This window comes from Chloroflexota bacterium (genome assembly GCA_016219275.1).
Taxonomy (GTDB): Bacteria; Chloroflexota; Anaerolineae; order UBA4142; family UBA4142; genus JACRBM01.
This window is the reverse complement of record JACRBM010000037.1, coordinates 1-57,671: the sequence shown is the minus strand read 5'-3', so window position 1 is coordinate 57,671 and position 57,671 is coordinate 1. Positions and strand designations below refer to the sequence as shown.

The window sequence follows — 57,671 nt, the reverse complement described above, 5'->3', positions numbered from 1 at the left end:
CGCGCTCGCAGTTGCGCTCGGCGCGCTCGTCGCGTTCGGTTCGCCGGTCATCGCGTTCGCGCTCGTACTCGGCGTCATCGCCGCCGCCATCGTGCTCTCGAATATCGAATACGGACTGTACGCGGTGATCGCGGTCGCCGTGCTGTTGCCGTTCGGCGCGTTGCCGATCAACCTGGGTTTCAATCCCACGTTTCTCGATCTCGCGCTCATCGCGTTGTTCGCGATGTGGGTCATGCGCGGCGTCACGCGGCAGGGCGGCGATTTTGTCGCGACGCCGCTCGGCGTGCCAGTGCTGGTGTTCCTCGTGCTCGCCGTATTCTCGTTCATCGCCGGGCTGGGTCACTCGTCCGTCACGACCCAGGTGTTGCGCCAGTTCGTCGAGGTGCTCATCGCGATCACAATGTTCTTTGTCGTCGTCAACACGGTGCAATCGCGTGAGACGCTCAAGCGCGTAATCATCGCGCTCATCCTCGCCGGATTTTTGGCGGCGGCAATCGGTATCGTGTTTTACGTCCTGCCGCGCAACACGACGATCTATTTGCTCTCGATTCTGCGCGTGTTCAAGTATCCGAGCGGCGATGGGATTCTGCGGTTTATCGAAGACGACCCGGCGAATCCGATGCGCGCGATTTCAACGTCGGTGGACCCGAACGTGCTCGGCGGTTTGCTGATTCTCGTGACCGCTCTGTCCGCGCCGCAAATTTTCGCGCGCAAGCCGATTCTCCCGCGTCCGCTCGCCATCGCGATGGCGGGCACGATGTTCCTGTGCTTGGTGCTGACCTTTTCGCGCGGCGCGTTGCTCGGCTTGGTGATGGCGCTCGTCGTCATCGCGACGGTGCGTTATCGTCCGATCATCGCGGTGATTTTACTGGGCGGCGTCGTGTTCTTGTTTTTACCGTTCACGCAAGAGTACGTCGGGCACTTGTTGGATGCATTCACCGCGAGCGACCGCGCGACTCAGATGCGACTCGGCGAGTACAAGGACGCGTTCACGTTGATCGCGCGCTATCCGTTTTTCGGAGTCGGCTTTGGCAGTTCGCCGGACATTGACACGTACATCGGCGTGTCGTCGGTATACTTGCTGATGGCGGAAGAGATGGGGTTGCTGGGCTTGGGCGCGTTTCTCATCACGATGGGGATGTTTTTTAATCGCGCGGCGCAAACCTGGTTCGCCGGACTCGCGCGCGACGAAGAACTCGCGCCGATTTTGCTGGGACTCGCCGGCGCGTTACTCGGCGCGATGATCGGCGGATTGGTGGATCACTATTTCTTCAACTTGAAATTTGTGCACGCCGCCGCGCTCTTTTGGCTCTACGTTGGCTTGGGCATGGCGACGATGGCGCTGGCGTCGCGCGTTGACAAGCCCGATACTCTGACTTAGAATGTTGCCATGGGCGAGCAAACCACCAGCGGCAAACAACGTCCGTACTTTATCTGGGATTACGATCTCAGCGAAGAAGACGTGCGCGCGATTTTGCGTGGCGATAACGAGTACGAAAAAGTTCAGATGATGGTGCGGACTATGGAATCCGCGCGCTGGGAAGACATTTGGAATTATCTGACGCTGAAACAAATTCGTGCTTATTGGCATGAAATTCTTCCCAAGCTTCGCCGTGAGTTGCGACTGACCTGGGAATTTGCAATAGAAGTGTGGAGCAAAGATACTCCCACTGACGCATTTGGCAATGATCCGAAAATAATCAACGAATTGCTTCCGAAAAACTTTAAACTTCCCCGTGAATAGTCTCCCCTCTGCCGGAATTTCCCATCCCAGTTCTCACCCAGGTTTGCCATTTGCCATCCGCAATCTGCTCTCCGCGCGCGTCTGGCTCCCACTGATTCTGCTCGCCGCATTCGCGTTGCGCCTCTATCGCCTCGGCATCGCAAGTTTGTGGTACGACGAAACGGTGAGCGTGTTCCTCGCGCAAAAAGATTTGCTCGCGCTCACGCGTCACACCGCCGGTGATATTCATCCGCCGCTCTACTATTATCTTTTGCATTTCTGGGGACAACTCGCCGGGTGGTCGGAATTTGCGATGGCGTTTCTCTCGCTCTTCTTCGGCGTGCTTCTCATCGCGCTCACGTATCGTGTCGCGCGCGAATGGTTCGATCAACGCGTGGGGGTTGTCGCCGCGTTGCTCGTCGCGCTGTCGCCGTACAATTTGTGGTACTCGCAAGAAGTGCGGATGTACACGCTCGGCGCAACCCTGGGTCTCGCGTCCACGTTCTTGTTCGTGCGGTTGATCAGTCAACAGTCAACAGTCAACAGTCAACAGTCCCGCCGCATCTTGATCGCGTACGCTCTCATCAGCGCGTTGGGAATGTACACGCTGTACTATTTCGCGTTTCTCCTCGTCTTTCAAAACCTCGCCGCGCTCGTCTGGTTCATTCGCGCACAAACCGCCATTCGCCATTCGCCATTTGCCATCCGCGCCTGGCTCGCGTCCCAGTTCTCTACCGTGCTCCTCTTCGCGTCCTGGCTTCCCATCGCGTTCCGCCAGGCAACCGATCCGCCGGTGCCGCCCTGGCGTTCGCTCATCGCGTTGCCCACCGCGTTCGCCGAAGCGTTCTCCGCACTCGTGTTCGGTCAATCGCTCGACGCGTCGCTGACCTGGCTCTTGTTATTGTTGCTCGCCGCGCTCATCGTGTTCACGCTCATTACCGACCGCCAACCGCCGACCGCTGACGACGGTACACACAATCCGCCATTCGCCATTCGCTTCACGGCTGCTTGGTTCTTGCTCGGCTACACCTTCGTTCCCCTCGCGATCATCTACGCGCTCTCGCTCTGGAAACCGCTGTATCACGTCCGCTACGTGTTTACCTACTCACCCGCGTTTTACATTTTGCTTGCCGTGGGCATCGCGCGCTTGAGCGCGATGAATATCGAATGGCGCAAGTACGCGATTTCGTTGTTGCTCGGCGCGCTCGTGTTCGGCGCGGCAGTGGTGTACTCGGATTACAATTTTTGGTTCGAGCCGCGTTATGCCAAAGACGATCTACGCGGCGCGGTGCATTACCTTTCCGAACACTGGCGACCCGGCGACGCAATTCTCATCAACGCCGGTTACACCTACACCGCGTTCGTGGTCTATTTCGATCAGCCCGTCGCGTGGCGCGGACGTGTGACAGAATATCCGCCCAGCAATATTTCGCTCGGCACAATTCAGCGTTTGGTGGACCAGCGCGCCGCGCCGATTGTTCTACAAACCGGCTCAATTGGTGGCAGCGCGAGTCTGGGTTGGGGTAGCGCCGAGTCCGATTTCTACGCGACGACGGCGGATGCGACCCGCGCCGCGCTCGACCGCGTATTTGCCGCGCACGAGCGTGTGTGGATGTTGCGCTTGTACGATACGGTCGTGGACCCGGACGGCGTTGTGCGCGATTACCTCGCCACGCGCGGACGAATTATTGATGATCAAGGTTTCGCCGGCGAATCGTTTGCGCGGGTGCAGGGTTATATCACGCGACGTACCGGACTGCGCGAACTGCCCACGCGCGCGACGCGTCGCGAGATTTTGCTCGGCAATCGCATCGCGCTGCTCGCGTTCGAGCCGGCGACGACGATTGTCCGCGCGGGCGAGCCGCTCGACGTGACGATTTACTGGCGCGCTCAAGAACCGACGAACGTGGACGCGCGCATGTTCGTCGGATTGTTCGCGGCGGACGGCACACTTGTTGCCTCGTCCGATGAATTGCCGATTGGCAACGCGCTCGGCACGTCGCGTTGGACGCCCGGCGAAATTCTGCGCGAACCGATTCGCGTGCGCGTGCCGGCGAAAACTGCGCCGGGCGATTACACGTTGCGCGTCGCGCTGTACGATCCGCGCACGAACGAGCCGCTCGATGCGCCGCCCGGCAAGTGGGTCGCGGAGAATGGTCAAGTTGTGTTGACGAATGTACGGGTGACAAATCAATGAGCCAGGTTTCCGATGAAATCGTACTCGTGTAAACACAACGGGCATACGTTCACGCTCTACAACGAGGATTGTCTCGCCGGCATGCGTGCACACCTCGCGCCGCAGGCGGTGGATGTGGTCGTCACGTCGCCGCCGTACAATCTCGGCATTCGCTATAAAAAATACGACGACACGCTGCCGCGCGACGCGTACCTCGCGTGGCTGGGCGAGTGGGCGCAAATCGTGTGCGAGGTGTTGCGCGACGACGGCGCGTTGTTTCTGAACGTCGGCAGCAAACCGACCGATCCAGGGGTGCCGTTCCAGGTACTTGCCGTGATGCAAAAGTATTTCGTATTGCAAAACGTAATTCACTGGATCAAGTCCATTGCGATTGAAAAAGCGGACGTGGGCAATTATCCTGGGATCACCCAGGATGTTGCGCTTGGACATTACAAACCGATCAACAGCCCGCGCTATGTGAACGATTGCCACGAGTACATTTTTCATCTGACCAAACGCGGTGACGTGAAATTGGATCGTCTCGCCATCGGCGTGGCGTACCAAGACAAGACAAATATCGCGCGCTGGGGCGGCAAGCGCGACAAGCGTTGTCGCGGCAATACCTGGTTCGTGCCGTACAAAACGATTCGCGACCGCACGGAGGAACGCCCGCACCCTGCGACGTTCCCGGTAAAAATTCCCAAGCAGTGTATTCAGTTACACGGCTTGGCGCGCGCACAACTCGTGGTGGATCCGTTCCTGGGTATTGGGCACACCGCGCGCGCGTGCGTCGAACTCGGCGTGGATTTTGTCGGCTTTGAAATGGACGCGACGTACTATACCCAGGCGCGTCGCGCGCTAAAATCCGCGTGTCCACCCGTGAAGCAAACCTGATGCGAAAACGCTATCCTGTTTTGGAACGAGCGAAACTATTTTGGCTCGCGGCAGACGCGTGCCTGGAACTTTGACATACCGAATGACCCGAAGGGAAAAGGAGACTTATGCACATCGTCAGTGATCGCGGAATGGACCTTGCCCTTGAGCAAATGCAAGGATTGAACATTCACCTCGTCCCGCTCACCTTTACGCTCGACGGCAAAACGTATCGGAGCGGCGTGGACATTCAGCCGACCGAGTTTTACAAATTACTCGCGTCCACGGAAAGTTTTCCGACGACCTCGCAACCCTCGCCCGGCGATTTCGCCGACCTGTATCGCGAACTTGCCAAGACCGATCCGGAAATTCTTTCGATTCACATTTCGTCCGGCTTGAGCGGTACACTCAATTCGGCGCACGCCGGCGCGGAGATGGTACCCGAAGCGCGCGTGACGTTCGTGGACACGAAAACGTTGTCGGGCGCGGAAGGGTGGCAAGTGTTCGCCGCCGCGCGCGCGGCGCAAGCCGGTTGGGCGATGGACAAAATTATCGAATTGCTCGACCGCATCCGCGCGGTGACGGATACGATTTACACGCTCGCTGAACTCAAGTACCTGATTCACGGCGGGCGCATCAGTCACATGAAAGGTCTGATCGCGTCCGTGTTGAACATCAAACCGATCATCGGCGTCGAAAAAGTGTTGGGTAAGTACGCGCAGTACGGTCAAGCGCGCTCGTTCGAAAAAGCGATTCTCAAACTTGCCGATCACATCGCGTCACAGTACAAACCGGGGATCGCGTTGCGCGCGCAAATCATGCACGCGTTCAATCCCGACGGCGCGCAATTCCTCCGCCAGCGCATGGACGAACTGTTCAAGTGCACGTGGCTCCCGGTCGGACCAATTGCGCCGGTGCTCGGCGCGCACACCGGACCGAGTTTGGTCGGCATTGCGTACGCGCCGCTCGACGCCTTCCCGGAGATTCCGTGAAATTTACGCGCGCGAAATTGGGACGCGGATCAACGCGGATCAACGCGGATTATTTCTTCAATGCGCGCGCGAAGCGATCTGCGCGCGTCTGCGTCCTAGTTTTAATCGCGCTGACCGCGTGCGCGACGCCTACGCCGACGAGCGTACCAACGCGCGCGAGTCCGACAGTCACAACCGCGCCATCGCCCACGCGCGTCGCGCCGACCGCGACCCTCGCGACCGCGACGACTGCTGCACCGACCGCGACCTCGTTGCCGGTGCCGACGCGCGCGGCGTACAAAATCGGCGCGGCGCTGCCGAAACGCAACGCGCCGCGCACGCTCCTCGACGCGCACGATTTTGCGCGCATCAAGACCTGGGTCGAACAATCCGCGTGGGCGCGCGACGCGCGCGATCAAATCATGCGCAACGCGGATGCGTACCCGGCGAACTACCTCCGACAGTACAACCTCAAATCGCCCGATTTGCCGCCGACCGGCGGGCAGTGGTCGTTGTGGTACATTTGCCCGGACGGTTTGCGTCTCAAGTACGATCCCACGCACACGCCGCCGCATTTTTGTCCGAGCGACGGCAAGTATTACGCGTCGCCCACGTTTACGAACCGTCCGACGTTGTACGACGAAGTGATTTACCAGAACCGCCATCTCGACCTCGCCGAGTATGCGCGCGACCTGGGTTTGGCGTATCAACTCACCGGCGACAAGAAATACGCGGAGAACGCCGCGACGATTTTGCGCGCGTATGCCAATGCGTATCCAGCGTACGCGCAACACGATAAAGACGGCGGCAAGGCGCGCAGCGGCGGCAAGGCGACCGCGCAAACGCTGGACGAAGCAGAGTGGCTCATCCAAGTTGCATGGTCGTTCGATTTGATTAACGACGCACTCACGCCGGCAGACCGCACGAAAATCGCGGACAATGTTTTGCGTCAGGCGGCCGCGAACATCCAGGGCAATCGTGTCAAGTTGAGCAACTGGCAGACCTGGCACAATGCCGCGCTTGCCGCCGCGGGATTCGCACTCGAAGATGACAAACTCGTCTCGGACGCGTACGCGGATCCGGAAAATGGATTCCTGGTTCAAATCGCGCAGGGCGCGGCGGCGGATGGTTTTTGGTGGGAAGGATCGTGGGGTTATCACTATTTTACGTTGCAGCCGATGTTGTATCTCGCCGAGATGGGCGACCGCGTCGGCTTGGAGCCGTACGCGCAACCGAATCTGCGCGCGATGCTGACTGCGCCCATCGCGATGGCGATGCCTGATGGAATGCTTCCGCCGTTCAACGACGATAGCGGCACGACGCTTTCCGCGCGCGCGTGGCTGTACGAGATTGGCTATCAACGTTATCGCGACCCGGCGATGCTCGCGGTTTTGCGCGGCGCGCGCAGTTGGCAAGCGTTGCTGTGGGGCGCGGACAATCTGCCGAGTGCGAGCGCGCCGGCGCAAGCGAGTATTGCATTACCCAAAGCCGGTTACGCGATTCTCCGCGCGGGCGATGAGCGTTACCTCGCGCTCGATTTCGGTCCGCACGGCGGCGGGCACGGGCACTACGACAAACTGGGTTACATTACATTTGGGCTGGGTCGTACGCTCGCGCTCGATCCTGGGACGCACTCGTACGCGGCGGCATCGCACAACACCTGGGACAAGATGACCGTCGCGCACAACACGATTGTCGTGGACGAACAGAATCAAGCCGAAGCGACCGGCAACTTACAACGCTTTGTCGGTTTACCCGCGTTCAGTCTGGCAACGGCGGATGCGGGTGCGGCGTACAAAACCGCGGCGATCACGCGCACACTCGCGCTTACGCCGGACTATTGGCTCGATCTCACGCGCGTGACATCGCTCGACCGCGCGGCGCATCGGTTCGATTGGATTTATCACAACCCTGGTTCACTAACGACGCCAATTTCGCTCGCGCCGTACACGGCGCTGCCGAAAAAGAACGGCTACGAACATCTCGCGAATCCGCGCGCCGCGCTGACGAATGACGCGTGGAACGCGACCTGGGATTTGAGCGCGGTTGGCGAACGGTACGGCAGCGTGTTCAACGGACGCGAGGGCATCACCTCGTCGTTCACGATCACGCGCACGCAAGACACGTTCGCCGGACAACTCGATTACGATTTTGCGTTGGTCGCCGATGGGTACGCGGTGTACCTCTCCAACCATCTCGATGTGCCGAATGAAATGCCGACGCGCATCGAAGCGCGCGTGTTCGGCGACGCGTCGAACAATAGACTCACGCTTCGCATTATGGATGCGACCGGCGAAAAGTTCACGAAAGAAGTCGGCGCGATCAACTGGAGTGGCTGGCAAACGATCGCGTTGATCGTGGACAAGTCGTGGGGCACGGCGGGCGCGGGCAACAATGACCGCGTGATGGATTTGCCGATCACGCAAATCGCGTTGCAGATCAATCGCACGGCGAATGGCAAGCGCGCGGGAACAATTCTCGCCGACAATCTCGCCTTGACGTTTCCTTCGGGGCGACGCGTGATCGAAGATTTCGAAGGCAGTCTCGCGCGTGTGCAGGTGCGGATGCTCGGCGCGCCCGATACGACGATTGTGTTCGGTACGGGGATTGACGAACGCAACGCGGCGGTTCCATTCGCGTTGGCGCGGCGTCAAATGACCGCGACGACCTTTACCGCGTTGTTCGAGCCGTATCGCGCCACGCCGCGCATTACTGCGTTCGAACCGCTCGGCGAGGGCGTGCGTGTTGTCGCGCCCGGCGCGTTCGCCGATTCGATCATGTTCGCGGATGGCACGTCGAGCGAGCGTTTGTTCGGTGTGTACTCGACGGATGCATCGGTGGCGTACGTTCGGCAGAACGCGTCAAATCAAATGCAAACGCTCGTCGTCGCGAACGCGACCAAGTTTGTGGCGGAGGGGATCCGCGTGTTGCTCACAAGTTCCGCACCAGTGACGGCGCAACTGGGATTCGCCGGCAACGCGCTTGCGCTCACGACCGAAACGCGCGGCGTGACGCTGCGCGTCCTCGCGCCGAACGCGACGCAAGTGAACGTGAACGGCAAGCCCGTCGAGTTCAAACGTGAGGGTGAGGTGGTGATTGTGGAGATTCGTTGAGTGAAAACTGCGCTTGCTCCCAAAACGGGATCATGATATAATAAACGTATGCGAGTCATTGCAGTCAAAACATTGCGTGCGTTTTGGGAGAGACACCCTGATTCACGCCAAGTGTTGCAGGCGTGGTACCATGATGTCAGGCATTCGACATGGGCAAATCCGTCCGAGATCAAAGCGACGTATCGAAATGCAAGTATCGTGAATGATCAGCGGGTTGTCTTTAACATCAAAGGAAACCGCTATCGTTTGATTGTCGCGATTCAGTATCGCTTTGGGATTGTGTACATCCGATTTGTGGGAACTCATGCCGAGTATGATCAAATTGATGCTACGACAATTTGATTAGAGGTAAAGTATGTTAGAAATCAAACCGATCAAAACAGAAACCGAACATCGCGCCGCGTTGGCAGAGGTAGAGCGCTTGTTCGACGCCAAGCCCGGCACGCCGGCGGGAAATCGTCTTGAGATTTGGACAACGTTGATCGAGGCGTACGAGTCGCGTCAATACGTCATTCCGTTGCCTGATCCGATTGAAGCGATCTTGTACCACCTTGAAAGTCGTGGATTATCGCGGCGTGATTTGGAGCCGTTTATCGGCAGTCGCGCGCGGGTTGCCGAGGTGCTGAATCGTCGGCGCGCGCTTTCGATTACGATGGTTCGCAACCTGAATCAGGGTCTGGGTATTTCTGCCGATGTTCTTTTGCAATCGTATCGCGTAGCTAAACCGCTCGCGCGGCAACGTGCCCAACCGGTTCCGCCAAAACGCCGTTTGGGCAAGGGGTTGACATCCAAGCCGCGCGTGTTTGCCAAAGCATCCAGTCGTCCATAGTATCGCAAACCAAAACCGCCGACGCGAACTATTCGCGTCGGCGGTTTCATTTTCGAATGTGCTACTTGAACGCGCGCACCAACGGGCGCCACTCGTCCGCGTCTTCGAGCAGGAATGGCTTGTAGAACGCGATGCGGTCGAGCAAGCCGGCGTAACGCGCCTGGACACGCGCCGGAATTTCTGCGCGTGGCGCGATAATCGCAACTTCGTTCAGCAAATCGTCGCCGACGAGCGCAGGCATTTCGTCCCACTTGCCATGCGCGGCGAGCGCGCTCAACTTTTCACCGACCGTGCCCCAGCCGTGCATGTCGAGCACCGCGCGGTACGTCGGCGTGGACGCGTAGAACGAAATCTGTGCGCGCACCGCTTCGCGTTCCGCCTCGTCGGTCGCGATAAAAATCGAAGACGATAGTTGCACGTCCGCGCGCGTGCGTTGCGCGCCACGTGCGCCGCGTTCGATGTTCGGCAGAACCAGCTCGCGCAGATATTTCGCCGTGTGGAAGGGATGAACGTGGAAACCCTGGCACAACTCGCCGGCGACGCGGCAGAGATGTTCGTTCACGCCCGCGATGTAGATCGGAATGTGCGGATGCTCGATCGGACCGGGGTTGAAGAACGGCGACATTAAGGTGAGTTTGTAAAACTCGCCGCGAAAATTCAACTTGGTATCGTTCTGCCAACATTCCCACAACGCGCGCATCGCGAGAATCATCTCGCGCAATTTGGGCGCGGGCGATTCCCAGGTCATGCCAAAGCGGCGTTCGATGTGCGCCTTGACCTGCGTGCCCAGCCCCAGGATAAAGCGTCCTTGCGACGCGTTCGCCAAATCCCAGGCGAGGTGCGCGAGCAAGGTCGGACTGCGCGCGAACGCGACGGCAATCGCGGTGCCGAGTTCGATGCGCGTCGTGTGTTCGGTTGCGAGCGCGAGCGGGAGGAATGGTTCGTGTTGCGTCTCGCTTGTCCACAAACCGTCAAAGCCGATCTCTTCTACGGCGCGCGCCACGCGCGGAATGTCGAGCAGGTTTGGCGCGAGAATCGCAACGTCTAGTTTCATAGCGACTCCTTGAACTCCACTTGAGTATCCGATTCAAACACCTTCAATTCATTCGCCTTCACATTGAGCACACGCGCATTCGCAAAGTACTGAAAATCGAATTGAGTCATGTCGCCGGCGCGTAAACCAGGAATCGGGATGAGGCGCGCGGTGAGCGGCTTGTCTAGTTTCACTGCAAGCGTCGCGAGGTCGAGCAGAATCGCGGACAGTTGTTCGACACGCGTGTCGCCCGGCAATGGCACCGTGTCGAGTCCGGTCCCGCACACGGTCGAGTAAAGCAAGAGCGAGTCGAGCGAGTAGTTTGCCGAACGCGCGGCGAGCGTCGCGTCTTCGAGCACCGGAAGCATCAAGCCGGAAAAACCGGCGCGTGGGAAATTCGCGCGGCGGATGCAATCGGTGATGAACGCGGCGGCGAAGAGCGTCCCGCGCGAACCAAACTCGACGCTGATCAATCGCTCGATCGCCGTGCCGATGCTTTGCTCGACGGCGGGAAACGGCGCCATCGAAAAATCAATCCCAGCAAATCGAAAATCGAATCGCGCGGCGAGATCGTTGGCGATGCGCGCAAGCGTTTGCCCCGCGCGTTCAATCGCGCCGACCAAATTGGCGCGCGCGTCGTCGAGCGATTGCGCGTTGGTGAACGCTTCGACGGCGAGCGGCGCAGCTTGTACCGCGAGCGCGAACGCGTTTGCACCGCCGTCGTGGTACGCGACCGGGAAAAATGGCGCGTGGGGCTGACAGTTGGCGAGCGCGCTGAATTTGAAATTGCCGAAGCCGTCCGGCGTCGTGTCGGCGAGCGCGCGAATCACGCGTGCGGCGGCTTGAATCGCGCGTAGATTGATGCCGTACATGTGCGACGCGATTTGAATCGCGCCAAAAATGTTTTCGGTCGCGCCGAGTGCGTTGGGGAGCGTGTCAATCAAATCGAGTGAGGCATTGGGATCGTCGGCGCGCACCGCGCCGAGCGCGGCATAGTCAATGCCGTGCGCGCGAATCGCGCCATCCAGATCGCGCGCGAACTGGGTCACGTCGCGCGGAGAAATATCGGTGAGCGATTGCGTGGCAACGCGCGTGGTTTGGGCCGGAAAACCGGCGCGAGAAAATTCATCGCGCGCCGCGCGCACCAGATCGCCGAGGACGCGCAAGGGAGTGTCCTCCAGCGGATCGGCAAGCGAGACAAACCCGGTGACGGAGCGAATGTTCACAGGCGTCAAGGAATCAGAAAACGTAGAATCGTTTCAAGCAACGATGGCTCAGGTGTTGGGGTGGGGAACGGAGGCGGAGTGGGCGTCGGTGTGGGCGCGGGCGTGACGATGGCTTGCACGACGGTTTCGCCGTCGCGCGACCAGCCCCACTCGCGGCGCGCTTTATCTTCGACGAACTCGTTCGTCGCGATGCGCGTCTTGAGCGCGACGAGCGCGACCTGGGTCGCTTGGGCGTGAGCGCGCTGAACTTCGGCTTGGGTCTGCACATCGTTCAACCGCGCGCCGCTGATGATCCGTTGGCTGAGGTCCCATGCAAAGAACACGCCGAGTGTAATCGCGATGACGACCAGGAGTTGAAAGGGAAAGCGAGCCATAGTTTTATCCTGAGCAACCCAGATATGGAAGGACGCGCTCATCATACTCGAAATCGAGTCGCGCGTCAATCGAAAAATTTACCCCGCCCAACCCTCCCCTTATCAAGGGGAGGGCGATGACAGACCTGACCGCAAAATTTCTTCGCGCTGTGTCATGGCGCGAACGGTGGAATGCAAACCCGAAGGGGTGTCATGCTTTCGTCAAATCCATTCCACGAAGATAAATAATCCAGGTTTCTCCAAGAAACCTGGATTCTGGGAGGCGTTAGCTTTTGCGTAACCCCGCGAGGTTTTGATACAATTTCATTCCCAGGCGCGGGTAGCGGTCGCACAGGTCGGTGAGGCGCGCGTGTGTAATCGTGAGCAGACGCGTGGCGGGTCCGGCGATGGGGATGATCGCGTCGGCATGACCGAACAAAATGTCTGGATTCACGCAACTGCCAGCGGTGATCGTTTCTTCGCCGTGTCGCACCGACCCCGACAGCACCAGGTGCAAGGCGTCCGCGTCGAGCGGCGCGCCCGATGCCGGGGTCGTCTCGTCGCCCGCGCGTTGGAACAGGTATCCTTCGAGCGTCGTGAATCCTTTGAGCGTCGGCGTGTTCAGTGCGGGGAGTTTCTTCATGCGCTCTGCCGCGGCGCGCTCGAACATGGGCGTCACGGTTTCGAAATACTCGCGCGAAGGTTCGGTCAAGACGAGCGGACCCAAATCCCAGGGTTGATTCAATTTGATCATGCGCACGACATCGGGACGATGCGTGTTGTGAAACACCATGCCTGGGACGTACGCCGCCGGCAAAAAGCCCATTTCGAAAAACGTTTGCTGAATCGCCGGACTCGTCGCGCTCACATCGCACTCGATCACCTGGGCTTGTTGGACTTGCTCGGCTTGTTCGACGGCAAAGCGCAAGAGACTGCCCTTGATCGTGTTGTCTTGCGCGATCAATTCGATGATGCGGACGCTCTCGTGATGTGCCTCGTACAAATAACCAATCGCGCCGAGCGTGTGCTCGCCTTCTGAGGCGACAAAATACCACGCCTTGCGCGCTTGCAATTGCGGCAAGCCCTGATCCACGTGCATGCCGCCGAAAATTTCCGGTTCGATGACGCGACCATGTTCGATTTTCATCAAACGCAACAACGACGTGCCGGTCAATGGCGTAATCGCGACGTTTTGATCAATCGGATAGCCGCGCACATTATCGCGAATTGCCAATGGTTCATCCAATTCGAGATTGCGGAGCGAAAGTTTTGCGAGCGGCGCGATCGCGGGAATCACTTCGGCAGTGCCGGGGTGGCGCAGACTGCGCCCGTTGCCGAACAGTTGCCCGTTCAAGACAAAACTTTCGCGCCACGACATTTTGTAGAACAGCGGGAGAAAACCCAGCGGCGGCATACCCAGGTTGTCCACGATCTTTTGGGTTTTCGGATGAACGGTGCGCGCTTCGGCAAACGCAAACTCGACGCGATCATCCGACGCGTCCACGAGCGCGGTGAGCATCTGTTTGCCCAAGCCCTTGCCGCCGACCTGGGGATCAACGACCAGGCGTCCGATCTCGCCGATTTGATCGTTATAGTCGCCAAAGTTGAGGATGCACGCGCCCGAGGCGACAATGCGATTGCCTTCTTCCATCACGAGCCAAATGATGTGGTCGGAATAGATGCCGCGCTTGACCCATTGCGGATCGTAAAATTCCGGCATCGCGTAATCGTCGCCGTAGTTCGCGCGAAACAACTGGATGACGTTTTCGATATCCGATTCGAGAATTGGGCGAATGTTCATGCTCCCTCCCTGGATGACTGCCGATTGTCGCTGGACGTTGCGGCGCATTCTACGCAGAACGCGCGTCGCTGACAAGGGGGGAGTGATGGGGATTATCTCCCATTAACAAGATACCAGGTTACTTCAAGAAACCTGGTATCTGTCGAACGACTATTTATTTACTTGGTGACGATAATCGTCGAGGTGATCGGTGGAGTCGCCGTGGGTGTTGCCGTCGCGGTGATCGTCGCGGTGGGCGTAATGATCGTCGCGGGCGGCGGCAGTGGTTTGTAACCGGCAACGCTCAGCGCATCGAGATTGACGAGAAACTCGCGATTGCCGGTGGGCCATTTCTTCCACGCGCGGAAAAAGAGCGTGACAGTGTCGCTCGGCGCGAAAAAGATCGCAGAGTACGAATTGATTTTGGTCGGCAGGTCGCGATACTCGGTCGTCCAGGGCATCGTCTGCCAATTCGTCACACGCGTCCACGCGCCGCAATCCGCGCTCGCGCCGTTCAGCATACCCACTTGCGCCGAGTAACTCCAATCGGTGAGTGTGGTCGAGACGGTTTCGGTCGCGCTGATCCGGACGAGTCCTTTCGCGTCGAGATAGTACTGCGCGTTCGGCGTCAAGCCGGTGACCGCCTGGCAAATGCCGGCGTACCGATCCGGTTCCTGGGTCGGATCGAACTCGGAGAGACCCAGGTTCCAGATTTCGATCAACTGCGAGTGCTTGCCCTCAGGGACGGCGGGTTGCCACGTATCGTCATAGAACGCATAGGTGATGCGCCCGCCATTGTTGAACGTGTTCCAATTCAACGCGACGCCGTTCGGGTCAAAGCCACTTTCGAAATTACCGTTCTTGAGAAATTCGGCAATCGGTACGACCTCGACCGTTTTGGTCACGGTGCGGACTTGACCCACATCGTTGACCGCTTCGACTTTGAGCACGCGCGTGCCGGTGACGGTCGGCGTCCAGACGAGATCGGTTTCTTTGTTCAACGGTCCGGCGACGTGCGTTTGTGTGACGACGAGCGTGTTGTTATCGTACAAGCGGAGTTCTTTAACGCCGATGCCATCCGACGTGGTGACGTGCACCGGGAATGGCTTGGTCGTGTAAACGTAGGTTGGCGGGACGACTTCGAGTTTTGGCGCGCCGGTGTCCGGGGGACGCATCCCAAAGAGACTGATGCCGTCCAGGTTCACGTCGAGGAGTCGGTTCGGCACCGCGAATTTTTTGCGCGCGATGAAAAACAATGTGATCTTGTTCGTGGTTGGTTTGATCGTCGTCGTGAATTCGAGGAACTTGCCGGGCTTGGTTTGCTGATACGTCGTTTGCCAGGGCAAGGTGTTCCACTGCGTCACTTTAGTCCAATCACCTGTGCCGTTCGGATCCATACCCCACTCGACCACGTAACTCCAGTTGTCCTTGTCGAGGTCGTACTCCATGATGCGAATCATGCCGCGCATCGTCAACGTGTACGGCGTGCCCGCGACGACGGAGACTGTTTGATAGATGCCGGAGATGCGCTCGGCATCGGTCTGGTTATTGTGCAACGTGTTGATCTCGACGAGTTGCGAATGCCTGCCATCAAAAACGAGCAAGTGATCGGTGTCGTCTTGGTAGCCGTAGAGCGCGCGCCCGCCATTGTTGAAGGCGTTCCAATTGAGCGCGACGCCGTTGTAGGAAAATCCTTCTTCGAAACTTCCGTTGCTGATGCGCTCGCCGAATCCGCCGGCGTCGGTCGTTGCCGGGAGGCACACGAGCGCAAGTGCGAGCAACCCGATGCTCAAGCCGATGTAGAGCCAGTTTGTTTTTTTCATCCGTGACTCCGGGAAAAACGCAAAACGTAAAACGCCCCACTGACGTTTTACGCTTTGCCTTTTACGACTTTTTCTCCAACCGCGCGCGTTGTTTCGCTTCATACGCTTCGCGCGCCTTGTCCGGCAGTACGCGTCCGACATAGCGCGAGCGCGTGCGCCCATTTTCTTTCCAGTACGCGTACCAGTATGGACCGTGCGGGCAACGCGTGCAATTCGCTTTGCCGCAGCGCACCGTCTCGTAGCGAAACGTAATCGAGCCGAAACTTTGCTCGGCATGCACGGCGGGACGCGGGAGACTGGTGCGGCGTTCTTGCACGACGCGACGCAAGCGGTCGTCAATCTCGCGCAGTTTTTCGATTTCTTTTTCGCTTAGTTTTTCGAGTGGACTGGGTGATTTCTTTGCACGCGGCATAGCTTGCCTCTCACCAGTGGCGAAGACTCACCCGCGCGTTGGAACGAATTCAACGCGCGGTGAAATGGGAGAAATTGCTTAGGTAACTAGAGATATTATAGCACGCGTTACCTAAGAGGTCAAGTTAATCACGGTTTGATTTTCTGGCGGCGACGTTTGGGATGTTGGGCGGAGGACTGACTCGCCTTGCCATGCACCCAATGCGGATCGTCCTTGTTGTTGAACCACCATTCGTCCCAGCGCGTCGCAAGAATTTCCTGCGCGAGTTGCTTGCCCGCGTCCGTTTTTAATCGCGCGAGTAACGGCGTGACCCAGTCGGCGACGTGCGGGTTGCCCAGGTCGGCTTCGCGTTTGAGGACGAGCAAGAGTTCGAGTTGGTCGGCGTCTTTGGCGAGCCGTGCAGCGGGAGTTTGCGCGTCCTCGAATTCGCGGATGTACGCGACGAGTTCGTCCCCGTGCGCCCACTCGCGCGCGCCATCGGCGAGCAGTTGGTCCAGATCTTCGTGCACGTACTTGCGGTTCACATAGTTGTGATCGCCGGTGCGCGCTTCGGGCAAATCGTGGAACATGACGAGATGCAACAACTGCAATTCGTCTATCGGTTGATCGCTCATCCGCGCGAGGACGAACGCGACGTGCAACATCCGCAGTGTGTGCTCGGACACGGATTGCGCGCCGCTGCCGAGAAACGCCAAGCCCGAGCGTGGGGTCAGGTTGAGCATGCCGACTTCGTGCAGGTACCTTGCGCGTTGATTCATCCTCGCCTCCGTACCGCCATTCTAGCGCGAATGAGAAATGTGTCAATCAACTAAAAAGTGATTCTGACCGCGCGATGATTTTTAGCTTTTGACTTTTCACTTTTGCCTTGCTACAATCTTGCGCAATGCAAAATCATCTCAACGATATTTACGCGCGCTTGTTCGCGCATTTTGGCGCGCAACATTGGTGGCCCCACGCGACTGGCGGCGCGTTCGAGATCATCGTCGGCGCGATTCTGACGCAGGATACCGCGTGGACGAACGTCGAAAAGGCGTTGGCGAATTTGCGCGCGGCGCGCTTGCTCACGCCTGCCGCGTTGCATCGTGTGCCCACGGCGCGGCTCGCGCAGTTGATTCATCCGTCCGGTTATTTCAACCTCAAAGCCAAGAAACTCCACGCGTTCACTCGATTTCTGTTTGACGAACATCGCGGCAATCTCGCGCGATTGTTTCAGCGCGACCCGGCAGCGTTGCGCGAGCAACTGCTCGGCGTGTACGGCATCGGTCCCGAAACCGCCGACTCGATCATTCTCTACGCGGCGCACCAGCCGATCTTTGTCGTGGACGCGTACACACGCCGGATTTTCGCGCGGCTGGGTCTGGCGCGCGCGGACGCGACGTACGATGAACTACAAACGCTTTTTATGGAGAACCTCGCGCGCGAGGAAAAATTGTTCAACGAGTACCACGCGCTCATCGTCACCCTGGGAAAAAACATTTGCAAGAAGACCAAGCCGCGGTGTGGCGTCTGTCCGTTGCATTTGATCTGTCCTACCGGCAAGAATACGCACGCCTAGCAAATTCTTGTAGCGTTTACGGCAGACCTGTCAGGTTTTCAAAACCTGACAGGTCTCAAATACACACCGTAAACCAATGTGGAATTCGCTCTAACACAGAAACCCCTCCCGCAATCGCGAGAGGGGTTTCTGTGTACTGCTTACTGTTTGCCGTTCACCGATTTAGTACTCGGGCATTTGCGGCATCGGAGCAGGTTTTTCCTTCTCCGGTTTGTCCGTGATCAACGCTTCGGTCGTCAGGATCATCGCCGCGATGGATGCCGCGTTTTCCAAACCACTGCGCGTCACCTTCGCCGGGTCAATGATGCCGGCGGCAACCAGGTCCACGTAATCTTCCGCGAGAACATCAAAGCCGTAGTGATTGCTGTTCTTGTCCTTCTGCATCCGGCGTACGTCTTGGATGACTACCGCGCCATCGTGTCCCGCGTTTTCCGCGAGTTGGCGAAGCGGTTCTTCGAGCGCGCGCCTTAAGATCGCGACGCCGGTCGCCTCATCGCCGGACGCGGTCACGCCGTCGAGCGCGGAGATGACGTTCACGAGCGCCACGCCACCACCCGGCACGATCCCTTCTTCGACTGCCGCGCGGGTTGCGCTCAACGCGTCTTCGACGCGGTGTTTCTTTTCTTTCAACTCGGTCTCGGTCGCCGCGCCAACGCGAATCACCGCGACGCCGCCGGCGAGTTTCGCAAGTCGCTCTTGCAATTTCTCGCGGTCGTAATCGGAGGTCGTCTTGTCAATTTGCGCTTTGATTTCGTTGATGCGACCCTTGATGTCCTTGTCCGAGCCGTTGCCTTCGATAAAGGTCGTGTCGTCCTTGGTCGCGATGATCTTGCGGCAAACGCCGAGATCGCTGATCTGCGCGGTTTCCAACTTGCGACCCATTTCTTCGGTGATGACGTTGCCGCCGGTGAGGATCGCCATATCGCGCAACATTTCCTTGCGGCGGTCGCCAAACCCGGGCGCCTTGACTGCGATCACGTTCAACATGCCGCGCAGTTTGTTCAAGACGAGCGTGGCGAGCGCCTCGCCGTCCACATCTTCTGCGACGATGACGAGTTCGCGCTTGCCCATCTGCACCAATTTTTCGAGCAGGGGCACGATGTCGGTGTGCGCGGAAATTTTCTTGTCGGTGATGAGAATGTAAACGTTCTCGAGCACCGCTTCCATGCGTTCCGGATTCGTGACGAAATACGGCGAGATGTAGCCGCGATCAATTTGCATACCTTCGACGTACTCGGTTTCGAACGCGAGACCGGTCTTGCTTTCTTCGACGGTAATGACGCCGTCCTTGCCGACCTTGTCCATCACGTCCGCGAGCAATTGACCAATCGCGGGATCCGCCGCGGAAATCGCCGCGACGTTCGCGATCTCTTCCTTGCCCTTGACCGGGACCGCCATCTTTTTGATCGCTTCGACGAGCACGGCAGTACCTTTTTCGATGCCGCGTTTCAACAGCATCGGGTTCGCGCCGGCGGCGACGTTCTTCAAACCTTCGTTGACGATGGTTTGCGCGAGGACGGTCGCGGTGGTCGTGCCATCACCGGCGACGTCGTTCGTTTTGGTCGCGGCTTCTTTGAGGAGTTGCGCGCCCATGTTTTCGTACGGATTTTCGAGTTCGATTTCTTTCGCGACGGTCACCCCATCGTGCGTGATGGTCGGCGCGCCGAATTTTTTATCGAGCGCGACGTTGCGACCCTTGGGTCCGAGCGTGGTCTTGACGGCGTTCGCCATCGTGTCCACACCGATTTTCAAATGACGGCGTGCCTCTTCCGAGAACGCCAGTTGCTTGGCAGGCATTGTTTTATTCCTCCTGAATTATTTCTTCAATTGACATTGCGAGGAGCCGCGGAGCGTTTGTGACGAAGCCATCACGACTCGCAATGACATGGCTACTTTTCGACGATTGCGAGCACGTCTTTTTCGCTCAAGATCAAAACCTTTTTGTCGTTGAGCTTGATTTCGGTGCCCGAGTACTTGGCGAAGATCACGACATCGCCCGTCTTGACATCCATCTCGACGCGCTTTTTGCCTTCGTCGTCCCAGCGACCCGCGCCCGCCGCGATCACTTTACCTTCTTGCGGTTTTTCCTTCGCCGTCTCGGGAAGCAAAATGCCGCCCGCGGTTTTCTCTTCCTGATCGAGCGGCTCGACGATCAAACGATCTCCGAGAGGGCGAAGTTTGAGCTTGTCTGCCATACAAAACCTCCTTAAAAATTTTGGTGTTGTTTTATTTATTAGCACTCTGCCGATATGAGTGCTAAGACGATGCAAAATATACCACAAAAATAGATTTTGTCAAGAGTTAGAGTCCACGCACAGTCGCCGCCGATTGCAAATCGGTGTCAAAGCAAATCAAAATCGGTTAAGCCGAGCGGGGACAGAATTTGCCAATGGAAGCGCAAAAAACGATGGAAATTGCGGGGAAATCCAAGTCGCAAGTTTGCCAATTCTGGATTAGCCACACACTTCGCGCCACACAGAAAGAGAAAATAATTTTCCGTGTGCTTCCGTGTGCTTCTGTGGCAAAAACAAATGCGACATTGCCGAACGAGTCTGGCACTTGGCGGGCGATAGTGCTATGCGCGCAGTCGCCGCGTCATTCGCGTTCGCGATAGTACAGCACGGTTGTCCCATACGTTACCGGGTAATTGTTGCGCCAGGTGCCATGACCAAACGACAGCGTGAGACCGCGCTTGAAACGAAACGCGGCGAGATCGCTAAAGTAACGATAGATCGTCGCGTAGCCGTCTTCCGCTTCGCGATAACGCAAGATGCCGGCGAACGGACGATTGCCGCCGCCGCTCGGAACGGTGTAACCCAGGTTGAAGTAATAACCGCCGCCCGCCCAATCTTCATCGCCGCCGTACAGACGCGCGTTACCCGCGCCATCTACCAAACTCAAATTGGATTCGAGATACCCGTTGGGCCACGAATGCGTGGCTGGGTCTTCTTGATTCGTGCCGGGCAAATTGCGCGTCGGTACTTTTTTGAAATCTTGATCCTTGGTCACGAACACGATGCCGACGAGTTTACCATTCCCCGGCAATTTCACCTGATAGTCCGGCGTGAAGGGTTGCAGACGTTGATTCGATTTGTAATCCGCGCGCAACTGTGTGTTCGCGGTTTCGTTCGACGCGGCAAAGCGCGCAGTCAAGGTGATGGGCGTCGCGCTCTTGCTCGTGAGTTCAATCGTCATACCGGTTTGATACGGCATCGGAAAATTGCAGTAGAAGATGTACGCGTCGCGCGATTCGATGACGCCGATGGGCGTCGAGCGGTGCGCGACGATATAATCGTGATCGGTGAAGAACGCGATGAACGGCAAATCTATTCCGATCTCGTCGCCGTACCGCACGCGCAGCGCGAGTTGTTTTGGATCGGATTGCTTTGGAATCGTGAATTGAAGCGCGTGGAGCGTGCCCGCGCCGTTCAGTTCGATGCGCGCGGGCGTGGTATGCTCGCGTGTCTGGAGATTCGGAAATTGAGTAATGAAATTTTCTGGTTGCAAAACATTTTGCGCGAGTTGAGCCATCTCTTCGCGCGGCAGATCGTTCACGCTGTACGGTTTAACGCGCGTCTCGCGCGGGAGCGTGATGCCGGTTGCCATGAACCACTTGGGTTTATCCATGCCGCCGTACACCGAAACCTTGAGTCGTGTTTGATACGGCAGTGGAATGATGTTGCCGAATGCGCCGTACTGCCCGTACCGCCACACGAACATCCTGGCGAGGTCGGGCGATAACCGTTGCGCGTTGCCGGAAAACCACTCGCGAATCGCGCCATCGTACGCGACGCGATCGTCAATCTCGACGCGCAGATTTCCTAGCTTGTGCAGGTTGCCCCAGTCCACCATGTCTTCCAGACCGGCTTTACCCAGGATGTTCAAATGATTGCGCACATCGCCGCGAAAAATAATCGTTTCGTGCGTGAACCACAACGTATCCATCACGCCCGGTCCCTTGCGATCCACGAGCACGTACGCCGGCACATCGCGTCCCTGAAACTTGAGCGTCTCTTGTTTGTAGAGCGACCACTTGCCATCGTCGTCCTGCCACATGTGGTTCGTCGTTTCCCACTTTTCCTCTTCGCCCCAAAAATCCCAGAACGTTGTGCCGTTGAATTGCTCTTGGAGTTGTGCGACGTTGATGGACGAGTTGATCCACGGTTTGCCTTCCAAGATGTTGGGGCGCGTGCGATTCGTGAGATAATCGGTCAGGAAATCGAGCGACGCGTAAACGGGGATCGCTTTCGTCGGCGTGGCGCGCGGCGCGAGCGTCGGTTCGCCGCGCGGCGTGGGCGTGTTTTCGGCGCGCGCGCTTTCGGTGGGCGCGACCATCGTCGCGGTCGGCAATTCCGCGATGATGGGCAAATCTGCCGCGGGCTCCGCGAACGCGAACAGCGCAATCGCGAGTGCGACGAGAAAACCGAGCGCAATTTTCAAAATGAGAGAACGCATCAGCGTATCAAAATGTGGAGCATGATTTTAGGCGAGCGGTTGGCTCTTTGCGCATGTCCGTCCCAATCTTGGAGATTCAGCGATTCAATCAGGAAATTGCTTGCCCCAACATCCGCGCGTACAAATCGAGATGTTGCCGCGCGATCTTGTCCCACGCGAAATGCTGCGCGAGTTCGCGCGCGCCCGCGCCAATTTTCGCGCGTAGTTCAGACGATGCCAGCGCGCGCTGAATCGCATCGGCGAGCACAACCGGGTCATCCGGCGGCACAAGCAAACAATTTTCACCATCACTTAACTGCGGTAACATACTGGCGACTGGCGAGTGACGACTGACGGCTGTGGTCACAATCGCGCACCCATGCGCCAACGCCGCCATCAACGTTCCACGCCGGTACGACGCGCCATCGCGATACGGCAAAACACATACATCGGACGCGCGGAAATTCGCGGTAACGATGTCGTCCGGTGTGAAATCGGTCCACAGCACGCGGCCGGTCAACCCCAGTTCGGCGATGAGCGCTTTCACGTGTGCGAGGTACGCCACATCCGTTGGGTCGCTCGCGCCGGTTTGTCCGCCGATCATCAACAGTTTCGCGTTCAGCACGCGCGCGAGCGCGCGCATCAACGTCTCGCCACCCTTGCTCTGGTTGAGAAAACCAAAGTAGCAGAGGAGCGATTCATCCTCACGTACTCCCAGTTGCGCGCGCCATGCGGTTCGTTGATAGTTGGTTGGCAAGTTAGTTTGAACGTTCGACCCGATCGGAATCAGCGCAAGTTGTTTGAGGTTCCAGGTTTCGAGATTCGAGCAATCTTCGTCGTTCGTCGCGATGACCGCGTCGGATGAACGCGCGAGTTCACGCGTGACCCAGTCGCGCACGCGACCGGCTTTGGGGAAGAGGTACGGAACGCGGAGGTCGTGGAAGGTGGTGACAAAGCGGGGGTGGGAAGGAAATGAGGGAAATAAGGGTAAAAGGTGCGGGAGCAAGTTGATGGCGGGGTGCATTCCGAACGCGCCGGTTTGGTATTGGATATGCGCGAGGTCCGGGGCAAATTCGCGAATTGTTTTCGCGATGTTGCGCCAACTCGACCAGCCCCAGTGATGAATGACCGGCAAGACCTTGACCGCCGACCACTGACCGCCGACCGCTCTGGTCGAAGTTAGTACGCCCACCTCAACGCCCAGCGCGATGAGGGCGCGCGCAATCTCAAGAGTGCACGCGCCCACGCCGCCTTGCATCGGCGGAAATTCGCCGGTGATGAAGAGAACGCGCATACAACCGGCTACCAAATTGTCGCGATGTTGGAAGACTGAATCTTGCGATCGCGACTGATCAAAGACAATCCAAGGTGGGGTGCGGTTGCGGCGATGATACGATCAGGTAGATCGGGTACGTGAGCGCGCGGCACTTGCACGAGCGCATTCACAACCTCGGTGGTCAAGTCTACTAGAACCAAGCTGCTAGTTCCGGACTGCAATTCCTCATCAAGCCGAGACATGAGATCCGACGAGATTCGTCCCTTCCCTTGCAGATAGATGATTTCCACCAAACAAATCGTAGGAACGTAAACCAGACTTTCGCCGCGATCGCACGCGTCAAATGCATCTCGCGCGGCGTGACTGAGCCGTGGACTGTCTTCCAAATACCAGATCAAGCCATGTGTATCGGTCACGACATCCGGCATTTATATATCCTCGCGGGGAAAACTCGCCCACATTTCGCGGCGCGCTTGAGCAATCTCTTCTTCGGTGATATCCAAACCCCGCCACAATCCACGTAACGATTTGCGTGACGCGCGCGTACGGGTGCGGCTCAAATCGCGTTCGATTTGCGGTGCGACTCGTTCGATCAAGCGCACTTGGTCGCGCGGTGATAGACGCGCGACCAAGTCGAGAACCTCGTTCAACGTTACCGTTTCCTGCATTTTTTACCTCGCTTGAATCAGCAACGTAATTCTATCACAGCCCGGACTGAATCGCAATTCAATCTTCGCTCAACTTTCCGCGATGACGATGATCTTGTCCGCGGCGGAGAATTCGATTTTTTTCGATTTTGCCGGATTGACGACGACGCCGTACGATTTCGCCGCGTCGTGCGCGTCGCGCTTGAGCCGATAGCCCATCGCAACTTCGCCGCGCCGCCGCGCCGCTTCGACAATCGTGTAAAAGTTTGTCGGCATGCCAGGTTTCACGTAATCGGTCGCCGGCTTGAGATAAATCTCCGACCCTTCCGGATCGAATAAATCGGCAAAGACCGCGTTGAGATGCTTGTTCTCCGAAACCTGGGACAGCATCAGACTGACGAGTTGATCGCTGACGATGAAATCGTCCGCGCGCGTCACCTCGGCGAGTTCGCGGTTGCGTACGTCGAGCATTTCGCTGACAATCGCCAGGTCCTTGCCGGCGCGTTCGCTCATATCGCGCAAGTGCAGGAGCGTGATGAGCGTTTGCGCGTCCGCTTGTTGTTCGTCCATCAAATCCGAGTAACTGAGCACGATGATGTGATCGTACGACGCGACGTCGAGCGCGTCGAGCGTTTGGCGGTCGGTCGTTTCGCTTGGCAGAAAAGTGACGGTTTGATTTTTATTTTGTTCGAGTTCTTTCGTCACATCCGCGACATGGGCGACGACCTTCGTCTGCGAACCGGCGGCGACATAGTGATCCAGTTCGCGAATGATGGAATGCCCGCGATGATTCCAACCCAGGATCAACGTGCGCTCGGGCGCTGGCGCGGCAGAGTGTTTGGATTGCATCGCGGTTTCGTCAATGCCGAGACTCGTTTGCCCGCTCAACCTGATCGTGTCGTCATCCGCGGAAATCGCGATGATCTTGTCGCCGGCGAGCACGCGCGTGTCCATCGGCGGATTGAGCCGCACCGTCCCATCTTTTGCTTGCACGCCGATAACGGTGGAATCTTCGTACGCCAGCAGCGCCGAACCGAACGCCTTGCCGACCAGCGCAGGTTCTTCCTTGAAATATATTTCGTCGCCGCCAAAGTTGAGCAGTTCGGTGTAAATCACCGAGAGACCGGACTGGCGACACGTTTGCACCGTGATGCGCGAGATCAAATCGCCGACGAGGACGACCTGGGCTTCATCGCGCCCCACCATTTTCGCAACCTCAATATTTTTCTGGTCGCGAATTTCGGCGACGATGTGGTACTTGCCCGGCTTGCGCTGCGGATTGTTCGTGATCGCGAGAATCGTTTTGATGACGTGCGTGTCCGGCTCGTCCACGTCGGGCGCGAGGACGATGATCGAGCGCGCGGCGTGCGGATTTGCGATTTCAATGTCGGTTGGATCGAGCGGACTGCCGGTGCGGCACACGACGCGCGTGCGTCCCGTGCGCGGCACGCGCGCGCGCAGTTCGTCCTCCATCTCGATCTTGTCCTTGTCTGCGAGGATGACGACGCACGATTTTTTCAGATTGGTGTTTGCCGCGACGAGTTCGGAGATGATCGTGAAAATTTGCGGCGTCCAACCCAGGATCAACGTGTGGTCCTGCTCGATGACGAACGAGCGACCTTTGCGCAGTTCTTCGAGTTTGGCTTCGATGCCGCTGGTGAGCACGCCGATGAGGATGCTGATGATGAATACACCGCCGAGCGTGACGACGAACATGCCCATCAAATAGCCGGGCGTGCCGGTGTCACCGCCCATGGTGCCCGCATCCATCGTGCGCATCAAACTGCGCCACGCGATTTCAAAAAAGTCCGGGACCGGATCCAGGCTCACGACACCTGATTCGGCGTCTTCCGTGGGAGGATTCGCGACACCGGTGACGGTGATGACGGTTGCCATCACGAGAATAAAGACGACCGAGACGACCGCGAGCCACGCGATCAGCGCGATCGGTCCTCTCGACAGCGTGTTGTCGAACGCGTAACGCAAACGGTCGGTGAAGGTGGGTTGTTTCATTATGATCTCCTGGATGGGGCGATTGAAATCGCCTTTGATGGGCTTGCGCCGGTCGCCCGCCTACGCGGGCGAAGCATTGCGTCCGCGTAAGTGGACGCCCAACGGAACGGCTCAGGCGAGCTGACTTTCAATTAGCACGAACCAAGCGACTTTTGAGCACCTGCCAATACGCCTTGACTCTCTGCGCGCGCAACGCGCGCTTGTGACCCAGCACCCATTTTACACTTTCCCGCGCGATTTGAAAAGCGAACGTCGCCAGCAAAAACACGCGCAGAATTTCCGCGAAGAACGCGCCGCGATATTTCCGCCAGTACCGAATCTTGCTCGTGTTGAAATGAATGTCGCGCGCCGCGACCGCTTGCTCGGACGATTTGCCCTCGTAATGCGCGATCTGCGCGGTTGGCAAGTACACGATTTGCCAAACGGCTTTTTTCGCGCGATAGCACCAATCGAGTTCTTCCGAGTACATGAAAAACGCTTCATCCAATCCACCAATCTGCTCGTACACTTGCCGCCGCACAAACATCGCCGCGCCGTTGATCCAGTCTACTTGTTGCGTTGCGTCGTCGCGCGTGTCCAACATGTAATAGCGCGCGAGCACGCGATTGCGCGGAAACCATTGTTGCAGAAGCGTGGATTCGAGAAACGCCGTGGCGAGTGTGGGGAAGCGGCGGCGCGAGGATTGCACGGCACCGTCGCCGTAAAACAACTGCGGACCGATGATGCCGACGCGCGGGTTTTGCTCCGCGTACTCGTACAGCGTTTGCAACGCGCCGGGGCGTAGTTCGGTGTCGGGGTTGAGCAAAAAAAGATAACGCCCCTGCGCTAGCGCAAGGGCTTGATTGTTCGCACGCGTGAATCCCAGGTTTTCGGTATTTGCAATCACGCGCACCCTGGGAAATTCATCGCGTAACATGGCGACGGTGTCATCGCGCGACGCGTTGTCCACGACGATGATTTCAGTCGCCAGTCGCCGGTCGTCGGTAGACAGACTAGACTGTTGACTTGCAACTGACTGCAAGCATCGTCGTAATAACTCGCGCACATTCCAACTGACGATGAGGATCGAAACGTCCACTCAGAGAGTTCGCTCCACCACGAAATTGGCGAGATCAATCAACGCGCGGCGGAATGAAGTGTCCGGAAAAATCGTGAGCGCATCTATGGCTTGTTGTACAGTCGCACGCGCTTCGGCTTTTGACGTGGCAATCGCCGGCGAACGGCGAATCGTGTCCACCAACTCGTCTATCGCGTTCATCAATTCCGGGATGTTGTTGCCGCGCGGGTCTTGCTCCATAAAATAAAACACCGGCAAGGTGTACGTGCCTTGCCGCAAATCGCTGCCAACCGGCTTGCCCAACTGTTGCTCGTCGGACGTGAAATCGAGAATGTCGTCCACGATTTGGAACGCGCGTCCCAGACTGTGCCCGTACACTGTCATCGCGCTAATCTCTTTTTCGGACAAGCCCGCCAACACCGCGCCGCCTTCGGTGCTCGCGACGAACAACGAGCCGGTCTTGCTGTCAATGTGGCGATAGTATTCTGCGCGATTGGGGGGCCAATGCATGCCGCCAAAATCCTGGCGAATCTCGCCTTCGCAAATCGCCATCAAGGTGCGCGCGAAAATCCGCATCACGCGAAAATCGTCAATGCTCGCGGCGATGTCCGCCGCGCGCGCGAGGAGAAAATCGCCGGCGAGCACGGTCGCCGTGCCGCTCCAACGCGAGTTGATCGTCGGACTGCCGCGGCGCACCGGCGATTTGTCAATCAAGTCGTCGTGAATCAACGTCGCCGCGTGCACCAGCTCGACGGTGATCGCGAGTGTATACGCCTTGTTCGGATCGGCGGGACCGAACTTGGTCGCGAGAATCGCGAGCGCGGGACGAACTCGTTTGCCGCCGCTCTCGATCAGCGATTCGAACACGCTGCCCAACGGCGCATAATCTACGCGCACCGCGTCGCGCAGACGCACTTCGACTTCTTGTAACTCGGTTTGAATCGGGGACAAAATCGAATTGAGACCCAAAGTTCACTCATCCTGCCGTTTTCAGACGAAACAGCATTTCACTATTGCGCGACGTGGATTGTTGTGCCACGTCCAGAGTCAGGTTTTTTAGTTCCGCGAGTTTTGCCGCGACGCGCGCGACGTTCGCGGATTCGTTGCGTTGCCCGCGTAGCGGCGAGAGGTACGGCGCGTCCGTTTCGATCACGATTTTGTCGAGTGGCAACGCGCGCGCGATCTCTTGCAGACGTGTCGCATTCTTGAAGGTCAGATTCCCGGCAAACGAAATCGCGTAACCCAGGGCAATCGCCTGTTGCGCCATCGCGAGATCGCCGGAAAAACAGTGCAGGATTCCACCTTGCGAAGGTTTGACGACCTTCGCAAGGGTTGCCATCAGTTCTGCATGCGCGTCGCGGTCGTGAATCACCACCGGCTTGTCGAGTTCCGCCGCGAGTTCGAGTTGCGCGATGAACGCGCGTTCCTGGATTTCGCGCGGCGGATTTTGTTGCCAGTAAAAATCCAAACCGATTTCGCCGATGCCGACGACCTTGGGATGTTGCGCCAATGTGCGAATCGTCGCGAGCGATTCGGCGTCGCATGTGTGCGCGGCTTGCGGATGAATGCCGACGACCGCGTAGACACTTGCGTACTGCTCCGCGAGCGCGACTGCCGCGCGGCTCGTCGCCACATCCGTGCCGGCGGTGATGATCGCGGCGACGCCGGCATCCATCGCGCGCGCGAGCACCGCGTCGCGGTCGTTCGCGAATTGTTCGTCGTCGAGATGGCAGTGCGCGTCAATCAACTAGCGCAACCCCGCCAACTTCAATCCCGCGTCGAGAATTTCTTGCCGTTTGCGATCCTGGGTCGTTTCGACGTAAAAGCGCATGATCGGCTCAGTGCCGGAAAAGCGGATGCACAGCCAGCCGCCGTCGTCGAGCAGGTATTTGAACCCATCCATCAAATTGATCTCGGTCACTTTGAATCCGGCAATTGTGCTAGGTTGCGCGTCATGCAAACGCGCCATGATTTCGCCGCGTTGTTCTCCCGGAAACTCTGTGTCAATGCGTTCGTAGTAATGCGGTCCGACCAACTCGAAGAGATGGTCGAGCAACTGCGACGGCGTTTTGCCGGTCTGCACGACGAAATCCATCAGATACAACGCGGCGACGATGCCATCGCGTTCGGGAATGTGATCGCGAAACGCATAGCCGCCGGATTCTTCGCCGCCGATCATCGCGTTCGTTTCCAAAATTTTCGGCGCGACGAACTTGAATCCGACGCCGGTCTCGTGTACTGGCACGTTGAAACGCTTGCCGAGTTTGTCGAGCATCGAAGTTGTGTTGAGCGTTTTCACGATCGCGCCGCGCATCCCGCGCACTTCGAGCAGGTAAAGCGCGAGCAACGCGTACATTTGCAGTTGGTGAATGAACACGCCTTGTTCGGTCGAGCCGCCGATGCGATCCGCGTCGCCGTCGGTCGCGATGCCGAGATGCGCGTGCTCGCGTTTGACGAGTTCCATCAGCCCGTTGACGTTCGGCGGAATCGGTTCTGGGTTGTTCATTTCCGGAAAACTGGGATTGCGATAGTTATGAATCTCGACGACGCGCGTCGCGCCGCCGGCGAGCAATTCCTTGAACCAGCCCATCCCCGCGCCCCACATCGAATCCACCGCGAGGGTGAGACCCGCTTGGCGCAGCGGTTCGATGTTCACGAGTTTGTCGAGTTGTTTGCGAAACGCCGGTTTCGGATCAAAGATTTCGATCAGCCCTTGCGCCTGCGCGTCTTTGAACGGCATGCGCTTGACGTTTTCCGGCGCGGGGATGAACGACTCGATTTGCTTCAAGCCCTCGGGACCGATTGCGCCGGCGTAATCCGCGCGCACCTTGAAGCCGCCCCACATCGGCGGATTGTGCGACGAGGTGAGGTTGACCGCGCCGTGCGCGCGCTGCGCGAGAATCGCGTACGAAATGACTGGTGTGGGCGTTGGGCGATCTACCATGAACACTTTGATGCCGTGCGCGGCGATCACTTCGGCGACGACCTGCGCGAACAGTTCGGCGGAAAAACGCGTGTCGTAGCCGATCACCAACCCGCGTGTCGTTTGCTTGGTCGCGATCAAGTACTGCGCCATGCCGTGCGCGCAGCGACGCAAATTTTCGTACGTATAATCATCGGCGATCACGCCGCGCCAACCATCGGTGCCAAATTTGATCTCTGTGGGCATGAATGTCCTTCAAGTTCCCTCATTTCCATTCTGAAAGGAAATGAGGGAAATAAGGGTAATCAAGGAAATCGGAAATAGAGGAACTGGGTTTTAGGTAATCGTTTGCCGAATCACGTCCGCAATCGCGTTTGCCTCGTGCGCGATCATTGCCGCGTCGAGACCTTCGATCATCACGCGCGCGAGATTCTCGGTGCCGGAATAACGCAACAGAATGCGCGCCTCCGCGCCCAGGATTTCGCGCGCGTGTTCGACGCGCGCCTGAATGACCGGCACTTGTTCGAGCGGCGGTTTGCGCGGCACACGCACGTTGACGAGCACTTGTGGATAGCGCGTCATGCACGACGCCAGTTCCGCAAGCGTTCTGCCGCTCCGCACGATCACATCCGCAACGCGAATCGCGGTGTACAGTCCATCGCCGGTCGTGTGCCCGCCGTCGAACAGAACGATGTGCCCGGACTGTTCGCCGCCCAGGATCGCGCCGCTCGCGCGCATCCGCTCGGTGACCCAGCGGTCGCCGACCGGCGTGCGCTCCATCGCGATGTCAGCCGCGCGCAGAGATTGTTCCAAGCCGACGTTCGCCATCACCGTCGAGATGACGGCGTTGCCGCGCGCCGCGAACAATCCGCGCGCTTGAAAATCGCGCGCGAGAATCGCGAGCACAAAATCGCCGTCCACATAGTTGCCGCGTTCGTCCACGAACACCGCGCGGTCGCCGTCGCCGTCGAACTGGACGCCCCAGTCCGCGTGCGCGCGCAACACCGTCTCGCGCAACAATTTCGGTTCGAGCGAATCGTATCCGCGATTGATATTGACGCCGTCCGGTTCGTGATTCAGCGTGAGGACCTCGGCGCCAAGCACGCGCAACGCGCGCGGCGCGAGTCGAAACGTCGCACCATGGTTGCAATCTACGACGACGCGCTTGCCGCGCAAGATCGGTTGACGGCTGACCGCGCTGAGCGCAAAGTCAAAATACTGTTCGACCGTTGCAGTTTCGTCGTGCCGCTGTCCGATATGCTCGGCGACCGTGCCCGCGCCCAACTCGGTTTGCGCGAGCATTTCGATTTCGTTCTCGCGCGCGTCCGGAATTTTGAAACCGTCCGCGCCGAACACCTTGATGCCGTTGTCCTGAAACGGATTGTGCGACGCGGAAATCGAAATACCGCACCGCGCGCCGAGCGCGCGCGTGAGATACGCGATGCCGGGGGTGGCGAGCACGCCGACATGCAGCGTGTCGAAGCCCTGCGCCATCAAGCCCGCGGCAAGCGCGTGTTCGATCATCGCGCCGGAAATCCGCGTGTCGCGTCCGAGCAGCGCGCGCGGACGCGTTGCGCCGCGACCGATCACCTGACCGATCGCGCTGCCGATGCGCGTGACGAATTCCGGCGTCAACGGAAATTGATTCGCGATGCCGCGAATGCCGTCCGTGCCAAAAAGTTTTTCCATTTACAAATTGTGTTGTTTCTTCAACGCGGCGAGATCCGCTTCGACCATCTTTTCGATCATTTGCTCGAAGGTCACGTGCGGTTCCCAACCTAGTTTTTGTTTGGCTTTGTTCGGATCGCCGATGAGCAAGTCCACATCGGCGGGGCGCAGGAACGCTTCGTCCACGTACACGTAACGTTGCCAATCTAAGTCCATGCACGCGAACGCGACCTCGCACAGGCGTTTGATCGAGTGCGTGCGACCGGTTGCGATCACGAAATCTTCGGGGTGATCTTGTTGGAGCATCAAGTTCATCATTCGCACGTAATCGGGCGCATAGCCCCAATCGCGTTGCGAGTCCAAATTGCCCATCGGCAATTTATCCGCCAACCCCAGCGCGATTTTCGCGGCGTTGTACGTGACCTTGTGCGTGACGAATTCCAAACCGCGGCGCGGCGATTCGTGATTGAACAGGATGCCCGACACCGCGAAGAGATTGTACGATTCGCGGTAATTGACGGTGATCCAGTGACCGTACACTTTGGCGACGCCGTACGGACTGCGCGGATGAAACGGCGTGGTCTCGCGTTGCGGAATCTCAACGACCTTGCCAAACATTTCGGAGGACGACGCTTGGTAGAAACGAATTTCCGGATTGACGAGGCGAATCGCTTCGAGCATACGCGTGACGCCGAGCGCGGTGAATTCGCCGGTGAGTACTGGTTGCTTGAACGAGGTGGGGATGAACGATTGCGCGGCGAGGTTGTACACTTCGGTGGGGCGATGCTCGCGCACGATGTCAATCAACGAAACCTGGTCGAGCAAGTCGCCTTGCACGATGCAAACTTTATCTTGGATGTGTTGAATGCGTTCAAAGTTGATCGTCGAGGTGCGGCGCACCATGCCGATGACCTCGTATCCTTGTTCCAGTAGAAACTCGGCAAGATATGAACCATCCTGCCCCGTGATGCCGGTAATCATTGCTTTCTTTTTCATTGTTTGTTTACTTGTTCTCTCCAGTAATCTAGAATATCGCGCAGACTCTGGTCGAGCGGAACGATCGCGTGCCAACCGGTTTGCGCGCGGAATTTCGCGGCGCTGCAGAACATCAACGGTGTGTCCGAGGGACGCAAGCGCGTCGGGTCTTGCTCGATGCGAATCGGTACGCGGCTCTGCGCGAGCAACAACTCGACGATGTGTTGGATCGAGACGGCGTACTCGCTGCCGATGTTGTATACCTCGCCGGGCGCGCCGCGTGCCATCGCGAGATGATACGCGCGCACCATATCGCGCACGTCGCTGAAATCGCGTTGCGCGCTGAGGTTGCCGACGCGCAAGACCGGTTCGCGTTTGCCTAGTTCGATTTCGGCGATCTGCTTGGCAAAGTTCGAGGTGACGAATTGATCGTTCTGGCGCGGTCCGATGTGATTCGACGGTCGGACGCGAATGACGGGCAGGTGGTGGCTCAAAAAATACTGCAAGCCCAAAAAATCTTGCGCCATTTTGCTGACGCCGTACGGACTATCGGGACGCAATGGTGTTTCTTCGGTGACCGGAATCTCGTGCGGCTCGACGCGCCCGTACTCTTCCATCGAGCCGATGACCAAGATGCGCGGCGTTAGACCCAGGCGCACGACCGCGCTGAGCAAATTCACTTGCGAGCGCAAATTGATTTCGATGGTCGTCCATGGGTCTTGCCAGGAAATCGGGGGGAAGGCTTGCCCGGCGAGATGGTAAATGTGATCCGGGCGCGCGCGTTCGAGCAACGATTCGGCAAAGCGCGGATCCGTGAGGTTGCCCGCGATAAAGACCGCGCGTCCTTCCAAGTGGGCGATGTTCGCGCAATCGCCAAACACGCCGCCGACAATTTCGCAGTCGCCTTGCGCCAACAAAAAATCGGCAAGGTGACTGCCGGCAAATCCATTCAACCCGGTGATCAGCGCGCGCAAACGGTGCTCCTCATTCAAAAAGTCGGGCGCATTATAACTCAAGTTCTAATGATTCGCAAAACACCGTGCAATAGTTTGACTAAAATCGTGCTCTCTGCTATACTGGTTGCGCTGTTGGAGGAGTGCCGGAGTGGACTATCGGCGCCGCCTTGAAAGCGGATGGGTCTAAAGCCACGGAGGTTCGAATCCTTCCTCCTCCGTCGGATTGGAAGTTAGATGTTGGAAGTTAGAAATTAGAGCGTCCGGTTCCGACGGTGTTTTCCAATCTCCAACCTCCAACATCCAAAACCTGGAGGGGTCGCATAGCCTGGTCTAGTGCGGTCGCCTGCTAAGTGACTATAGGGGTCCTAAAAGCTTCTATCGCGGGTTCAAATCCCGCCCCCTCCGCCAGTTTAGTGCAATAGTTCGATAGTGCAATAGTTGAATCGTCTGTCGTTATCAACTATCGCACTATTGCACTAGCAAACTCTCGAACTAACTCCCCGTAGCGCAATTGGATAGCGCGCAGCCCTGCGGAGGCTGAGGTTGCGAGTTCAAGCCTCGCCGGGGAGGCAGTGCAACGCCGAGTCGCGATTCGCGGCTCGGCGTTTTGCATTCCGCGTGATTGTGTGTAAAATATCTGCCGCGCTCCGCGTCGTGAAATTCGCAAAGGAGTACAGATGCGCGATTGGTTAAACGACCTCCGCCGATTGCAGGTGATTAGCGCGGTACTGGCGCTCATCGGTTTGCTCGATTCGATTTATTTGTTGTGGACGAAACTAACGCAGAATCTCATCGTGTGCGGACTGGGTGAATGCGAGACCGTCCAGGCAAGTCCGTACTCGTCTCTGCTCGGCGTTCCCGTCTCGGCGATTGGCATCGCGGGATACGCGACCTTGCTCGCGCTCGCGGGGTGGGCGTTCTTCGCGCGCGATGATGCGCCGGTATGGCTCACCGACATTCGCTTGATGTGCACCGGCGTCGGCTTGTTTTTCGCCGTGTATCTCTCGGTGATCGAATTGTTCGTGCTTCACGCGATCTGCGGTTGGTGCGTGTTACAACAGGTCGCGATTCTCGGAATTCTTCTCGGCTTGTTGATCGAGCGACGTATCGAACGCGCGTGACGCGCGCGGATATTTTCGCATCGCCGCGACCTGTGGTATAATGCGCCTCGAACTTGTCCAGCAAAGGAGTGGCTGTGGATTTCTTTCCTTCGTCCGTCGCGTTTAGCATTCCGCTTCCCGACGGCGGATCGTTTCCGATTTACTGGTACGGCATTGTGATCGTGCTCGGCGCGCTCGCCGGCGCATACATCGCGAGCATCGAAGCCAAGCGGCGCGGGATAGACCCCGATCACGTGTGGAATGCCTTGCTTGCCGCGTTGATTCTCGGCGTGATCGGCGCGCGTTTGTATCACGTCATCTCATCGCCGACGGGCACGAACATCGGGTTCGACTATTACCTGCAAAACCCGATCGAGATTTTGAACTTTCGCTCCGGCGGCTTGGGCATCTATGGCGCGGTCGCGGGCGGCATCCTGGGTATCTATTTGTATGCGCGGTACACCAAGATCAACTTCCTGCAACTCGTTGATCTCGCGATGCCGGGACTGGCGCTCGGTCAAGCGATAGGACGCTGGGGCAATTTTTTCAACCAAGAATTGTACGGCTACCCGACCGATTTGGCATGGGGCATCAAGATTGATGCCGCACATCGCTTGCCGATTTTCAGCGACCTCGACAAATACCCGGTGGACACGACGCGCTTTCATCCGACGTTTTTGTACGAATCGTTGCTGATGATCGCCGTCACGATTGCCCTGGTCGTGATCGTGCGCCGCTGGCAGAACGCCAAGCTTGGCGATATGCTGTTGCTGTGGGGTATGTTCTACGGCGTAGTACGTTTCCTCACCGAATTTCAACGTCCCGATGCGTGGTTGATTAGCGGCGTAGCGACCGCGCAAATCATCGGCATGATTATGGTGGTGGTCTGTGGTGTGATGTTGATCTATCGTCACACGGGACCCAGCAAGGCGGAACTGGCGGCGCAACGCGCGCGCCAACGCCGACGCCAACAACAATCGCGCTAGAATGAAAAGAGACGAGGCGAATGCCCCGTCTCTTTTTTTCTCGGCTCTCCCGACTTGAGCGGAACAGCATTTGTAAACCACAGATTACACAGATTACACTGATCATAAAATCTGTGTAATCTGTGGTTATTCTCCAGTTCAAATCGGAAGAACTTTTTTCTTTTTCAAAACAAATGATCCTCGACCACACGCGCCGGTCCGCCCGGCGCGTTCATCATTACCTGTTGCACCTCGGCGAGTTGGCGCGCGCGTGCAACGACCTCCTCCGCGTCTTTGCCCTCACAAATCAAATGCACGTTCGGTCCGGCATCGAGCGTAAAATAAACCGCGAGTCCCTCCGCGCGCCACGCGTGCGCGGCTTGAATCACGCGCACCATCGCGGGCGACCAATAATAAATCGGCGGGGTCGAGGTCATCGCGATTATGTGCAACTCGACTGCGTCTTCTTCGAGCGCGGGACCGAGCAGCGCTAAATCTTTGGCAAACAGAGCGCGGCGCACGCGTTGCAAACGCAACGGCAACGCGCGGAGGCGTTCGTCTATGAAATGACTCGTCTGTGCGCGATTATGCCCATCGCTCGACCCAACTTTTTTCTCCTCCGTGCTCACAATCGCGATCACATCGCGCAAATCCCAAAAATCCGCCGGTGCGAGACTGACCGCGTACGAATTCGCGTGTTCCGTGCCCGCCATCCACTCGACGAACCCGTCGGGAATCGAACGGCACGCTGAGCCGGACCCTTGCCGCGCCAGCATCGAAAGCTCGCGTTCATTCAGGCTCAAACCGGCGGCGCGCGTCGCGGCGAGCGAGAGCGCGGCGAATGCGCTGGCGCTCGATGCCATGCCGGTGCCGGTCGGAAAATTATTTTGCGACGCGACGCGCGCGCGCGTTTCGATTTTGGCGCGCGCGCGGATGCGGTCGAGATGCGCGATCACGCGCGCGCGCACTGCAACACTGGCTGGTTCATTCGCCAACGTAACCGAATCGTCGTTGAGCATCGCGTTAAACGCAACCGTCGTCGTCGTCGTCGCGTGATCGAGATTCATCGAAATCGAGTTGTTCAACGGCACGCGGTACGTTGCATCGCGATTGCCCCAGTATTTGATGAACGCGATGTTACTTTTTGCCTCAGCGGTAGCTTTTTGCAACATTTGTTCTCGATCACCTTTTCAAAAATTTCTTGGAGCAGTATACCACGCTCGTATTACACGGCAAAATAAGGAAAAATAGGACAGTGTAGCATCGCTACCGAAACACCGCTCAATTTTACCGAAGAGGCGCGGAGAACGCGGACGCTCTGCGAATCTTGAAAAACTCTGCGCTCTCCCCTGGCACTTGCGTTCCCGCCAGGGCAAGTGTGCGTCTCGGTGGTGAGTTAACAAAACGTCGGTGGGCTTGCTACAGTCTCAAAAATAGCGCTCGCGGGCATTCTGGAGTACGCGATTCGCAGTGACAGTCGGACATTGACCAAGCCCTAATTCGCAATTCTAACTGCTTGACAAACAGATGATATGATGGTATGATTGTATTACAAAGTAGAGAAGAAAGAGGTGTTTCCAATTGGGACGCGTTGTCAAAAAAAACTTGGCCGATGGGGTCATTGACGAGATCCGGCGCATGATGGAAAGCGGCGAGCTGAAAGTGGGTGACAAGTTGCCCAATCAGTACGAACTCGCCGCCAAACTGGGTGTTAGCCGCCCCTGTTTGCGCGAAGCGTTCCACACTCTTGCTCTGATGGGTGTGATCGAGCAGGCGCCGGGAATAGGAACTGTGCTGCGGCGGCAAGTTCCTGAAATGCCGCCCAATCGCTTTGCCCTCCCTCTGGTCTCCGATGCGGCAGGAACGCGAGAACTGATCGAGGCGCGCCGATTCATCGAAGTCGGGATGGTGGAGTTGGCGGTCCAAAAAGCGACTGACGCCCAAATCCAACAGATGGGAGACCTGGTCGAGGAAATGTCTGACGCGATCAAGAGTAACAACCTCACCGAATATATCGCAAAGGATACCGCTTTCCATCATCTCATTGCGGAGGCATCCAACAATCATTTCATTGCCAATGTATTTACCGATGTTCGCAATTCCATGGATCAGTTCATTACGGAATCCTTCAGCGTCCTTCCCGGCATGTCCGAGCGATCCTTGACCGCGCATCGGCGAATCTATCAAGCGATCAAATACAGGGATCGGGAAAAGGCAATCAAGGAAATGACCCGCCACATCCTAGAAGTGCAAGAGGCAATCGAACGCTATTACGGCGCGGCGATGAAGAAAGACCTCGCACAACAATCTCCTAAAGAACGAGCAAAAGCCAAGTAACAGATTGAGTCATTCGGGGAGAACAATGTTCATCGATCAGGAAAAATGCAAAGGATGCGCCAAGTGCATTCCCTATTGCCCAGTGAGTGCGATCATCGCCTTCAAGAGAGATAAAGCCCAGGGGATTGACGCACACGCCATCATCGTGAGCGACGAATGTGTTGAATGTGGCGCGTGCTATCGGGCGAAGTTATGCGCCACAAACGCGATTGTGCGTGATACTCTGCCATATCCGCGAGTTTTGCGGCAGCTCTTCAGCGATCCATGGTTCTCCCACCCCGGCACCGATATTCCGGGCAGGGGTACGGAGGAGATGAAAACGAACGAAGTCACTGGTCGCTTTTGGGATGGCTATATCGGGATCGGATTGGAGTTCGGGCGACCGGCGCTGGGATGTAGATTAAAGGAAACCGAAAAAGCGTTCAAGCGCCTGTTGCCCTTGGGTTTTGTGCTCGAGCCAAAGAATCCCCTCACTCAATTGATCGCCGATCCGAAGACGGGTGCGCTGAAACCCGAAGTGCGGGAAGAAAAAGTTCTCTCGGCAATTGTCGAAGGCATCGTGCCATTAGAGAACGCCGAGCGCGTATTCCAGACAGTCAAAGAACTTGCCGAGGAAATAGACACAGTGTTTAGTCTGGATGTGATCGGCAAGGTAACTCCTGATGGGAAGATCCCCGCGCGCGATGCGATGAAAGAAGCCGGCTTTGAGCCATCGCTTGCCGGCAAGACAAACGTTGGACTGGGACGCCCTCTGTTTAAGAATCCACAACAAGGATAATCCACAGTGACTCACACACTGCACCGCAAAGGCGAGGCGCATGATCTGAGTGACGATCACGTTCTCCTCGCAATGGCGGCGACCGGCATTACGCACAAAGGTTCCGCCGAAACCAAACGCAAGATGTTCGAGCTTTTAGCAAAGCATCCTCATGTCAACTGCGGCGATGTCAAGACCGGCAGTCTATACAATTCCGATTTTGAAAGCATCCGCGCCGGCTTTCAAGACACCTCCGTACTCCATTATGTCTTCCCCGATAAAGAGACCGTGATTCGCGTTCTGGAAGACCTTCAAGCCGCCGACCTGGGACTCTCGGTGGTGATTACGGGTCTCTTCGACGACACACAAGCGGCGTGCCAAAAGTCAGGACTGCCGATGCACACCGTCGAATACTCCGGCGGCATTTTGGGCAAGACAGACCAACTCGCCCCGGACCCAATTTTGGAAATCACCACCATGTGCGGGCATGGACTCGTCGCCGCGAACCTCGTCCTCGAAAATGTCAAGCTAATTCGAAAAGGGAAAAAGACCTGCGCCGCTGCCGCTGCTGAAATTGCTGCGCCGTGTTTGTGCGGCATTTTCAATCCCAAGCGCGCCGAACGATTGCTTGCGAAACTTGTTTAAGAATCAATAAGACAGAAACCAGGTTTCTCCGCGAAGCGGAAACCTGGTTTCTGGCGAACCAATTCACCTGGAGGTCTCTATCGCATGATTGAACCAATCCAACCCGTATCGGACTGGCAGCACGGTGTCGGTCAAGTCAAGATGATCATCAACGGAGAATCCGTGGAAGCCGCGAGCGGCAAGTGGCTCTCCGTTGAGAATCCGGCACACAAAGGAACCGCCGCCGGGCAAGTTCCCAAAGCCGGTGCCGCCGAAGTTGATCAAGCCGTTAAAGCCGCCGCCGATGCCTTCCCCGGCTGGAAAAACACCCCTGCGCGCGAACGCGGCAAAGCACTGCTCAAGATCGCCGACGCGATTGAAAGCTGCAAGGAAGATTTCGCTCGATTGTATTCGATTGAAACGGGCAACGCCATCGCCACCCAGTCGCGCAATGAGACGATGCAGACGGCGGACATCTTTCGCTACTTTGGCGGCGTTGCCAGCGAGATCAAAGGCGAAGTTCTCCCGCTCGGTGAGCAACTCTTTAGTTATTCGCGCCGCGAACCCCTGGGAGTTGTGGGCGGGATCGTTCCCTGGAATGCGCCACTGGCGCTGGGCGCGCTGAAAATCTCGATGGCAATCACGCCCGGCAACACCCTCGTTCTCAAACCATCTGTAGAAGCGCCTCTCGCGACGATCAAACTGGTCGAACTCTGCCAACGCTTTCTGCCCAAAGGTGTTCTCAATATCGTTACCGGCAGTGGTTCCGAATGTGGCGAAGCGCTGATCCATCATCCGATGATCGCCAAGCTGACCTTCACCGGCTCGACGGAAGTCGGCAGAAACGTCATGCGCGCGGCGACGGAGCGCATCATCCCGGTCTCGCTCGAACTCGGCGGAAAAAGTCCGCAGATTGTTTTTGCGGACGCCAACGATGATGCCACGGTTGCAAACGTGATCAACGGTATGCGCGTCGTGCGTCAAGGACAGTCCTGCACCGCTGGCACTCGGCTTTACCTGCACGAATCCATCTTTGATTCTTTCATCGAAAAGCTCGTGACCAAACTGCGCGCGTTCAAAATCGGCGAGCCGCTGGATGACACGACCCAGGTGGGCGCTATCGTCAACGAAAATCAGTACAACACCATCTTGGACTATATCGCCGATGGTCTCGAACAACCGGGCGCAAAAGCCGTGTGCGGTGGGATGCCGCCAAAAACATTGCCGTTCACGGAAGGGTACTTTGTCGAACCGACGGTTTTTGTTGGTGTGCAGAATGACTGGCGGATCGTTCGAGAAGAGATTTTTGGTCCCGTCCTCGTCGTCATCCCCTGGAAAGACGAAGCCGAGGTCATTCGGATGGCGAACGACAGTCACTATGGCTTGGCGGCGTTCATCTACACTCACGATATTTCCAAAGCGCTGCGCACCGCTCACCAAATCGAATCAGGTTTCGTGCAGGTCAACCAGGGCGGCGGCATCGTCCCCGGCAACTCGTATGGCGGTTTCAAACAGAGCGGTATCGGACGCGAGTGGTCGCTGGAAGGCATGCTCGAGGGTTTCACTCAGCGCAAAAGCGTCACCGTCAACCTGGGTTACTAACTCACCTTATACCCAATTGTCATTTCGACGAGCGGAGCGAGGAGAAATCTCTAGTGAAAAAATAGATTTCTCGCTACGCTCGAAATGACAGTGCGTAACATCAGTTACCAAGTCGAAGGAGGAGAAAGATTTATTTATGAGTGACAACAATTCCCATGCTGATCCACGATTCATCGAGCAGGTTGACCTGAGCGATGTAATTCTCACCCGTTTTCAGCCCGGCGATGATCTGTTTCAGATGCTGACCAAAACCGTCAAAGACCAGGGCTGGGAGCGCGCGGCGATCATTTCCGGCATCGGCAGTCTCGAAGATGTGGTCTTTGTCGCGCCCAAGCCGGCGTTCTCGATTCCGGTCATTCCAGCGGAGAACCTGAACCGAATCGAGATGAAGGGTCCGTTTGAACTGATGAGCGTCGAAGGCAACATCGTTCCCCTGGTGGGTGAATTTGGCAACCTGAAGCACGGCGACTCGGTGCTGCACATCCACTGTCTCTTGTCCCACGGCAAAGGCGAACTGACCGGCGGGCACATGGTCGCTGCCAAGGTTTTCACCACAACCGAAATCTTTATCGCCAACGTCAAGAACTCGAACGTCAAAAAGAAAAAGAGCGAGGTCACCGGTCTTATGGAGTTCAGGAACGATTTGTAAACAAGACAAACTGCAAGTGTCTTGGAGACGCTGCCGTCTTCGAGAATTTGATTGAACGCAATCTCACCTTAGCAAGGAGGCTACCACAATGAGTACCACGAAACGACTTGTCGGAATGATCGTATTAATGACAATTTTGTTCGTATTGTCAGCTTGCGCCGCAACACCTACCCCGGCTCCCACCCCTGTTCCAAACACACCTGTCCCAGCAGTCAAGCCCACTAGTGCGCCGACGATTGCGGCGACAGCCGCACCGACGACTGCGCCCACCGCGCCGCCCCCACCTGCCGGGACGGTCAAGATCGGCGCGATGTACTCTCTCACCGGATCGGGCGCTGCCATCGGCACCGGTCAAATGGAAGGCGCGAAGATGGCGATTGACGAAATCAACAAGAACGGCGGCATCAACATCGGCGGCGTCAAGATGAAGATCGAAGGCGTGTTCCGCGACGACGAATCCAATCCCCAAGTCGCAGTGGCGCGCTTTAACGAAATCGTCAAAGACCAGAAAGCCACCGCGCTCGTCGCCGGCTCGATGGGGAATATCTCGGTCGCGCTCAATGAAGAAGTCAAAAAGACCAAGACCTTGTTCATCGCCACCAACGGTGTGCCCGAAGACTTTTTCAAGAAAGAGGTCAAAGCCCCCACATCGCTCTGCATCGTCGCCGCATCGGAATGGGCAGGACGTGGCGCGGCTGCTTACATGGTTGACCAAATGAAAGCCAAGCGCATCGCCAACTTTATGCCCGACTATTCGATCGGTCAGGGTACGATGAAGGGTTTTGAAGCGGTGATGAAGGATCGCAAAGGCGTCGAGTTTACGACGATCTGGCATCCGGTCAATAGCCCGGACTTGACAAGCTATCTCATCAAATCGCTTGAATACAAACCCGATGTGGTGTTCGTCGGATCGTGGGGCGCGGATGCGGTCAACGCCCTCAAGCAAGCCCTGGAAATGGGCGCGGGCAAAAAAGCCCCGCTGTTCCACTTTTGGTTGATGAACGCGTTTGCGACTGGCATCCCGGCAAACGCGATGGAAGGCGTCAAGGGTCAGATGTTCTGGTACCATGACATGCGCGGATTCAGCGACGCCGATGTGGTCAAAGCGTCCGAAGAATTTGTCACGAAATGGATGCAAGGTCGGAAAGAGCCGCCGGATCCGTACGCGATGAGCACGTACTACGGCGTCATGGAAATCGCACGCGCGATGGAACTGTCCAAGTCCACCGACCCGGACAAGATGTATGCCGCGCTGATGGATAACCCAGATTGGAAAGGTGCGAAAGGTCCAGCCAAGTGGCGCAAAGACGGCGCAGTCGTCTACAAATATTCGACCTGGATCGTCGCGGGCAAAGGGGCAGCCGAGCGCAAGAGCGATCGCTACGATGCCAAGTTCGACTTTGCCAAGATCGTTGATGTGTACAGCGGCGATGCGTTCGTCCCGCCGTTGAGCGCGATGGGATACTAGGGTGTTCAGACCCTAAGGGTTTTGGAAACCCTTAGGGTCTCTCCCCGACGAGAAGATATGAACGCGCTGATCGCCACTCAGAAACTGACCAAACGCTTTAATGGCTTGACGGCTGTCAACCAAGTTGATTTTGGTGTTCACGAAGGGCAAACCTCCGGCATAATCGGACCTAATGGGTCTGGCAAAACGACGCTGTTCAATCTGCTCTCCGGATATTTTCCTCCATCCGATGGTGCAATTGCTTTCGAGGGGCGCGACATCACACGCATTGCGCCTCACGAGCGCGTCAAACTGGGTGTCGGTCGAACTTTTCAATTGGTTTCGGTGTTCACCTCGCTGACGGTGTGGGAAAACTTGGTGCTAACGAACGTCCGCTTTCAACGCGCGGAAATGTCGCCGCCGCGTTTCTTTTTCCGTTCGGCGCAGCGCACCAAAATTCTGGAAAGTTGCGCACAGGCACTTGACTGGGTGGGACTCACCGACAAAGCAAACGCGAGCGTCGCCGAACTTTCGTACGGCGACAAGCGCATGTTGGAGATTGCGGTCGTCCTCTCGCTGAAACCGCGCTTGCTGTTGTTGGATGAACCGCTCGCTGGGTTGAGCGATCACGAGATCGCGCAAGTCGCCGCGCTGATTCAGCGCATCAAGACCGAACGCACGGTCGTGATCATCGAACACAAGATTTCCAAGATCGTGGATTTGGTCGAACGATTAGTTGTGATGAATGAGGGTCGGCTCATTTGCGATGGCGTACCCGATGTCGTGCTGCGCGACCCGCAAGTTCGAGAATGTTATTGGGGCAAGGAGGAGTAACGTGCTGCAAATCCGTGACCTGGGTGTCGCGTATGGTCACGCCCGAGTGATCCACAATCTCAACTTGACCCTGAATCCCGGCGAGATGGTTTTTATCGTGGGGCGCAACGGCGCGGGCAAAACCACGCTGCTCAAAACCATCGCCGGCTTGCTCAAGCCGATCAATGGGACGATCACGTACAACGATCAGTCCATCCCCGGTCAACCGCCGGAGAAATTAGCGCGCATGGGTTTTCGCTTTGTGGCGCAGGACAAGAAAGTATTCAGCGAATTGTCCGTACGTTCAAACATCGAACTTGCCGCATACGGCGCGGGTGAATCAATGGACAAGGCGTGGAGCAAGGTCACCCAGCTCTACCCCAAGATCGAAGAATTCCGCGACATGCCGGCGGGCAATTTGTCCGGCGGGCAACGCGAAATTTTGTTGATTGGTCGTGCACTGGTCGGCGATCCCAAGGTCTTGTTGATTGACGAACCCACCGAGGGTTTGGCGGCAATTGTGATCCAGGATATTTTCCGGATTCTAAGCTCCATGCGCAACGCGGTTTCTGCGATCATCGTGGAGCAGAATCTGTCAATCGTCAAGCGGCTGGCAGACCGCATCTACGTGATGAAGGAAGGCAACCTCATTTGCGAAATCGCCGACAGAGCCGCTATCGTCGATTCAGCTCAATTGGAGACGTACTTGTGAACATGCCTGCCGACTTGCGTGCTGTTTCGCATCTTGCGCGTTCCCTTTCGCCTCTTTCGCGTCCTCCGCGTTGGAAAATCTTTGGAGAGTTAGCTCTCATCGTCGTTGGTATCCTGTTGCTCTCGACAACGATCAAACTGCACTGGCTCACCGACTTTATCATTTTCTTCATTATTGTATTGAGCTTTGATTTGCTTTATGGGTACATGGGGCATCTCAGTTTTGGTCACATGTTATACTATGGCGCTGGCGCGTATGGCACGGGGCTGTTTCTCGTCAATGCCGGAAAAAATCCGATTGCCGCGCTGTTCGTTGGCGTTGCAGTGGCGGCGATCTTGTCGGCAGTCCTGGGTCTCATCGTCATGCGGACGCACGGCGCATCGTTCGCGTTGATCAACATGGCGTTCAACGAAATTGGATTCTTTATCATCCGGTCGCCGCTTGCCAAGTTCACGCGCGGCGACGATGGATTGTCTTGCAACGCCGAAAAGCTTTTCGGGATCGTTGATCTCAACGACGATTTGTCGGCATTTCTCTTTGTCGGGATCGTACTGCTCCTGGTTTTTGCATTTCTGCGAGTGTTGACGACTTCGCCGTTCGGCATCCTCGTGCGTTCGATCAAAGAAAACGAAAAGCGCGTGGCGTTTTTTGGATACGACACGTTCCGCAGCAAGTGGATTGTCTTCGTCATCAGTTCCACGCTCGCCGCGCTCGCTGGCGGTATCTTCACGCTGGTACGCGGATTCCTCAGCCCCCAGGTGATCAGTCCCTTTGGAAATGTGGAAGTTATTTTCGCCGTGTTGATCGGCGGCGCGGGCAATCTCTACGGCGCGTTGATCGGTGGCGCGATCTTTATGCTCATCAAAAACTTTTTGCCAGTCGCGATCCCAGAATTGTCGAAGGTTGTCGGTGTAAAACTGCCGCAATGGGAAATGTGGCTAGGCATCATCCTACTGATCATTGTATTCGCGATGCGCAAAGGTGTGGTCGGCGTGATTCGCACCCAATGGCACTATCGTTTTCGCGTGGCAAGGAACGCGCCATGATTCAGACGATCGTTTACGGATTCACCATCGGCGCGATCCTTTACTTTTTCTCCGTTGGACTTGCGCTCACCTTCGGCACGATGCGGATTATCAACTTTGCGCATGGCATGGTGTACGCGGTCGGCGTCTACCTCTTTATCGCGTTTCTAAAAGTTTTCGACGATTCCTTCCTCCTCGCGCTGGCGGCAAGTGTGATCGTCATGCTGCCGGTGGCGTACCTCATCGAGCGATTTATCATTCGGCGTTTGTACGGCGAAGGGCTGGATTATGCGATCATTGCGACGTATGGCGTTTTGCTGATCGGCACCGACGCGATTAAAATGCTCTGGGGCACGACTTCGCAACCGGTCAACGATCCGGTTGGGATTTCGATTGAGGTGGCTGATTTTGGTCTGCCGGTGTACCGGATCGCGATCTTTATCTGCGCGGTGGTATTGTTTCTCGCGCTCCGGCTTTTCTTCAAACGATCCATCATCGGCAAAATTGTCATCGCCGCGTTAGAGGACAGCGATGGAGTACGCTGCCTGGGTTTGGACGTGAACAAGTACTTTAGCATCATTTTTGTATTAGGCAGCGCGCTCGCGGTTCTGGGCGGCATCCTCTACGCGCCGATTTCGTCCGCAGAACCGTACATGGGTTTTCATATTCTGCTCCTCGCCTTCGCGGTGGTGATCGTCGGCGGCATGGGAAATCTCAACGGTACGTTCATCGCCGCGCTGGCGCTGGGGATGGTCATGGCGATCACCGGGCGGTTCTGGTCGCAGGCAGCCAACGCAATGGTGTTCATCGTAATGGCGCTTGTGCTTATCGTTCGCTCTAGAAGATTGACCCAGGATTAGTTAATGATCAAAGGTATCGGACACATCGGCATTTTTGTAACGAATATCGAAGCGGCGGTTGAGTCATTCTGCAAAACTTTCGATCTCGAAATGCCGGCGATTAAGGATGTGCCGGACCGAAGCATGAGGGTTGCCGTGATTTCCTGGGGCGCAGCCATGCTCGAATTGGTCGAGGATTACTCGAAGGATGGTTCGGTCGCGCGCATGGTCGGCGAGCGCGGAAGTTTCATTCATCACTTCTGTCTGCTGTCGGATAACATCGAAACCGATATCGCGAATCTGCAAAGCAAAGGCGCGCAAATGGCGACGCCACAGCCAGTCCTGGGTCTGCGCGGAAAACGAATCGCGTTTATCAAATCCGGAATCTTGGACAACGTTCCTATTGAGTTGTCCGACCCGTAACATTCATAATGTCAGAAGCCGATGGACGGCGGTCAGTGGTCTCGGACGGAATTCGTCCGCGTCGTCGGCGGTCTATTTTTCAAGGAGGAAAAACCATGATGAAAGGTGTTTGGCACAAGGTTTTGAAAGTTGACCTGTCGAAAGGTGAATGTCACACCGAGAATGTGCCGGATGGAGTCTACCAATATTTTATGGGCGGGAGCGGTCTCGTCGCGTACTACCTCTGGAAAGAGTGCCAAGCCGGCACGGGACCGTTCGATCCGGAAAACCGGTTGATCATGGCGGCGGGTCCGCTATCCGGTTCACGGCAAAGCGGTGCAGCCAAGTGGAGCGCCGGTGCGATCGGTCCGGCGATCAAGATGAACGTCGAATCGTCTGCGACCGGCTCCTGGGGCATGGAGATGAAGGCGTGCGGTATTGATGCGCTGGTGATTTCGGGTAAAGCGGCAAGCCCGGTCTACATCAAAGTCTCCGACGATGGCGCGGAGATCAAGGACGCCGCGCACATCTGGGGCAAGGATGCCTACGAAGCGGAGGACATTATCCGCGCAGCCGAAGGCGACAAGTTTGAAGTCGCCAGCACCGGGATCGCCGGGGAACGACTGGCGCGTTATGCGAATGTGCAGACCGCCAAGAAATCGTACCTGGGACGCTGCGGCTTGGGCGCGGTCATGGGGTCCAAGAATTTGAAAGCCATCGCCGTACACGGAACCCAGGAATGCGAATATCACGATCTGGATAAAATCAAGGAACTGAACAAAGCCCTCCACAAACGCATGTTGGATCAGCAATCGCTCAAACCCAAAGAGTTTCAGATCTCGTGGTTGGGTACGGCTATGGCAACCGCATTGTTTGCTCCGCAAGGTAATCTGCCGATCAAGAATTACCAGCTCGCCGATTTTCCGGAAGGCGTGGCGAACCTGGGTGGCAGACCATACGTGGAAAAACTCAACGCCAAACCCTGGCCCTGCCGCTATTGCGTGATCCAATGTCACAACAAGTGCGAGGTGCTAGAGGGACCTTATGCGTACAAGGGTAAAGGACCAGAGTACGAATCGTTTGCGATGATGGGGTTCAACCTCTTGGTCTCCAATCAAGAAGCCGTGGCATACGCAGGCGAGTTAGCCAACATCTATTCCTTGGACACGATCAGTCTCGGCGGCGTCCTCGCTTGGGCGATGGAATCGTACGAAAAGGGTGTTCTCACGAAAGAAGATACGTATGGCATCGATCTGACTTGGGGCAACGCCGATGCGATGGTCGAGATGGTCAAGAAAATCGGCGAGCGCGCGGAAGGATTGGGCTGGTGGCTGGGCGAGGGTTGCCAAGCCGCCGCGGCGCACTATGGCAAGGGATCCGAAGACTGGGCGGTGGCGATGAAGGGACAAGAAATCGCCGCGCACAACTGGCGCGCGCAGTACATCAGCGCGCTGAATTATTGCACCGGCGTCGCGGCGGGTCCCAACCACGAACGCGGCAACAGCCAGCACATCTGGGTCGGTCACATCATGCTGCCGGAATGGGGAATCGATCATGTCGAGAACGCGGAACGCTGGTCTTGGGAGAAGGCGGCGGAGCGCAACGCCAAGTTCCATGATTACTGCAACGTGATCAACTCAGCGGTACATTGCAAGTTCCAGGAATTTGCCTCCTACAACCTGACCGATCTGCTCGGCGTAATCAACTCTGCCACCGGACTCGAGTGGAGCCAGGATGACTTGCGCCATTGCGGCGAGCGCATCACCACACTCCAGAAAATTCTCAACATCCGCTACGGGTGGCAGAAGGCAGACGATTTCAGTTATCCAAAACGATTCATGGAGCCAGTGGATTCTGGTCCGGCGGCAGGAAAAATACCCGAGGGCTTGGACCAAGCGATCCTCGACTATTACGCTCATCGGCAGTGGGATAGTGAAGGCAAGCCGACCCAGGAATTGATCGAGCGATTGGGAATGCAAGCATACGCGGAATAAAAGTGATGCGTGATACGTGATGCGTGAAACGTAAAACGTGAAGCGTAAAACGTAAAACGATTAGATGAAAATCTTTGCGACGGTCGGCGGTCCGCCGTCGGCGGTCGTATTTTCAGGAGAGCTTTTCGTGGCAAAGACAAAATTGATGATTCACGATTTCTATCGCATGAAACAAGCCGGCGAAAAAATTTGCTGGCTCACGTCCTACGATTATCCCACCGCCCAGTTCGCCGAAGCGGCGGGCATGGACATGATCCTGGTTGGCGATTCGCTCGGCATGTGCGTCTACGGCTATTCGGGCACCGTGCCGGTGACGATGGATCAGTGCATCGTCCACTGCGAAGCCGTCCGTCGCGGCGCGCCGAACACATTCGTCATCGGCGACATGCCGTTTCTCAGTTACCAGGTTTCGGTCGAGGGTGCCGTCCTTAATGCTGGGCGCTTTTTCAAAGAAGCCGGGATGGACGCGATCAAGTTGGAAGGCGGCGTGCGCGTGGCGCGTCAAATCGAAGCGATCACGAATGCCGGCATCGTCGTCATCGGACACATCGGGTTGACGCCGCAAAGTTCCGGGCAACTCGGCGGGCACAAGGCGCAGGGTCGCACCGCGGACAGCGCGCAACTCGTCGTCGAAGACGCGCTCGCCGTCGAAAAAGCCGGCGCGAAGATGCTGCTGGTGGAAGCTGTGCCGCCGGAGGTCACCGCATACATCACCCAGACGCTCACGATCCCGGTTCTCTCGATTGGCGCGGGTCCGCATTGCGATGGGCAGTTGTTGATCGTGAGCGATCTGATCGGGCAGTTCCAAGCATTCACGCCCAAGTTCGTCAAGAAATATTGCAACGTCGCCGAGGTGATCACCAATGCGATGAAGGCATATTGCGAAGATGTTCGCGCCGGCACGTTCCCCGGCGAGGAACACTGCTATCGCATGATCGAAGGCGAGCATGACAAGTTCATGGCACGTATGAAAAAATAAGCTGCACTGCCTCACCCCACTCCCTCAACCCCCTCTCCCCTCTCCTGATGTAGTTCAATCAGGAGAGGGGAGAGGGGGCGAAGGGGGTGAGGAGGGCTTGAGGAATTACTCAATGGAAAATTTGCGCGATCGTGTACGTATCGAAGAAGAACGTTTAGTCGAAGTGAATGCGGTTCTCGCCGATCCGAACAACGAGTCGGTCAACCGGCTGCTAGAAATCGTAGAGCGCTATGGCGGACCCCAGGCAATCAACGCTAAAGCCGCCGACGCGCGCAAGCCGGAAAATCTCATGGCGCGTTTGAAAGAGATGCAATCGCCCTATGTGGCTGATCTGGAATGGCTCGCCGCGCAGCGCGACACTGGAGCATTCATCTCCATGTTCGACTACTACCAGAGTCGTGGGATCAATCCTGCCGCAATCAACACAAAAAATGCCGTGACGCTGGAAATCAGCGCACTGCAATATTTTCCCTGGTTGATCGCCGAAGCCAAACAAGCAATTGAAAAACGCGAGTTGATGCCCGGTCGCTACATCCGTGTGCGAAACATGAAAGAGCAACGCAAGGACCATGGCGATATTCTGGCAACCGCGCTGGCGGTGCAGATCGTCGGCGCGACGTACGTGGAAACGCTGGATACCAAGGGGACCGATGGCAGCAATATCCACCTGGGAGGACCGGACACGATCACCGGCTACTTTGGTGGAGTTGGTCAGCCCAATGACTATCCTTTCAAATGGGTGGACGAGTTTCTCTATCACTACACCACCTACGGCGTGCGCCAAGTCCTCAACATCAACCCCGGCACGGTGCTCGCCGGATACTTGCTTTACAAGTTAGGTGTGGACATCGAGTTCAAGATTTCCGTGTTCATGGGAAACGACAATCCGCTTTCGGTGTTGTGGACGTTGATGACCGCCAAACTATTTTCGCGGCAGGACGACACAACCAGTCTCATCGGATTCAATCTTTCCAACTCGGTCAACAACGACACCATCATCCAGTCTGCGAAACTAAGACGAGCGCTTGGTTTGGAAGACAAGGTGCGTTTCGAGCATCACATCACGGAAACCTGGAAATCAATCGTGCGGCAGCCGTACAATCGCCGGGACGAATTGGTGGAACTGGCAAAGGTCGTGCCGAACATCTCAGCGAAGCACGAAGGCGGCGAAGTCGAAACCGAAAAATGTCGCGAGCATCCATCGGACATTCTGGATTATTTTGCCGCCAAAGCCGATGTCGAAGCGAAAGGATTGATGCCGGCGCTTCTCAGAAACTATTTAGACAAACACGATTCGGTGAACTTGACGGCAGATGCTTTGATTTGCGCGGGAATTGGAGTCGTTGCGGCGAGCAACTTGCACCAATCGTGAAAGGTGAGTTCGTGAGCGATGCGAACGACCGGTACAAAAAGCAGATCATTTTTCACGGTCTCGGTCTGGAGGGGCAAGCGCGGCTGAGATCGTCGTCGGTGTTGATCGCCGGGGTAGGCGCACTCGGCAGTACCCTGGCGCACCTGCTCGTTCGCGCGGGAGTGGGGCGCGTGCGACTGGTTGACCGCGATCGTGTGGAACTGGGAAACTTGCACCGCCAGATTCTTTTCGACGAGGAGGATGTGGCACAGAACGCTTTCAAAGCGGAAGCGGCGGGTCGCAAGTTGCGATTGGTGAACAGTCAAGTTCAGATTCAAGCCGAGGTGCTGGAAATTTCGCAGAGCAACATCGATCAACTGATGACAGACACCGACCTGATTCTCGATGCTTTGGACAATATCGCGACCCGGCTCATTCTTAACGACGCCGCCATTCGATTGCGCAAGCCGTGGATTCACTGCGGCGTGCTGGGAAGCAAAGGGACTGTGTTGCTTACGATTCCCGGACGTACACCCTGCTTACGTTGTCTCTTCCCCAATATCCAGCCCAGCGACAATATCCCTTGGCTTGATACCGTCGGGATTCTCGGAACCATTCCAACTTTTGCCGCCACGCTTGCCGCTAACGAAGCGCTCAAGTTTCTGTCCGGAAACCACACGTCCCTGGCGCAGGGAATGATCCAATTCGATCTATGGCGCAACGAGTTCGAGATCATTCCCTTGCAGGGACCGTCCAAAGATTGTGTCTGCGCGATGTCTACGTACGAATAGAGGAAGCTATGCGAGTTCTCATCGGGTCGCCAGGTTGCGATATTCCGCCGGGCGCGCCGCTGTCCGATCTGGTCGCGGCGTATGAGGAAAAACTGGCGGATGATCCTATGATCAAAACGCTCAAAGCAAAAACCGGCAAGAGCTACCTGGTCTTTATCATCAACGGCGTGGTCATCAAACCGGACATGTTCGATCAAATCCGCTTGAACGCTGGAGACGACGTGCGCATCCAACACCCCTACTTTGGCGGTTGAATCAATCCGAATTTCGTGGACCTCAAGCTCAGAAATCACACGAGCCAACTTCAATAATGCAGTTAAAAAATCCGCGCTTGGAGAAGCGCGGATTTTTGACCTTTCAGGTCAGCGGAATAGGAAAGGCATTCACGCTGGCACCACGAGTTCCCAGACTAATCACCAAACGCGCGGTCAAAGTACCGGGCAATATGTTTGTCAATTGACTGTTTGATGAACGCGATATTACTTTTCGCTTTAGCGGTGGCTTTTTGAATTGGCATTTGTTTTGTTCGTCCCTACTTTGATTGAATCATAGTATAACACGCGTATCGGGTAGGGCAAAATAGGATCGTAGCTCCTCAATGGTGGAACATCAGAGACCATTTGAAGGATAAACCCGGCATGAGGATTCTAATTTATGCAAAACCAAGAGCGGCGACGAATCCGCTCTTGGTTTTGCTATGGCGCGCACTTGATTTGACCAGACGACTAATTGACTTTCGGACTATTTTCTTGCTGCCGCGTTTCTGTACATGTCTGTTCTCGCAAAAATGCGAACAGCATTTCCAGCGACGCAAAACCGCGCCGCTCGCCGGAGTGCGGATCTTCGAGCGAAGCGCGCCAAGTCGTTTCTCCGTTGTCGCGCACTTGCCACAAGCGCAACATATATGCGAGATAGCGCGGTTCCTGGGTCGTCATCGCGGTTTCCAGTGGCAGACCCTTCGGGTTTAAGACCCGAAGGGTCTTTCAAAAACTCAGCGAGCGGATGCAAGCAAAGCGATGAACTTTTGGGTCAACTCGGTGGTTCCATCAGGGCGTGCCGCCGACGCCATCTTGGGACAAGTCCCCGAAGTGACGATGTTCCCGTCTTGGACGACGCCTGCGCCTTTGAATATGCCTCCGGCTTTGGGAATGTAATTTTCATAACCGGGGTTTATCGCGAATTGTTTGCCATTCAAAACACCGGCGGCGGCCAATGTAAAAACACCAGTGAGCTGGGCAGCAACCGGCTTTCCTTGTGCGACTGCTTTTTTTACAATCTCGGCAGCGTCAGGGGGAACTTTGAACTCGGACGAGATGGGCGCCAAGCATGGCACGATGACACCGGCATAGTCGTCTACTTGGACATCTGCCAATTTCAGATCCGGTTTCAGAGTTGTTGCGCTTCCCACAAGGGGCTGACCTGAAGCCGACGCCACGACTACTTTGTAGCTCGCCTTTTCAAGCGTACTAACCATCACGCCAACTTCTTTGGTTAGCACAAGTTCCATGTCCTCCGATTTTTCCGACGCGAGGATCAGCAGGATTTTTTTTGGAGGCGCCGTCTTGGCTTGCGCCGCCGCCATCGCGGCTTGGATCTTTGCAAGCGATTCTGGCGTCACGGTAATCGTTTGAGACTTGATCCTGCCTCCCACGAACACGGCTTCCTCAATCGTGACGAGCGGGGCGACACCCATTTTCTTGTACGAATCCGTGGAAAACGTGCAGGTGTAGGTGATCTTGTCGCTTACCGCCCTGACGTTGCTCAACTCAACGCTAAAGTGGTCGGCGATCAAGCCCTTGTAAAAATCACGGATCTGTTCTTTGCCGGTCCGCACGCCCGACGTACCCGCTGGCGGAGGCGTTTGGGTTTGAGTCGCGTCATCCGCGAAGAAAGCCATTGCCGCATCGACGTTCCCGGCATTGAGCGTGTCTACCAGGACTTTGATCAGCGACGCGGGATCGGGCGGCGGCACGGGCGTTGGCGCCGGCGTGGCGCACGCGCCAAATGCGATAACGTAGAGCACGATGGCACAAATCAAAAACAGTTTCGTTTTCATTTTCTCCCCCTTGAATTGGAAATCAAAAGTTCAGCTTGACTATACCAAGCGAACGTAGGGAGAACGTAGGGAGGATGTAGGGAATTGAGAAATGTATAACCCTGGGGTATAATTGGATTGCCAATCAGTGTGCATTTAACTCCATCACGTTGCGCTATAACTCGGTTGCTCAAGCCAGTTAGCGCTTGACTCGGAGGAGGGAAGCCATGCCGCATCTCGCGCTTTCTTTGCTGGGAGCGTTTCAGGCAATGTTGGACGGCGAACCGATCACGAGCTTTGAATCGCACAAAGTGCGCGCGCTCCTCGCGTACCTTGCCGTCGAAAACGATCGTCCTCACGCGCGCGAGACATTGGCGGGCTTGCTGTGGCCCGATTTCCCCAACCGCGAGGCGCTGCGCAACTTGCGCCTCGCGCTCTCCAATCTCCGCCAAGCCATCGGCGACCACCGCGCCATACCTCCCTTCTTGCTGATCACGCGCGACACGATTCAATTCAACGCGGCAAGTGATTACACTCTCGATGCCATGACTTGGCTCCTGCAGACAACGGTCCAATCTCCAATCCTTCACTCCGTTCAGGACAGCGTCTCTAATCTCCAATCTCTAGTCTCTACCTATCGCGGCAAATTCCTCGATGGGTTCTCCTGCGACAGCGCGCCGGTTGAAGAGTGGCTGTTGCTCAAGCGCGAGCAAATCGGACAACAGGTTTTGCGCACGCTGCGCGATTTAACCGCGCACTCTGAAGAACGCGGCGAATACGAACTCGCGCAGAACTACGCGCGCCAACAACTCGAACTTGAACCGTGGGACGAACACGCGCATGGGCAATTGATGCGCGCGCTCGCGTACAGTGGATTGCGCAGCGCCGCGCTCGCGCAGTACGAAACTTGTCGGCGTTTGTTGAAGCAAGAGTTAGGCGTCGAGCCATCGCGCGAAACAGTCGCGTTGTACGAGAGCATCCGCGATGGGACACTTAAAACGCGCGCACCGACAAACGTGCCGCTGCCGCTCACCAGTTTTGTCGGGCGGCAAAACGAGATGGTCGAGGTCAAGCGATTACTCACGACCACGCGGTTGCTGACACTCACCGGCGCGGGCGGCTGCGGCAAAACGCGGCTCGCGTTGCAGGTGGCAACTGAACTCGCAATGGAAGAACGCTTTCAGCACGGCGTGTGGTGGGTTGATCTCGCCGCACTGAGCGATCCCGCGCTCGTGACACAATCGGTTGCGATGGTGTTTAATTTGAGCGAATCGCCGGGGATGTCGCTGCGGGTTGTCCTCACGAATTATTTGCGCGCGAAAGAATTGTTGCTCGTCGCTGATAATTGCGAGCATCTGCTCGACGCGTGCGCACAGTTGATCGGAACCCTATTGAGCGCGTGTCCCAAGTTGCAAATTGTGGCGACGAGCCGCGAGCCGTTGAATATAAGCGGCGAAACGGTTTGGCGCGTGCCGTCGCTCGCGCTCCCCGACCCTGCGCGGATTCCGCCGCTTGCGCAACTTCGACAGTATGATGCGATCCAACTTTTCGTCGAGCGCGCGCTGGTGGTCACAGCGAATTGGCGACTTGCGGAAAACGCTGCGCCAGTCGCGCAAGTGTGCGCGCGGTTGGATGGCATTCCGCTTGCGATCGAACTGGCAACCGCGCGGCTGAAGGTTTTATCGGCGGAGCAGATCGCGACGCGGCTGGATGATCGTTTCACTCTGCTGACCGGTGGCAGTCGGACCGCATTGCCGCGTCATCAAACGCTGCGCGCAACGATGGATTGGAGTTACGATTTGCTGTCGGACGCGGAGCGGTCTTTGCTTCGGAGGTTGTCTGTTTTTGCAGGCGGCTTTTCGTTGGAAGCAATCGAAGCAGTGGTCAGTGGTCAGTGGTCAGTGGACAGCAATCTGACCACTGACCACCATCCCCTGTCCACTGTGCTTGATTTGCTCACCGCACTCTTGGACAAATCCCTCATCGTTGTAGAGCAAAGAGACAATGCGACGCGCTATCGTTTGCTCGAAACTATGCGGCAGTACGCCCGCGAAAAATTGGCGGAAGCAAACGAATCCGAAATCTACGCCCGGCGGCATTGCGATTGGTTCCTCCGATTCGCGGAACAAGCCGAACCCCATGTGCTCGCCAGCGAACAACTGGAATGGTGCGAGCGGCTGGAGCGCGATATGGAAAACTTGCGCGCCGCGCTGACATGGTCGCTTGGGCAAACGGATCACGCTAGGGGCGAGATGGCGCTGCGCCTTGCCAGAGCGCTGGCGTGGTTCTGGATCTTCCGCGGCTACTGGAATGAGGCGCACACCTGGATGGAACGAGCTCTAGAGAATCGCGTCATCGTGTGGGCAAGGGCTGGCACACTCTTGGGATTGGGCGGATTGGAATTTTTGATGGGCAAGCCGGCGAAAGGTGAGGGATTGCTTGAGGAGAGTCTCGCGCTGTACAGACAATTCGAAGACAAAGAAGGTATCGCCATCGCGGCGAGTTTATTGGGAGGATTCGCCATGCGCGATCCGACAAGGGCAAACGTGTTGTTTGAAGAAGCGCACGCGCTCGCGCAGGAATTGAACGTTGAATGGCTCTCGGCGAGAACTTACATCGGGCACGGCATGTTTGCCCATCGTCATGGCGATCTCTCACGCGCGTCCACACTGTACGCGTCCGCGCTCGATCATGCGCGACGGTCAGGCAACCGGTGGTTCATCGGTAATGCGCTGGAATACTGGGGCGATGTTGCGCTGACGCAGGGTGATCTCGATCACGCGGCGGCTCTTTTCACCGAGAGTCTGGAGGTGCGCCGCGAACTCGGGAACAAGAATGCTATGGCGAATGATCTTTTCAGTTTGGGAACCATCGCGCTCCGTCGCCAGGATGGTCGTCAGGCAGAAACGCTTTATCAGCAAGCGTTGGCGCTTCGCCGCGAGATGGGGAATACGCGCGGAATCCTCGAATGTCTCCGGGCATTCAGCCGAGTGGCGGCGACGGAACAGCGCTACGAACACGCCGCGCGACTCCTTGGCGCGACGGCGGCACTGCGCGAGATGCTGAACGACAAAGACCGCCGCTCGTTTGAGGAGGACGTGAGCGCGGTGCGCGCACAACTAGGTGAAGCGGCATTTGAAACCGCGCGGGCGGCGGGACGCGCAATGTCGTTGGAACAAGCCATCGAGTACGCGCTGGAGAATGTGGAAACAACTGCTTGAAAGTCAAACAAACGGAAAACTAGCCCGCGCTCAATTGAGCGCGGGCGTTTGATTTATCCGATTTGCTCATCTTTCTCCTCGTATAATAGATTTGCACGAACAGGGTGTCCCAGAGAAAATGACTCGGCGTTTCGACGGGTCACGTGGGCAGTTCTTTTTCTCCATGTTGGCTCGTGACTTCTTTTCAAAGACTGTTACCCACGCCGAGCGGT

At 56.9% G+C, this 57,671-nt stretch carries 51 protein-coding genes, 3 tRNA genes and 1 pseudogene (1 of these 55 running past the window's edge); 31 read left to right on the top strand and 24 right to left on the bottom strand.

The annotated features are described in order from the left end of the window. The 8 genes and pseudogenes from HY868_08120 to HY868_08085 form a co-directional block, all read left to right on the top strand. Nucleotides 1–1,381: the 3' portion of an O-antigen ligase family protein gene (locus tag HY868_08120; GenBank protein ID MBI5302086.1), read on the top strand. It extends 62 nt beyond the left edge of the window; 1,381 of the gene's 1,443 nt are visible here — the last part of the coding sequence; the start codon falls outside the window, past its left edge; its stop codon occupies nt 1,379–1,381. Nucleotides 1,382–1,390: 9 nt separating this feature from the next. Beyond that, a complete protein-coding gene (locus tag HY868_08115) occupies nt 1,391–1,744 on the top strand; it encodes a hypothetical protein (protein ID MBI5302085.1) in 354 nt (117 codons plus the stop codon). After that, on the top strand, nt 1,737–3,920 hold the full coding sequence (locus tag HY868_08110) for a glycosyltransferase family 39 protein (GenBank protein ID MBI5302084.1): 2,184 nt from the start codon (nt 1,737–1,739) through the stop codon (nt 3,918–3,920). The genes HY868_08115 and HY868_08110 overlap by 8 nt, the downstream gene beginning before the upstream one ends. A gap of 12 nt (nt 3,921–3,932) precedes the next feature. Then, a complete protein-coding gene (locus tag HY868_08105; GenBank protein ID MBI5302083.1) occupies nt 3,933–4,793 on the top strand; it encodes a site-specific DNA-methyltransferase in 861 nt (286 codons plus the stop codon). A 107-nt stretch (nt 4,794–4,900) separates the two neighbouring features. Further along, complete coding sequence (locus HY868_08100) at nt 4,901–5,764, top strand: DegV family protein (protein ID MBI5302082.1); 864 nt, start codon at nt 4,901–4,903, stop codon at nt 5,762–5,764. Further along, nucleotides 5,761–8,856: a heparinase II/III family protein gene (locus tag HY868_08095; GenBank protein ID MBI5302081.1), complete on the top strand. Its 3,096-nt coding sequence runs from the start codon at nt 5,761–5,763 to the stop codon at nt 8,854–8,856. The genes HY868_08100 and HY868_08095 overlap by 4 nt, the downstream gene beginning before the upstream one ends. A gap of 48 nt (nt 8,857–8,904) precedes the next feature. Then, the gene (locus tag HY868_08090; protein MBI5302080.1) at nt 8,905–9,198 is read left to right on the top strand and encodes a type II toxin-antitoxin system HigB family toxin; all 294 of its coding nucleotides are present in this window, start codon (nt 8,905–8,907) and stop codon (nt 9,196–9,198) included. 13 nt (nt 9,199–9,211) lie between these two features. Next, nucleotides 9,212–9,562: pseudogene (locus tag HY868_08085) on the top strand (transcriptional regulator). A gap of 184 nt (nt 9,563–9,746) precedes the next feature. On the opposite strand, the gene HY868_08080 reads toward HY868_08085, so the two are convergent. The 7 genes from HY868_08080 to HY868_08050 form a co-directional block, all read right to left on the bottom strand. Continuing rightward, nucleotides 9,747–10,739 (bottom strand): TIGR03617 family F420-dependent LLM class oxidoreductase, encoded by a 993-nt coding sequence (locus HY868_08080; GenBank protein ID MBI5302079.1) that lies wholly within the window; start codon nt 10,737–10,739, stop codon nt 9,747–9,749. Next, nucleotides 10,736–11,944, bottom strand: a complete 1,209-nt coding sequence (locus tag HY868_08075) for a DUF711 family protein (protein MBI5302078.1) — start codon at nt 11,942–11,944, stop codon at nt 10,736–10,738. The genes HY868_08080 and HY868_08075 overlap by 4 nt, the downstream gene beginning before the upstream one ends. A gap of 5 nt (nt 11,945–11,949) precedes the next feature. Continuing rightward, entirely contained in the window at nt 11,950–12,318 is a 369-nt protein-coding gene (locus tag HY868_08070) for a hypothetical protein (GenBank protein ID MBI5302077.1), read from the bottom strand. Between the two features lie 265 nt (nt 12,319–12,583). Beyond that, on the bottom strand, nt 12,584–14,098 hold the full coding sequence (locus HY868_08065) for a GNAT family N-acetyltransferase (GenBank protein ID MBI5302076.1): 1,515 nt from the start codon (nt 14,096–14,098) through the stop codon (nt 12,584–12,586). Nucleotides 14,099–14,256: 158 nt separating this feature from the next. Beyond that, on the bottom strand, nt 14,257–15,900 hold the full coding sequence (locus HY868_08060; GenBank protein ID MBI5302075.1) for a hypothetical protein: 1,644 nt from the start codon (nt 15,898–15,900) through the stop codon (nt 14,257–14,259). A gap of 61 nt (nt 15,901–15,961) precedes the next feature. Further along, nucleotides 15,962–16,312 (bottom strand): hypothetical protein, encoded by a 351-nt coding sequence (locus HY868_08055; protein MBI5302074.1) that lies wholly within the window; start codon nt 16,310–16,312, stop codon nt 15,962–15,964. Nucleotides 16,313–16,440: 128 nt separating this feature from the next. Next, the gene (locus HY868_08050; protein ID MBI5302073.1) at nt 16,441–17,070 is read right to left on the bottom strand and encodes an HD domain-containing protein; all 630 of its coding nucleotides are present in this window, start codon (nt 17,068–17,070) and stop codon (nt 16,441–16,443) included. Nucleotides 17,071–17,195: 125 nt separating this feature from the next. Here HY868_08050 and HY868_08045 point away from each other — a divergent pair, with 125 nt between their 5' ends. After that, nucleotides 17,196–17,867, top strand: coding sequence for an endonuclease III domain-containing protein (locus HY868_08045; protein MBI5302072.1), 672 nt, complete (start codon nt 17,196–17,198; stop codon nt 17,865–17,867). 162 nt (nt 17,868–18,029) lie between these two features. Here HY868_08045 and groL read toward each other — a convergent pair whose 3' ends face one another. The 14 genes from groL to HY868_07975 all read right to left on the bottom strand — a co-directional run bounded on the left by groL (nt 18,030) and on the right by HY868_07975 (nt 33,834). Next, nucleotides 18,030–19,664 (bottom strand): chaperonin GroEL, encoded by a 1,635-nt coding sequence (groL, locus tag HY868_08040; protein ID MBI5302071.1) that lies wholly within the window; start codon nt 19,662–19,664, stop codon nt 18,030–18,032. 92 nt (nt 19,665–19,756) lie between these two features. Then, complete coding sequence (groES, locus tag HY868_08035; protein ID MBI5302070.1) at nt 19,757–20,062, bottom strand: co-chaperone GroES; 306 nt, start codon at nt 20,060–20,062, stop codon at nt 19,757–19,759. Between the two features lie 400 nt (nt 20,063–20,462). Then, a complete protein-coding gene (locus HY868_08030; protein MBI5302069.1) occupies nt 20,463–22,322 on the bottom strand; it encodes a DUF2961 domain-containing protein in 1,860 nt (619 codons plus the stop codon). 88 nt (nt 22,323–22,410) lie between these two features. Next, nucleotides 22,411–23,595, bottom strand: coding sequence for a glycosyltransferase family 4 protein (locus tag HY868_08025; GenBank protein ID MBI5302068.1), 1,185 nt, complete (start codon nt 23,593–23,595; stop codon nt 22,411–22,413). An 8-nt stretch (nt 23,596–23,603) separates the two neighbouring features. Then, nucleotides 23,604–24,005: a type II toxin-antitoxin system VapC family toxin gene (locus tag HY868_08020; GenBank protein MBI5302067.1), complete on the bottom strand. Its 402-nt coding sequence runs from the start codon at nt 24,003–24,005 to the stop codon at nt 23,604–23,606. After that, nucleotides 24,006–24,245 carry a hypothetical protein gene (locus HY868_08015; GenBank protein MBI5302066.1) on the bottom strand — a complete coding sequence of 80 codons (240 nt, stop codon included), beginning with the start codon at nt 24,243–24,245 and terminating at the stop codon, nt 24,006–24,008. A gap of 69 nt (nt 24,246–24,314) precedes the next feature. Beyond that, the gene (locus tag HY868_08010) at nt 24,315–26,237 is read right to left on the bottom strand and encodes an NAD-binding protein (GenBank protein MBI5302065.1); all 1,923 of its coding nucleotides are present in this window, start codon (nt 26,235–26,237) and stop codon (nt 24,315–24,317) included. Between the two features lie 127 nt (nt 26,238–26,364). Continuing rightward, nucleotides 26,365–27,315 carry a glycosyltransferase family 2 protein gene (locus HY868_08005; GenBank protein MBI5302064.1) on the bottom strand — a complete coding sequence of 317 codons (951 nt, stop codon included), beginning with the start codon at nt 27,313–27,315 and terminating at the stop codon, nt 26,365–26,367. Further along, on the bottom strand, nt 27,316–28,263 hold the full coding sequence (locus tag HY868_08000) for a polyprenyl synthetase family protein (GenBank protein MBI5302063.1): 948 nt from the start codon (nt 28,261–28,263) through the stop codon (nt 27,316–27,318). It abuts the gene before it with no gap. Between the two features lie 7 nt (nt 28,264–28,270). Next, entirely contained in the window at nt 28,271–29,041 is a 771-nt protein-coding gene (locus tag HY868_07995; GenBank protein ID MBI5302062.1) for a TatD family hydrolase, read from the bottom strand. Further along, entirely contained in the window at nt 29,042–30,463 is a 1,422-nt protein-coding gene (locus tag HY868_07990) for a phosphoglucomutase/phosphomannomutase family protein (GenBank protein ID MBI5302061.1), read from the bottom strand. Between the two features lie 90 nt (nt 30,464–30,553). Continuing rightward, nucleotides 30,554–31,906: a phosphoglucosamine mutase gene (glmM, locus tag HY868_07985; GenBank protein MBI5302060.1), complete on the bottom strand. Its 1,353-nt coding sequence runs from the start codon at nt 31,904–31,906 to the stop codon at nt 30,554–30,556. After that, nucleotides 31,907–32,881: a GDP-mannose 4,6-dehydratase gene (gene gmd / locus HY868_07980; protein MBI5302059.1), complete on the bottom strand. Its 975-nt coding sequence runs from the start codon at nt 32,879–32,881 to the stop codon at nt 31,907–31,909. It lies immediately after the preceding gene. Beyond that, on the bottom strand, nt 32,878–33,834 hold the full coding sequence (locus HY868_07975; GenBank protein ID MBI5302058.1) for a GDP-mannose 4,6-dehydratase: 957 nt from the start codon (nt 33,832–33,834) through the stop codon (nt 32,878–32,880). Before HY868_07975 ends, gmd begins: the two co-directional genes overlap by 4 nt. 116 nt (nt 33,835–33,950) lie before the next feature. Here HY868_07975 and HY868_07970 point away from each other — a divergent pair. The 5 genes from HY868_07970 to lgt all read left to right on the top strand — a co-directional run bounded on the left by HY868_07970 (nt 33,951) and on the right by lgt (nt 35,902). Beyond that, nucleotides 33,951–34,034: transfer RNA gene (locus tag HY868_07970), tRNA-Ser, on the top strand. A 91-nt stretch (nt 34,035–34,125) separates the two neighbouring features. Next, nucleotides 34,126–34,224 (top strand) — tRNA-Ser (locus HY868_07965). Nucleotides 34,225–34,312: 88 nt separating this feature from the next. Continuing rightward, nucleotides 34,313–34,386 (top strand) — tRNA-Arg (locus tag HY868_07960). Between the two features lie 107 nt (nt 34,387–34,493). Continuing rightward, the gene (locus HY868_07955) at nt 34,494–34,937 is read left to right on the top strand and encodes a vitamin K epoxide reductase family protein (GenBank protein ID MBI5302057.1); all 444 of its coding nucleotides are present in this window, start codon (nt 34,494–34,496) and stop codon (nt 34,935–34,937) included. A gap of 74 nt (nt 34,938–35,011) precedes the next feature. After that, on the top strand, nt 35,012–35,902 hold the full coding sequence (gene lgt / locus HY868_07950; protein MBI5302056.1) for a prolipoprotein diacylglyceryl transferase: 891 nt from the start codon (nt 35,012–35,014) through the stop codon (nt 35,900–35,902). Between the two features lie 164 nt (nt 35,903–36,066). Here lgt and mvaD read toward each other — a convergent pair whose 3' ends face one another. Next, the gene (gene mvaD, locus HY868_07945; GenBank protein MBI5302055.1) at nt 36,067–37,053 is read right to left on the bottom strand and encodes a diphosphomevalonate decarboxylase; all 987 of its coding nucleotides are present in this window, start codon (nt 37,051–37,053) and stop codon (nt 36,067–36,069) included. A 409-nt stretch (nt 37,054–37,462) separates the two neighbouring features. Here mvaD and HY868_07940 point away from each other — a divergent pair, with 409 nt between their 5' ends. From HY868_07940 to HY868_07865, 16 genes are all read left to right on the top strand, one after another. Continuing rightward, nucleotides 37,463–38,218 (top strand): FadR family transcriptional regulator, encoded by a 756-nt coding sequence (locus HY868_07940; protein ID MBI5302054.1) that lies wholly within the window; start codon nt 37,463–37,465, stop codon nt 38,216–38,218. Nucleotides 38,219–38,243: 25 nt separating this feature from the next. Continuing rightward, nucleotides 38,244–38,996, top strand: a complete 753-nt coding sequence (locus HY868_07935; protein ID MBI5302053.1) for a 4Fe-4S binding protein — start codon at nt 38,244–38,246, stop codon at nt 38,994–38,996. A 6-nt stretch (nt 38,997–39,002) separates the two neighbouring features. Continuing rightward, on the top strand, nt 39,003–39,620 hold the full coding sequence (locus tag HY868_07930) for a hypothetical protein (GenBank protein ID MBI5302052.1): 618 nt from the start codon (nt 39,003–39,005) through the stop codon (nt 39,618–39,620). An 84-nt stretch (nt 39,621–39,704) separates the two neighbouring features. Continuing rightward, complete coding sequence (locus HY868_07925) at nt 39,705–41,201, top strand: aldehyde dehydrogenase family protein (GenBank protein ID MBI5302051.1); 1,497 nt, start codon at nt 39,705–39,707, stop codon at nt 41,199–41,201. Nucleotides 41,202–41,337: 136 nt separating this feature from the next. Beyond that, nucleotides 41,338–41,850: a DUF296 domain-containing protein gene (locus tag HY868_07920; protein ID MBI5302050.1), complete on the top strand. Its 513-nt coding sequence runs from the start codon at nt 41,338–41,340 to the stop codon at nt 41,848–41,850. Between the two features lie 88 nt (nt 41,851–41,938). Further along, nucleotides 41,939–43,318, top strand: a complete 1,380-nt coding sequence (locus HY868_07915; GenBank protein ID MBI5302049.1) for an ABC transporter substrate-binding protein — start codon at nt 41,939–41,941, stop codon at nt 43,316–43,318. An 84-nt stretch (nt 43,319–43,402) separates the two neighbouring features. Beyond that, nucleotides 43,403–44,131, top strand: coding sequence for an ABC transporter ATP-binding protein (locus tag HY868_07910; protein MBI5302048.1), 729 nt, complete (start codon nt 43,403–43,405; stop codon nt 44,129–44,131). A gap of 1 nt (nt 44,132) precedes the next feature. Further along, nucleotides 44,133–44,822, top strand: coding sequence for an ATP-binding cassette domain-containing protein (locus HY868_07905; protein MBI5302047.1), 690 nt, complete (start codon nt 44,133–44,135; stop codon nt 44,820–44,822). Next, nucleotides 44,819–45,868: a branched-chain amino acid ABC transporter permease gene (locus tag HY868_07900; protein ID MBI5302046.1), complete on the top strand. Its 1,050-nt coding sequence runs from the start codon at nt 44,819–44,821 to the stop codon at nt 45,866–45,868. Before HY868_07905 ends, HY868_07900 begins: the two co-directional genes overlap by 4 nt. Next, nucleotides 45,865–46,707: a branched-chain amino acid ABC transporter permease gene (locus HY868_07895; protein MBI5302045.1), complete on the top strand. Its 843-nt coding sequence runs from the start codon at nt 45,865–45,867 to the stop codon at nt 46,705–46,707. The genes HY868_07900 and HY868_07895 overlap by 4 nt, the downstream gene beginning before the upstream one ends. 3 nt (nt 46,708–46,710) lie before the next feature. After that, on the top strand, nt 46,711–47,109 hold the full coding sequence (locus tag HY868_07890) for a VOC family protein (protein MBI5302044.1): 399 nt from the start codon (nt 46,711–46,713) through the stop codon (nt 47,107–47,109). 95 nt (nt 47,110–47,204) lie between these two features. Continuing rightward, a complete protein-coding gene (locus HY868_07885; GenBank protein MBI5302043.1) occupies nt 47,205–49,082 on the top strand; it encodes an aldehyde ferredoxin oxidoreductase family protein in 1,878 nt (625 codons plus the stop codon). Between the two features lie 127 nt (nt 49,083–49,209). Beyond that, nucleotides 49,210–50,061 (top strand): 3-methyl-2-oxobutanoate hydroxymethyltransferase, encoded by an 852-nt coding sequence (panB, locus tag HY868_07880; GenBank protein ID MBI5302042.1) that lies wholly within the window; start codon nt 49,210–49,212, stop codon nt 50,059–50,061. Between the two features lie 112 nt (nt 50,062–50,173). Next, complete coding sequence (locus HY868_07875; GenBank protein MBI5302041.1) at nt 50,174–51,433, top strand: hypothetical protein; 1,260 nt, start codon at nt 50,174–50,176, stop codon at nt 51,431–51,433. Between the two features lie 11 nt (nt 51,434–51,444). Further along, nucleotides 51,445–52,203, top strand: coding sequence for a HesA/MoeB/ThiF family protein (locus HY868_07870; protein ID MBI5302040.1), 759 nt, complete (start codon nt 51,445–51,447; stop codon nt 52,201–52,203). 8 nt (nt 52,204–52,211) lie between these two features. Continuing rightward, nucleotides 52,212–52,457: a hypothetical protein gene (locus HY868_07865; protein MBI5302039.1), complete on the top strand. Its 246-nt coding sequence runs from the start codon at nt 52,212–52,214 to the stop codon at nt 52,455–52,457. A gap of 471 nt (nt 52,458–52,928) precedes the next feature. Here the strand turns inward: HY868_07865 and HY868_07860 are convergent, their stop codons facing one another. Beyond that, entirely contained in the window at nt 52,929–53,138 is a 210-nt protein-coding gene (locus HY868_07860; protein MBI5302038.1) for a hypothetical protein, read from the bottom strand. A gap of 56 nt (nt 53,139–53,194) precedes the next feature. Beyond that, nucleotides 53,195–54,259, bottom strand: a complete 1,065-nt coding sequence (locus HY868_07855) for a DJ-1/PfpI family protein (GenBank protein MBI5302037.1) — start codon at nt 54,257–54,259, stop codon at nt 53,195–53,197. 206 nt (nt 54,260–54,465) lie between these two features. Between HY868_07855 and HY868_07850 the strand changes: the two genes are divergently transcribed. After that, complete coding sequence (locus tag HY868_07850; protein ID MBI5302036.1) at nt 54,466–57,459, top strand: tetratricopeptide repeat protein; 2,994 nt, start codon at nt 54,466–54,468, stop codon at nt 57,457–57,459. Nucleotides 57,460–57,671: the final 212 nt, after the last annotated feature.

Excerpts from the sequence above, each read along its gene's own strand:
- HY868_08115 (MBI5302085.1), top strand. The coding sequence starts at position 1,391 with ATGGGCGAGCAAACCACCAGCGGCAAACAACGTCCGTACTTTATCTGG.
- HY868_08105 (MBI5302083.1), top strand. The coding sequence starts at position 3,933 with ATGAAATCGTACTCGTGTAAACACAACGGGCATACGTTCACGCTCTAC.
- HY868_08100 (MBI5302082.1), top strand. The coding sequence starts at position 4,901 with ATGCACATCGTCAGTGATCGCGGAATGGACCTTGCCCTTGAGCAAATG.
- HY868_08090 (MBI5302080.1), top strand. The coding sequence starts at position 8,905 with ATGCGAGTCATTGCAGTCAAAACATTGCGTGCGTTTTGGGAGAGACAC.
- HY868_08080 (MBI5302079.1), bottom strand. The coding sequence starts at position 10,739 with ATGAAACTAGACGTTGCGATTCTCGCGCCAAACCTGCTCGACATTCCG.
- HY868_08070 (MBI5302077.1), bottom strand. The coding sequence starts at position 12,318 with ATGGCTCGCTTTCCCTTTCAACTCCTGGTCGTCATCGCGATTACACTC.
- HY868_08065 (MBI5302076.1), bottom strand. The coding sequence starts at position 14,098 with ATGAACATTCGCCCAATTCTCGAATCGGATATCGAAAACGTCATCCAG.
- HY868_08060 (MBI5302075.1), bottom strand. The coding sequence starts at position 15,900 with ATGAAAAAAACAAACTGGCTCTACATCGGCTTGAGCATCGGGTTGCTC.
- HY868_08055 (MBI5302074.1), bottom strand. The coding sequence starts at position 16,312 with ATGCCGCGTGCAAAGAAATCACCCAGTCCACTCGAAAAACTAAGCGAA.
- HY868_08050 (MBI5302073.1), bottom strand. The coding sequence starts at position 17,070 with ATGAATCAACGCGCAAGGTACCTGCACGAAGTCGGCATGCTCAACCTG.
- HY868_08045 (MBI5302072.1), top strand. The coding sequence starts at position 17,196 with ATGCAAAATCATCTCAACGATATTTACGCGCGCTTGTTCGCGCATTTT.
- groL (MBI5302071.1), bottom strand. The coding sequence starts at position 19,664 with ATGCCTGCCAAGCAACTGGCGTTCTCGGAAGAGGCACGCCGTCATTTG.
- groES (MBI5302070.1), bottom strand. The coding sequence starts at position 20,062 with ATGGCAGACAAGCTCAAACTTCGCCCTCTCGGAGATCGTTTGATCGTC.
- HY868_08030 (MBI5302069.1), bottom strand. The coding sequence starts at position 22,322 with ATGCGTTCTCTCATTTTGAAAATTGCGCTCGGTTTTCTCGTCGCACTC.
- HY868_08025 (MBI5302068.1), bottom strand. The coding sequence starts at position 23,595 with ATGCGCGTTCTCTTCATCACCGGCGAATTTCCGCCGATGCAAGGCGGC.
- HY868_08020 (MBI5302067.1), bottom strand. The coding sequence starts at position 24,005 with ATGCCGGATGTCGTGACCGATACACATGGCTTGATCTGGTATTTGGAA.
- HY868_08015 (MBI5302066.1), bottom strand. The coding sequence starts at position 24,245 with ATGCAGGAAACGGTAACGTTGAACGAGGTTCTCGACTTGGTCGCGCGT.
- HY868_08010 (MBI5302065.1), bottom strand. The coding sequence starts at position 26,237 with ATGAAACAACCCACCTTCACCGACCGTTTGCGTTACGCGTTCGACAAC.
- HY868_07990 (MBI5302061.1), bottom strand. The coding sequence starts at position 30,463 with ATGCCCACAGAGATCAAATTTGGCACCGATGGTTGGCGCGGCGTGATC.
- glmM (MBI5302060.1), bottom strand. The coding sequence starts at position 31,906 with ATGGAAAAACTTTTTGGCACGGACGGCATTCGCGGCATCGCGAATCAA.
- gmd (MBI5302059.1), bottom strand. The coding sequence starts at position 32,881 with ATGAAAAAGAAAGCAATGATTACCGGCATCACGGGGCAGGATGGTTCA.
- HY868_07955 (MBI5302057.1), top strand. The coding sequence starts at position 34,494 with ATGCGCGATTGGTTAAACGACCTCCGCCGATTGCAGGTGATTAGCGCG.
- mvaD (MBI5302055.1), bottom strand. The coding sequence starts at position 37,053 with ATGTTGCAAAAAGCTACCGCTGAGGCAAAAAGTAACATCGCGTTCATC.
- HY868_07935 (MBI5302053.1), top strand. The coding sequence starts at position 38,244 with ATGTTCATCGATCAGGAAAAATGCAAAGGATGCGCCAAGTGCATTCCC.
- HY868_07925 (MBI5302051.1), top strand. The coding sequence starts at position 39,705 with ATGATTGAACCAATCCAACCCGTATCGGACTGGCAGCACGGTGTCGGT.
- HY868_07920 (MBI5302050.1), top strand. The coding sequence starts at position 41,338 with ATGAGTGACAACAATTCCCATGCTGATCCACGATTCATCGAGCAGGTT.
- HY868_07915 (MBI5302049.1), top strand. The coding sequence starts at position 41,939 with ATGAGTACCACGAAACGACTTGTCGGAATGATCGTATTAATGACAATT.
- HY868_07895 (MBI5302045.1), top strand. The coding sequence starts at position 45,865 with ATGATTCAGACGATCGTTTACGGATTCACCATCGGCGCGATCCTTTAC.
- HY868_07890 (MBI5302044.1), top strand. The coding sequence starts at position 46,711 with ATGATCAAAGGTATCGGACACATCGGCATTTTTGTAACGAATATCGAA.
- HY868_07885 (MBI5302043.1), top strand. The coding sequence starts at position 47,205 with ATGATGAAAGGTGTTTGGCACAAGGTTTTGAAAGTTGACCTGTCGAAA.
- HY868_07875 (MBI5302041.1), top strand. The coding sequence starts at position 50,174 with ATGGAAAATTTGCGCGATCGTGTACGTATCGAAGAAGAACGTTTAGTC.
- HY868_07865 (MBI5302039.1), top strand. The coding sequence starts at position 52,212 with ATGCGAGTTCTCATCGGGTCGCCAGGTTGCGATATTCCGCCGGGCGCG.
- HY868_07860 (MBI5302038.1), bottom strand. The coding sequence starts at position 53,138 with ATGACGACCCAGGAACCGCGCTATCTCGCATATATGTTGCGCTTGTGG.
- HY868_07855 (MBI5302037.1), bottom strand. The coding sequence starts at position 54,259 with ATGAAAACGAAACTGTTTTTGATTTGTGCCATCGTGCTCTACGTTATC.
- HY868_07850 (MBI5302036.1), top strand. The coding sequence starts at position 54,466 with ATGCCGCATCTCGCGCTTTCTTTGCTGGGAGCGTTTCAGGCAATGTTG.